Raw genomic sequence first — 45536 nt, forward strand, 5'->3', positions numbered from 1 at the left:
GCCGCGCCGCGAATTGCGCAACGAGGAAGTGCTCGGCGTGGCTTCGCTGCTGCAGACCGAGTCGCCGGACGTCTTCGTGCGCGCGCTCAACGGCCAGGCGGGCCAGCTGGCCCATGCGATCCGCGAGCACCTGGTCGACGGTGCGCGTCGCCTCGGCCACAACCCCGACTACACCCGCATGAGTGCCGACCAGGACGACGCCATCGACCTGGTCGGGATGCTGTTCGAGTCGCTGTTCCAGAGCTACGCGCTGCTGGACCACGCGCGCCGCCTCTACGGCCGGCTGGTGATGCCGTACGTCAAGGTCGCGATGAGCGACGGCGGCGTGTTCGTGCAGCGCGAGCACCCCGCGCGCAGGTTGCTGGATGCGATCACCGAAGCCTGCGAAGGCAATTCGGCGGCGACACCGCAGGACCGCGAACTGATCGAGCGCTGCGCCGCGATCTCCCAGCGCATCGTCGCCGATTACAACGAAGACCTGGCGGTGTTCGAACTCGCGCATTCCGAACTGGAAGGGCTGCTCGAGCAGCACCGCCGCCGCGTCGAATTGCAGGAGGCGCGCGCGGCCAAGGCCACCTTCGGCCGCGAGCGCCTCAACGAGGCGCGCACCCAAGCGGACCAGGTGCTGCACTACCTCTTCAACGAGCCGATGGCGGGTCCGGTGGGCGAATTCCTCGCCGAGCCGTGGCGCCACCACCTGGTGCAGACGCTGCTACGGGATGGCGCGGGTTCGCCCCGGCACGCGGAAACGCTGGCACTCGGCGACGCATTGCTGGATACCGACCGCATGGCGCGTACCGGTACCGACGGCGGCAAGCTGGCCGATCGCCTGCTGTCGCTGCAGGAAGCCATCACCCAGTGCCTGGCCAGTTCGGGGCTGGACGAGGACGCCGCCGTGCAGCGCCTCGCCGATCTCATTCGCGCTTTCGCGCTGCCGGACGTGCCGCGGAGCGTGCCGGCGATGCCGGCTCCGGCGATGGACGAGGAAGCCGCCACCGAGGACGCGTCGTTGTGGCTGGCCGGCGGTACCGACACGGTCCAGCACGATCCCGAAATCGCCGCGCGCATGCGCCGCCTGTTGCCGGGCGAATGGCTGCGCTTGCTCGATCCGGCAGGGCAGGCGGTTGCGGTCAAGGTCGCCTGGATCAGCCCGATGAGCGGCCGCTTCCTGCTGGTGAATCGCCGCGGCCTGCGCGTGCTGGTTGCGTCGGCGGCGGAACTCGCGTCGATGGCGCAGGCCGGGCGCCTCCAGGTAGGCGCGGAGCGCGCACCGACGGATGAAGCCATGCGGCACCTGCGCGATCGCCTCGTGCGCGCCGCCTGACGACCTCCCACATCGCGGCAACACGGAATGGAGCGGCCTGGCCGCTCCATTCTTTTTGGTCGGCTCATGCCGTGGCGGCAGCAGGTGGTGCCCTCGCAGCGCCAGCGGTTAGGATGCCGCTGACTTTCCGGTGCGGAGCGCGGCATGACGGCAGGAGCGGGGCAGGGCATTACCGTCGCGGTGGCGCGCGAGGTTGCGGCGGGCGAACGCCGGGTCGCGGCGACGCCGGAAACGTGCAAGAAACTCGCCGCGCTCGGCGCCACGGTGCGCGTGCAACGCGGCGCCGGCCTGTCCGCCGGCTTCACCGATGACGCGTATGCCGGTGCCGGTGCGCAACTTGCCGATGACGCCGCCGCCACGCTCGCCGACGCGGATCTCGTGCTGTGCGTGCAACCACCGCCGCCGGCCACGCTTTCGCAGCTGAAGCCGGGCTCCGCCCTGGTCGGCATGCTCGCGCCCCAGGCGGATGCGGCACGCGCACAGGCGATCGAAGCGCGCGGCCTGGTGACCTTTCCGCTCGAGCGCCTGCCGCGCACCACGCGCGCGCAGGCGATGGACATCCTGAGTTCGCAGGCGGGCATGGCGGGCTACAAGGCGACGCTGATCGCCGCGCAGCTCGCGCCGCGCTTCTTCCCGATGCTGACCACCGCCGCCGGCACGATCCGGCCATCGAAGGTGCTGATCGTCGGCGCCGGCGTCGCCGGCCTGCAGGCGATCGCGACGGCCAAGCGCCTGGGCGCGCAGGTCGAAGGTTTCGACGTGCGTCCGGAGACGCGCGAGCAGATCGAGTCGCTGGGCGGAAAGTTCCTCGACCTCGGCGTCAGCGCCGCCGGTGAGGGCGGCTACGCGCGCCAGCTCACCGACGAGGAGCGTGCGTTGCAGCAGCAGCGCCTGGCCGAGCACCTCAAGACGGTCGACGTGATCGTGTGCACCGCCGCCGTGCCGGGCCGGCCCGCGCCGAAGATCGTCACCGCGGCCATGGTCGCGGGCATGAAGCCGGGCAGCGTGATCGTGGACCTGGCCGCGGAAACCGGCGGCAACTGCGAGCTCACCCGCCCCGGCGAAACCATCGCCAGCGCCAACGGCGTCACCATCGCCGGCCCACTCGACCTGGCCAGCATGGGCGCCGTGCACGCGAGCGAGATGTACGCGCGCAACCTGCTGAACTTCGTCAGCCTGTTCGTGAAGGACGGCGCGATCGCGTTCGACTGGAACGACGAGCTGCTGGCGAAGACGGTGTGGCCGCGCCGCGAGGAAGCGTCCGCCGCTTAGGCATCGAGCGCGTCGCAACGCGCGACGCCATCGAATCGCTGCCTCGGGGACCCGTGCAGAGCAGGAGGCCAGCAGGACCCCTGCTTACCTAACGCAGCCTTGCTCAGCGCGGCTTCGCCGGATGCGCCTTGAGCCAGGCTTCCCGTTCGGCCGGACTCATCGTCTTCCATTCCGCGCGCAGCTTCTGCCGGTCCTCCGGCGACAGGTTGCGCATCTCGCCGAACAGGGCGCGCGCCTGCGCGCGCTGTTCGGGCGACATGTGGCCCCAGCGCTTCACGCCCCGGTGCATGCGCTGGCGCTGCTCAGGCGTCATGGTCTGCCAGCGCTGCGCGTGTTCCATCATGCGGGCGCGGCCTTCCGGGCTGTCGTTCCAGCGTTCGCGCACGGGCGCGACCAGCATCTCGCGCTCGGCGGCGCTGAGCTGTTCCCACGCCGGATACGCGCGGGCCGGCGTGGCCGCGGCCTTGCCGGCTGGAGCGGTCTGAGCGAAGGCGGGCGCGCCGCAGAGCAGCGCGAGGACAAGGGTGTGGCGAAGCAGTTTCATGGGTTACTCCGTAACGAGATTTTCGGTGTCGTTCGAGGCGAGCCAGAGGTAGAGCTCGGGCGACTCGTCGAGCGTGGCGTAGACGTCGCCGGGCTCGACGTCGCTGTTGCTGGTGAGGGCGGTGGTGGCCGTGGGTGCCGATCCATCCGGCGCGGTGGTTGCGGGATGACGCAGGAACAGGCCGCCGGCGACCAGGGCGATCGCGCAGGTCGCCGCGAGCGGCCACGCATGCACGCGGGATCGCACTGCTGCCGCAGGCGCGGGCCGCTGCGGCCGCAACCGCAGCCGCGTGCGCGGCGAAACGCTAGCGACGGCCTGCGCATGCACATGGCGCAGGCGCTCGTCGAAGCCGTGCGCGCCCGTTTCCCGCGGTGCGTCGTTGTCGTGTCCGCTGTTCATCGGAAGTCCTCCAGGTAGTGCTGCAATGCTTCGCGCGCCCGTGACAGGTGCGTCTTCACCGCGCCCTCGCTGCAACCCATGACGCGCGCGGTGGTGGCGACATCGAGCTCTTCGAAAATGCGCAGGCTGAAGGCCTCGCGCTGGCGCCGGGGCAGGCGGCGCAGGCCGTCGACGATGCGGCCCCAGGCCTGCTGGTCTTCCTGGTGGCGCGACGGATCGCCGCCGGGATCGGCCCAGTCGACGGATTCGTCCGCGTCGGGTTGCGGCGAAAGCCAGCGCAGCCGCAGCAGGCCACGGCGCTGGGTGTCGACGATGCGGCTGCGCAGGATGCTCCAGAACAACGGCGTCCACTCGCTGGCCGGGCGCTCGCGATAGGCGAGCATCCGGGTCATCGCGTCCTGCACGGCGTCGCGCGCATCCTCCCGATGGCGCAAACCGGCCTCGGCGAAGCGGAAGGCGCGCGTGGCGATCCCGGCGAGGAACTCATCCAGGGTCGTCGCCCCGGCCGCGAACACGGCGGGGGCGGCGACGGGCATGTCCACGGCGGAGGTCATGCGTTCCAGCATGCACCGGCCTCAGTGTCTGCGGTCCGAATGTCGATCCCAGCGGCGGTCGAAGCGGTCGCCCCGGCGGTCCCAGCGCGCCTCGGCCAGTTCGCCGCGGCGGTCCAGGCGGGCGTTGATGCGATCGCCCTTGCGCTCGAGCCGATGGGCCTTGTGCTCATGGCCGTTGGCGGCGGCATGTTCGGCGCGGCGATCGAAGCGGTGCTCGATGCGGTCGCCCTTGCGGTCCAGGCGCTGTTCGATGCGTTCGCCCTTGCGGTCCAGGCGCTGGTCGACGCGATCGCCGAAGTCGCCGGCGCTGGCGGCGGCGCTCGCGGCCAGCAGGACCAGACCCAGTGTCATTCCCAGCGGTGCCTTCATGTGCATCTCCTCCGGCAGGCGGGGCGCGGGATGCGCCGGTGGATGTCGGCCTGCATGGGGGAAACGCGTGACCCGGTCGGCGGTTGACACGGCAGCCGTTGCATTCAGGGATCGTTATGATGGGGCGACGCGACCGTGGGGGCACACCGCATGACCGAAGGGCTGGTAGCGCTTTACATCTTCATGCTGGCGGCGATCGCCGGCCACGTGATCATCTCGCGGGTGCCGGTGATCCTGCACACGCCGCTGATGTCGGGGTCGAACTTCATCCACGGCATCGTCCTGATCGGTGCGATGGTGGTCCTCGGCCACGCCGACACCACACTGGAGAAGTCGATCGGCTTCCTCGCCGTGCTGCTGGGCGCCGGCAACGCCGCCGGCGGCTACGTGGTCACCGAGCGCATGCTGGAGATGTTCAAGCCGTCGCAGGCCAGGCGTGATAAGAGCCCGAGCGTCGACGGAGGCAAGGCATGAGCGGCTTCGCCAGCGCGGCGTCGTGGATCGCCGCGGCCAGCTACTTCGTCGCGGCGACGCTGTTCCTGCTTGGCCTGCAACGCATGGCGTCGCCGCTGACCGCGCGCAGCGGCATCCGCTGGGCGGGCATGGGCATGGTGATCGCGACCGTCGCGACCTTCCTGCTCCCCGACCTGCACAACCTCGCGCTGATCGTCACCGCGCTGGTCATCGGCACCGCGCTGGCCTGGGTATCGGGCAAGAAGGTCGCGATCACCGACATGCCGCAGATGGTCGCGCTCTACAACGGCATGGGCGGCGGCTCGGCGGCGGCGATCGGCGCGGTCGAACTGCTGCGCTTCTCGGCGCAGGGCCGTCCACCGTCGCTGGTGACGCTGGTGCTGGGCGTGGTCGGCGCCTTGATCGGCGCGGTGTCGCTGTCCGGTTCGATCATCGCCTGGGCCAAGCTCGACGGGCGCATGGACAAGCGCTACACCTTCCCGGGCCAGCAGCTGTTCAACGCGGCGGTCGCGGTTGCCGCCGTGGTGCTGGGCGGCATCGTGATCCATTCGCTGGGCGTGCCGGCGATCATCACGTTCTTCATCGCGGCGCTCGCGCTGGGCGTGCTGATGACGCTGCCGATCGGCGGCGCGGACATGCCCGTCGTCATTTCGCTCTACAACGCGCTGACCGGCCTGGCCGTGGCGTTCGAAGGCTACGTGCTCGACAACCAGGCGCTGATCATCGCCGGCACCATGGTGGGCGCCGCCGGTACGCTGCTCACCCAGTTGATGGCGAAGGCGATGAACCGGCCGATCCGCGGCGTGCTGTTCTCCAACTTCGGCGGCGGCGGGCAGATGCAGGAGATCGGCGGTTCGCAGAAGCCCATCGAGGCCGGCGACGTGGCCGCGATGATGGCCTTCGCCGAACGCGTGGTCATCGTGCCCGGCTACGGCCTCGCCGTCGCGCAGGCGCAGCACAAGGTGTGGGAGCTGGCGCAGAAGCTGATGGATCGCGGGGTCAAGGTGAAGTTCGCCATCCATCCCGTCGCCGGGCGCATGCCGGGGCACATGAACGTGCTGCTGGCCGAGGCCGGCGTGCCCTACGACCTGATCGCCGACATGGACGACATCAATCCCGAGTTCGCCAACACCGACGTGTCGCTGGTGATCGGCGCCAACGACGTGGTCAACCCGGTCGCGAAGACCGATCCGGCCTCGCCGATCTACGGCATGCCGATCCTCGACGTGGTGAACTCGAAGAACACCATCGTGATCAAGCGCGGCAAGGGCACGGGTTTCGCCGGCATCGAGAATGCGCTGTTCTACGCCGACAACACGCGCATGCTGTTCGGCGATGGCGCGAGCATGGTGGCGGCGCTGGTGAGCGAACTGAAGGCGCTGGAAGGCGGGCACTGACGCAACGGGACGAGGCTAGGCCATGAAAGCCGACGCGTTGCGCACCCTGAGGCTGGTGACGGCGACCACGCTGTTGTCCGTGTGGGGTTACTCGCACCTGGCACAGACACCCTGGCTTGGTGACACGGTCGGCCCGCTGGTCCTCGCGCTGGTGGTCGCGCCGGGCGTCAGCTGGCGCAGCGCGCGCACGGCGCGCTTCCTGCTTGTCGCGCTGGTGGCCTTCCTCGCGCTGACCGCCGTCCTGTACTGGCAGGGTTCGAGCGGAACCTTGCAGGCGTTCACCCACGATCCGTGGTTCGTCGTCCCGGTGTGGCTGCTGGCATTGTTCGGGCTGGTACGCAACGCGATCAGCGCCGAGCGGTCAGCGGCCTTGGCGCGGGCCGCATCCGCGGCCGCGCATGCGCCGGACGCGGGCTGACCGCGGATCCGCCTGCGGCCAGGTGCCGCGCCTGCGTGGTGGTCAGGCCATAAGCGCTCTTGAACGCGCGGCAGAACGCGCTCTGGCTTTCGAAGCCGAGCCGCAGGGTGATTTCGCAGACCGGCAGGGTGCTGTCGTGCACCAGCGACCACGCGCGTGCCAGGCGCACGCGCGCCACGTGCTCGCTGGGCGTTTCGCCAAACAGCTCGCGGTACAAGCGGATCAGGTGCCAGGGCGAGTAGTTCGCGCTGCCCGCCAGCCGGGCGAGGTCGAGGTGGCCGTCGCCGCGGCGCTCGATGAGTTGCCGCACGCGCAACAGCCGCTGCAGGGTCAGGAGGCGGCGATGCGGCGTGCGGCCGCTGCAGCGGTCGGCGAGTGCGCGCATGTCGTGCTGACCGTCCAGCAGGGAACGCAGCAACGGCGCGAAGGCGTCGCCGGCCCGGTCGCGTTTAGTGCGCGCCACCCGGGCGAGATGCACCATCTGCCGGCGCAGCAGGCGCGGACAAGGTCGCTGCTCGACCAGGAGCGCGCTGCAGGCGCGTTCGGGCACGCAGGTGGCCAGCGCATGGCGCCAGGCGATTGCGGAACCGGCCACGACCAGGACGGCCGACGTGCGTTCGATGCAAGCCTGGAGCGGACCTTCCTGCGCCACCAGCAAGTCCTGCCGCAACGGCCAGGCGCCGCACGGCGAATGCAGTTGGATGTTGCCGCGCAGGCCGATCCACACCGATTGCCAGGCCGGGGGCAGGTTCAACTGCGCACCACGGTGCGACACGACGGCCAGATGCAGGCGGTCACCGGGCCCGGCCGCGTCGACCCGCGCCAGGTCGAGGCGTTCGCCCATGCGCAAGCAATGGAATTCCAGCATCGATCCTGCTCCCGGATGCGCGCGATCGCGCTCGGAATCAGGCTAGGGCCGGGACGGCGTGCGGGGCAGCGCCAGTCGCGCGCGCTCCGATGGAGCCATTCCGGCGCCGGTTACCGGATCGCGTGCGCCTTGCGCGCGAACCAGACGCAGATCACGCCGAACAGCAGGTGCATCAGGAAATTGCACACCACGGCCAGCATGATCGGCTTGGACGAAGGTTCCGCGCGCGACAGCGGCACGACCACGTACGTCATCACCACCCACAGCACGAAACCGTAGGGGATCCCGTACAGCACCGGCCGCCGCAGGAGGAAGCGATAGCGGCCGCCCACCAGGTAGTACGTGAGCACCATCATGGTGGCGATGAAGTAGTGGAAGCCGGCGCCCACCAGGGCCGTGGCGACGCCGCCCTGGAACGACGCCTGGCCCAGTGCGCCCGAGGCGATGTACTGCAGCACCCGCATCGGGGGGACGTGGCGCAGCCATGCCCAGAACGAGCAGGCATAGATCAGGTCAAGGGTCGCGAGCGTGATCCCGCCGGCGATCACCATGCGGAGCGCAGGGCGGTGGGCGGGGCGCGCCGGCAGGGAGTCGATCGTGGACATCGCTGGCCTCACTTGAACGAAGGGATCCGCGCGCGCGGCGACCGGAGCGAGTCTGCCGCACGCGACGGGGATGATGATGCTGGCAGCGACGTCGGCCGGATAGATCATTGTTGGCCGCGGCGCTGCGATCCGGTGCAGGGAGGTCGTGGGCTCGCGGACGGTCTCCGCGGCGTTTCAGGGCAGGCAGAGTTCGCCGCTGAGCTGGGTCGTGACCACGCCGGCAACGCGACGCCCGCTGACGAAGAAATGTCCGGTCGCGCCTTCGAAGTCGCCGCTGCCGCCGACGACCTGCTGGTAGGCGGTCACCGCGCCGCTGCCCGGCTGTCCGCTCGTGCCATTGGAGACGCCGGTCTCGCGCATGGTCAGCGTGCCGGTGCCGGTGCGGTATTCGAACGGGCCGCTGTAGATGATGAAACCGGGCGACGTGGCCGGGCTGGTCGGCACGAAGCTGTCGGCGGCGAAATGGGTGGTGCCGCGCAGTCCATGGTCGCCATCCACGACGCCGAGGAAGCACGCGCCCAGGCCGGCATTGCAGCCGGTGGTCGAACGGACTTCCTCCAGGCCGGCATGGACGGCCTTGCATTCGGTGGCATGCAGCGGTGCGCTGGCGAGCAGCAGGCAGGACAGCAGCAGGGCGGTCTTCATCGCGTTCTCCTTGGAGGTGGGTCGCCGCGGGACGTGCCGGACCGGGCCATGCTGTTGCCGCGGCGCTGCGCGGGCGAGCGCCGCTTCCGCCGGAACGGATGGAGCCAATGGCCGCGTGCGATGCCTTCAATCCGCCTGCAGCGCGCGTCGCCCGAACAGCGCGGCAATGGTGCCGAACACCGCGAACATGGGTAGGTTGGCGAGCATCCAAGCCAGGTTGGTGTGTACCGGCGGCGGCGCCGCGGAGAGGGGCACCACCACGGTGTTCATCAGCACGTACAGCAGCATTCCGTAGGCGATGCCATAGCGGTGCGGATGCCTCCGCAGCAGCCGCAGGCGACGGGCCGCGAGCGCGTACGCCAGCACCTGGCAGCAACCGATGAACCACTGCAGGCCGGCGCCCAGCAGCGCGGTGGCGAGTCCGCCGTGGAAGCTGGCGCGGCCCAGCGCACCGGCGGCGATGCCCTGCAACAGGCGCGCCGGGCTCTCGCCCTGCGGCGACCAGAACAGCACGCAACAGACCAGATCGGTCGCGGCGATGGCGAGGCCGCCGGCGACGACGAGCCACCACGCCATCGGCTGCGCGTGCTTCAGGTCGTGCGCGGAAAGGCAGGACGCATTGGCATTCATTGGCTTCTCCTTGGCGGACCGCACGGCGGCCAGTTTCCAGCTTGACGGCTGCAATGCTGGGCCCGGACAGTGGCGCGGACGAGCGCCAATCCGGTCCACCCCGATGGAGCCAATTCCCGTGCGATGGTCCTGCCACGCGTCGACCGGCGGAGCCCGCCGTGTTCCTTGAACTCGACGGCCGCGGTTCGCGCCAGGCGCAACTGACCCGCGCGCTCAAGGAGGCGATCCTGGGCGGGCGCCTTCGCAGCGGCGACCGGCTGCCCGCCACGCGCGCGCTGGCATCCGACCTGGGGTTGTCGCGCAACACCGTGCTGGCCAGTTACGAGGAACTCGCCGCCGAAGGGTTTCTGCTCGGCAAGGTCGGGTCGGGCAGTTACGTCGCGCCGATCGACACGCACCCGCCGGCTAGGCCGGCGACGCCGGCCGTGGCGCGCCTGTCGGCCTACGCGCAACGCGCGCTCGGTACCGTGCAGCGCGCCAATCCGGGCGCCAACCACCAGGACCTGCCGTACAACCTGCAGTACGGCCAGCCGATGACCAATCCCGCGCTCACCACCGCATGGCGCCGCGAGCTGGCCAGAGCGGCGGCCTACACCCTGCCGAAGTACCCCGAATCGCAGGGGCGGCTGGACCTGCGCACCGCCGTGTGCGACTACCTGGCCCGCCGCCGCGGCGTGCAGGCCGATCCCGACGACGTGCTCATCGTTTCGGGCACGCAGGAAGCCGTCTCGCTGAGCGCGCAGGTGCTGCTGGATGCGGGCGACCGCGTGGTGCTCGAAGACCCGCACTACACCGCGCTGTGGCGGATCTTCACCGCCCACGGCGCGCACATCGACCGGGTGCCGGTCGATGACGATGGCATCGACTGCGACCAGTTGCCCGCGCAGCCGCCGCGCCTGGTGTGCGTGACCCCATCGCACCAGTTCCCGCTCGGCAGCGTGCTCTCGCTGCCGCGGCGGCTGGCGCTGCTGCGCTACGCGCAGGCCAACGACGCCTGGATCCTCGAAGACGACTACGACGGCGAATTCCGCTACGGCGGTGCGCCGCTGGCGGCGCTGCGCTCGCTCGATGCGCACGATCGCACGCTCTACATCGGCACGTTTTCCAAGACCTTGTTTCCGGCGTTGCGCATGGGCTACATGGTGTTGCCCAAGGCGCTGCGCGAACCGTTCCGCATCGCCAAGCAGATTGCGACGTTCGGTTGTCCCGCCATCGAGCAGCGCGCGCTCGCGCAGTTCATCGAGGGCCGCGGCTTCGACCGCCACCTGCGCCGCGCGGCGCAGACGCTGCGTGCGCGCCGTGCCGCGCTGATGCAGGGCCTGCGCCAACACGCCGGCGACGCCATCGAGGTCCGCGACTCGCAGGCCGGCATGCACCTGGTCGCATGGCTGCGCGACTTCGACGAGCCACGGCTGCAGCGGCTGATCGCCGCGGCGCGCTCGCGCGGCGTCGGGCTGCACACGATCAACCAGTGCTACCTGCACCCGCCGGCGCGGATGGGCCTGCTCATCGGCTATGCCGGACTGGCGCCCAAGGAAATCAGCGCGGCGATGGTCCGCTTCGGCGCGGCACTGCGCGAGGCCGGCCCGCGCTGAAGACGAAGCGGCTCTTGTGTTCATGCCGCGCCCACGGCCGTGGAGCCCAACGGCGGCGTTCGTCGGTCACCAGCGGCAGGTCTCCAGCCGCGCCGGAATAACGGGCCCTAGCGCGAAGCGAGCGCGGCCAGCAGCAGGGCCGCGCCGATCATCAAAAGGTCGAACGGCCCGTTGGCCAGCTTGGCCAGCAACCATGCGTGGTTGACGCCCAGCCGCAGCGCGGAGTCGAGCGGATCGAAGCCCATGACCTCGCCCATGTGCACCGCGATGATTCCCCAGTTGGCCAGGACCACGACAAGCACGGTGGCGCCGACGCCGACCAGCGCGCGCCGCAGACCGCCCGGCCATCCGGAGAGCCGCAGGATCCAGGCGACGTCGAGCGCACCAAGCAGCGCCATCCAGCCGCACTGCGTGCCGTTCGACCACGCCAGCACCACCCAGATCGCGGCAAAGCCCGCGCAGGCGCCGAGCAGCAGCAGCAGCCGATACGGCCACGTCAGCCAGCGGGCGGAAGCGGAAGGCGCGGGGGAGGGGGAGGCGGCAGGCATGAAGGGCGCAAGGATAGCCGCTGGCCGCGGCCGGTTGCGTAGGCCGATGGTTGACCGCCGCCGGCGGAACGAAGCATCGTGCCCCCGGTGCGCGGAATCGGGGCACGTCGGCGCCGCAACCCGTAGAATTCACTGTCTGATGCCGCCGCGGCGGCGCCCCGATCTTCCGGAAATGTATTCCCGCAGCAGCGAACCCGTGCGCTTCGAGCGCGATTGCGCCGCCGTCCTCGTTCCCCAGGGCGAAAAGGTCACGCTGCCCGCGGGCAGCGTGGGCTACATCACCCAGGCCCTGGGCGGCAGTTGGACCGTGTTCGTGGAGGGCAATCTGTTCCGCATCGCCGGCCCGGATGCCGACGCGATCGGCAAGGAACCGCCGGAGCCGCTGGAACTGCCGGCCGACGCCGACGACGACGCGGTCGAACAGCTGGTATGGCGCCAGCTGCGCACCTGCTTCGATCCGGAGATTCCGATCAACGTGGTCGATCTCGGCCTCGTGTACGAAGCCACGGTCAAGCCGCACCCCGACAAGCCCGGCCAGCGCATGGTGGAAATCCGCATGACGCTGACCGCGCCGGCCTGCGGCATGGGCGACATCCTGGTCGCCGACGTGCGCGACAAGCTCGAGATGATCCCGACCGTCGCCGAAGCGGACGTCGAGCTGGTGTTCGACCCGCCGTGGACCCGCAACATGATGTCGGAAGTGGCGCGGCTGGAAACCGGCATGCTGTAACGCGGGCGCGCCGCCCGCGGCGCGCCGCCCCTTTCGCCGCTAGCGGATGTCGCGCTGCGCCAGCACCCGCGTATCCACCTTCGCCGGCACCGTCAGCCAGTCCAGCGTCGCGCCGCGCAAGCCGGTGCGCGCGACCATGCTGGCGCGGCAGCGCTCGTTGCACTCGCCGATGCTCACGCCGGCGGGCAACAGGCTCTGCAGTTCCATCTGCGCGACCACGTCGCCATGGCGCTGTGCCTCCGCATGGGCTGCGGCAATGGTCGCGAGCGCCTGCTTGCCATCGCCGCGCTTCATCGCGGCGACCGCGCTGACCACGTCCAGGCGGTAACGCACGGTCCACAGGCGGGATCCGCGCAGCTGCCGCGCGATGCCCAGGTGCTGCTCCGCGGACTTCCAGTCGCCGCGCATCGCCGCGGTTTCGGCCAGGCCGGCTTCGGCCATCGCCCGGATCCACTCGTACCCGGTCCGCACCGCCATGGGCAGCACACGCTGGGTCATCTTTTCGGCGTTGACCGCATCGCCCGCGCGGATCAGCTGGGTCGCGATCCATAGCTCGTTGAGCCAGCGGTCGGGGCCGTCCTCCTGCGCCTCCACCTGCTTGCGCGCGTCGAGCAGGCTCTTGACGCCGCTGCTGCGATCGCCGGCAAGGATGTCCACGGCGGCATTGCCGATCAGCGCCTGAAGCCGCGTAGACGGCTGTTGCAGGGCATCGCATGCCTTCCACGCGGAACGCGCGCGGTTCATGTCGCCGCGCGCCAGGCTGAGGTCCGCACGCATGCAGGCAAGGCGCGACGAGGCGGTCGACTGCGCCTCGGCGGGATTGACCTTGCGATCGCGGGCTTCGGCGGCGGTGAGGATGCCTTCGGCGCCCGCGTAATCGCCCCGATTGGCGGTGAGGATCGCGTCGAACTGCGCCACCACGATGGCGCCGTCGCCCTGCAGTCCAGCCTTGCGCAGGCTGGCCAGGCGGCGCTCCGCGTCTTCGTAGCGGCCGCGCATGAAGTCTTCGTTGAGCAGGTACAGCTCGAGCACGTGCTGTTCGAACACGTCGCCCGCAGCGAGCGCGGTGGCGAGCGCCTGCTCCAGGCGCGCGCGGTATGTCGTCAGGTCGCCCTGGCTGTAATGGCGGAACGCGTCCAGGCGCAGCATGTCGACTTCGAGGCGGCGGTAGCCGCGCTCGCGCGCCTGCACCAGCAGCGCGTCAAGGTCGGCCTCGTTCTTGTGCTCGGGCTTGCTGCTCTCGGCGAGGAAGCGGGCATAGAGCGCGGCCATTTCGTCGCCGGCGATCGTGAACTGCCGCGCCGCTTCCTCGTAGCGGGCGACGTCGGCCTTTTCCTCGTACTGGTAGCTGTCGGCCTGTGCGATCAGCAGCAGCGCCTCGCCGCTTTCCTGCTCCCAGCCCTTGCCGGCCTCGCGCGCGATGTGCTCGGCGACCTGCGCCTGCTTGCGGGCCTGCACCGCGTCGCCCAGCGACAGGTACGCGGAGGACAGGTTCAGGCGCTGGCGCAACTGGGTGCCGACGGAGGTGCGGTTCCAGTGCGGCTGGTTGAGCAGCGGAATCGCTTCCTCCGGCCGCGCCGCGTTGACCAGCATGTTGGCCTGGTCGAGCGCATACACGCTCTTTTCCGGATGCTGCGCGGCAAGCTCGCCGTAGGCCTTGGCGGCTTCGGCGGCCTTCTGCGGATCGCGCGAGAGCAGCTCCGCGTGCAACACGTCGGCGACGTCGTCCGGCACCGGCTTGAGCAGGGCGATGGCCGCTTCGGTCTGTTCGATGGCCGGCACGGCGCGCGACAACCTCGTGAGCACGTAGCCGTACTGGAAGCGCGCCAGCCCGAACCGGGGGGCGCGCGTGGTCACGTCCTGCAGGATGCGCACGCTGTTGACCCAGTCGCGCCGTTCCAGCGCTTCGACACCCTGGGCATAGAGCCGCGCCGTCGGGGTATCCACGCTGAGGGCCGGCCAGCGTGCATCGGCGCGCGACGGAACCAGCCTCGCCAGCAGTTCCTTGGACAATTCGTCCGCCATGGCCGGCAGCCGCTCGCGCGGACCTTGCTTCTCGATGCGCTGCTCGCGGCCGGCGTCGTCGAAGCGGGCGCGCAGGAACACCTGGCCCGGGTTGGCGGAGTCGGTGCCGGAGCTGAGGAACACGATCCGCGGCGAGCGGCCCTCCGAATCCGCGGCGAGATGCGCCTCGGTCAGCAGGGTCACTTCCGGCAGGCTGTCGAGCTTCCAGCCTAGCCAGGCATGGAGCAGGGTGACCGGCCAGCGCGAATCTTCCGGCGCGGCCTTGTCCTCCACGTCGATCAGGGCGATGGCCAGGCCCTCGACGCGCGCGCTGTCGGCGCGGTTATCGCGGCCACGCAACCACCAGGTCGCGCTTCCCAGCACCAGCAGGACAAGCGCGGCCCCGATGGCCCAGCGCCACCAGCGGCCCGGTTGACGCACGGGCGCCGCTACGCCCGCCGAAGCCGATTCAGGCGCGGCCGGTTCGGGCCGGGACGACTCCTTATCTATTGCTTCGACCGCGAGGGCAGGTCCCACCGGTGTGGCACCGGTTGCCGGGAGGTCGGGTACCGGCTCGATCGGCCCCGGCGGTTCGAAGACATAGCCGCTCTTGGCGACGGTCCGGATCCAGTGCTTGCGCGATTCACCCAGCGCCTTGCGCAGCATCCAGACGCTCTGGGACAGGTTCGCGTCCTCGACGATGACGCCGGGCCACACCCGCGCGAACAGCTCGGCCCGGGTGTGCAGCACCTGCGGTTGGGCGAGGAACACCAGCAGCAGGTCGAACATGCGCTGCGGCAGTTCGGCTTCCTGATCGGGGCGGATCACCCGCCGGTAGCGCAGGTCGACCTGGACGTCATGCACCTGGAGGCGCCGCGTCCCGACGGGCCATGGGTGCTGCATGGGATCACTCAAGACGTCGATTCTCAACCCGCCGGAGGGCGAATCCTACCGTTGCACCGCGCGCACGCTTGTTGCGTCGCAGCACGATTCCCGCCAAACGCTGCAAATCCTGTGGACGCTTTGTGATGACCGCAAAGGCGATCAGGCCGCGTTTGAGCATCCTTTTGTTACAGAGTCGTTAAAGACGGGCTTCGGAAGCCTCGCACGGGTCGATTTGAGATTTTTTTGAGCCGAACTACAAGGCTTCAAAGCGCTGCCAGCCCCTCTTATCGGTCCGTGTCGAACGGAGGCCCACCGATCGGCAACCCCCGCCCCCGGACAGACCGTCCGGGGGCCGGGGGGTAGTCCCAGGCCGCCCGGTGCTTCGCGCACCCGCATCGACGGCAGCACCGGCGGACGGATCAGGGGCCCTCCGCGGCCCACTCCATCCATCAGAGGTAGCTCCAAGCGCACGCCAACCAGATTCGCCGATGGTCCTCCCAGCGCCCGCATGAGCCATGCCGGACCCGAGCGACCCAGGCAAGCAAATCGATTCAGGAATCCGCGAGGCGGATCGAGGACGGGATGTCCGGCAGGGAAGCGCGCCTCAGGACGAGGCAAAGCCCCGGCGCAAGCCGGGGTGTTTCTTGGGGGCGGATCGCTGCGCGCGCGCGGCGGCCGCGAGCTGAACCGTTGGGATGGATGCGGGCACGCGAGCGATGGGGATCGCGAACCGTGAGGATCGAAGCAGAAGTCGCGACGGACATTGCAGTGCAGTAGGGGTTGGTCCTCGCCATGGACGGCGGGGTGAGCTTCAGCAGCAATCGGCCGCGCAGGAGGCGAGGCCATGCCGTTCGAGCATCAACTGGTCCATCAGAGCCCGCGTGCGAACCCAACCGGGGTGGCATCGGGTATCCACACACAGAGAGGGAATTACCTGATGTCCGTATCCCACCGCCGCATGCGCCTGCATGCGCTGGCTGCCGCCACGGCAGTCGCCATTTCCACGCTGGCCGCTCCGGCCTTTGCCGCCGAACGCCTGAACCTGTCCGGCCTCGACGCCGGCGCCACGTACGACCGCTTCATCGTCAAGTACCGCGAAGGCACCGCTGAGCGCGCTGACACCGGCAAGGCCAAGGCTGCGCTCGTGCGCGCCACCAAGGCCGGCGTCGCCGGCAAGGCCGTCGCCCTGGGCCACCTGCGCCGCATGTCGCTGGGCGCGGACGTGGTCAAGTCCGACCGCAAGCTCGACCGCGCCGAGGCCGAAAGCCTGATGCGCGAGATCGCCGCCGATCCGAACGTCGAATACGTCGAGCTCGACAAGCTCAACAAGCCGTACCTGACCCCGAACGACACCAACTACAGCCAGCAGTGGGGCTACTCGGGCACCTACGGCATCAAGGCCAACCAGGCGTGGGACGTGACCAACGGCGCCGGCAGCGTCGTCGCCGTGCTCGACACCGGCATCACCAACCACAGCGACCTCAACGCCAACATCCTCCCGGGCTACGACTTCATCGTCGACACCACCGTGTCGAACGACGGCAACGGCCGCGACAGCGACCCCAGCGATCCGGGCGACTGGACCACGGCCGGCCAGTGCGGCACCGGTTCGCCGGCGTCCAACTCGAGCTGGCACGGCACCCACGTCGCCGGCACGATCGCGGCGGTCACCAACAACGCCAAGGGCGTCGCGGGCGTCGCCTACGGCGCCAAGATCGTCCCGGCGCGCGTGCTCGGCACCTGCGGCGGCTACGACTCCGACATCGCCGACGCGATGATCTGGGCTTCGGGCGGCACTGTCAGCGGCGTGCCCGCCAACGCCAACCCGGCCGAAGTGATCAACCTGAGCCTGGGCGGTTCCGGCGCGTGCAGCTCCACGACCCAGGCCGCGATCAACAGCGCGGTGTCGCGCGGCACCACCCTCGCCATCGCCGCCGGCAACGACAACACCAACGTGTCCAACGCCTCGCCGGCGAACTGCGCCAACGTCATCGCGGTGGGTTCGATCACCAGCACCGGCGCGCGTTCGAGCTTCTCCAACTACGGCGCCGGCGTGGACATCGCCGCACCTGGCTCGACCATCATGTCGACGATGAACGCCGGCACGACCACGCCGGGCGCGGAGACCTACGTCAACTACAGCGGCACCTCGATGGCGACCCCTCACGTCGCCGGCGTGATCGCCCTGATCCAGGCGGTCGCCACCACGCCGAAGACGCCGGCGGAAGTCGAAGCCCTGATCAAGGCCAACTACACCCCGTTCCCGTCGACCCCGTCGCAGCCGATCGGCCCGGGCATCCTCAATGCCAAGGCCGTCGTCGATGCCACCAACGGTGGCGGTGGCGGCGGTGGCGGCGCGGGCACGCTGACCAAGGGCGTGGCCGCGACCGGCCTGTCGGCCGCGACCGGCGGCTACGTGAAGTACACGATGGTGGTGCCGGCCGGCGCGACCAACCTGACCTTCACCACCTCGGGCGGCACCGGCGACGCCGACATGTACGTGAAGTTCGGCAGCGAACCGACCGACACGGTGTACGACTGCCGTCCGTACAAGTCGGGCAATGCGGAAAGTTGCACCTTCGCCGCACCGTCGGCCGGCACGTACTACATCAACCTGAAGGCGTACTCGGCGTTCTCGGGCGTGAGCCTGCTCGGCGACTACACCACCGGCGGCGGTGGCGGCACCCAGACCTACACCAACACGAGCGACTACACGATCAGCGACAACGCGACCGTGGACAGCCCGATCACGGTGTCGGGCCGTACCGGCTCGGGCCTGGCCAGCACGCAGGTGGCGGTGAACATCGTCCACACCTACATCGGCGACCTGAAGGTCGACCTGGTGGCGCCGGACGGTTCGATCTACACCCTGCACAACCGCGCCGGCGGCAGCGCCGACAACATCGTCCAGACCTACACGGTCAACCTGTCGAGCGAAGCGCTGAACGGCACGTGGAAGCTGCGCGTGAACGACAACGCGGCCGGCGACACCGGTTACATCAACAGCTGGAGCGTCACGTTCTAAGCAACATGTTCCAAGGAAACGCCCCCGGTTCGCCGGGGGCGTTTTTGTTTTGAGCAGTGCACGGACCACCGCGGTCGCTTTGCCATCCGCGCTGGACTTTCCAACAGGCACAGGGAGTTTCACGCAATGACTCGCAAGCAATCCTTCGCAACACGTCTTCTCATCGCAACCGGCGCGCTCGCCATCAGCGCAGCCGCCTTCGCCGGCCAGCCGCTGTTCCTGGGCGAAGCCCGGCCCGGCGCCGCCGCCCAAGCCACCACCAGCCGGCTCGCCGCCATGCGCGACAGCGCCAGCGTGCGCGTGGTACGCGCCAATTCGGCGGTCGTTGCCGCCACCACCGGCGAAATCGAACTCGACCTCGGTGGCCGCCGCATCAATCTCGCCCGCGAAGACGCGCGCCCGCTGCAGAGCGGCGACCTCGTCTGGACCGGCCGCGTACGCGAGACCGCTCCCGCGCGGGTGATGACTGCGCGCGAAGTGCGCAACGACGCCAACAACTCGGCGATCCTGGTGCGCAGCGCCAGCGGCGTCACCGGCAGCGTCCGCATGCAGGGCCGGCTGTTCCGCATCCGCCCGCTGCCTGATGGCAACCACGCGGTGATCGAGGTCGACGAAGCACGCATGCCGCCGGATCACCCGGCCGCGTTCGCCGACCTGCCCAACATCCGCATGGCGGCGGACGAAGCCCGCCGGACCACGACCAGCCTGGTCGGCCCGGCCGCGATCGATCCGGGCGCGACCCAGACGATCCGCGTGATGGTGGTCGCCACCAACGATGCGATCACCGCCTACGGCGGCGACATGCGCGCGCTGGTGGAACTGGCCGTCGCCGAGTCCAACCAGGGCTACGTCAACTCCAACGTCGGCATCAACATGGAACTGGCGAGCTACAGCACCACCAGCTACGCCACCGCCGGCATGAGCACCGACCTGTCGCGTTTCCGCGGCACCAGCGATGGCTACATGGACACCATCCATGCCACGCGTGACGCCACGGCGGCGGACGTGGCCATGCTGGTGGCGAACGATTCCTCGTCCTGCGGCCTCGCATCCGGCATCGGCTCCACCGCGGCCACCGCCTTCGCCACCGCGTACTGGGACTGCATTGCCGGCTACTACAGCTTCGCGCACGAGATCGGCCACCTGCAGTCGGCCCGCCATGATCCCGCGACCGACGGCAGCACCACGCCGTATGCGTATGGCCACGGCTATCGCGCGCCCAACAACGCATGGCGCACGGTCATGGCCTACAACTGCAGCCCGAGCTGCCCGCGCATCAACTACTGGTCGAACCCGGACGTGACCTACCAGGGCCAGGCCATGGGCACGGCCAGCACCAGCCACAACCAGCGCGTGCTGGTGAACACCAAGGCGACGGTGGCTGCGTTCCGCGGCGCCCCGCCGGCCAATGTCGCGCCGACGGCGAACTTCAGCTTCAGCACCAGCGGCCTGACCGCGAACTTCACCGACAGCTCCACCGACAGCGATGGCACCATCGTCGCGCGCAGCTGGAACTTCGGCGACGGCACCACCTCCACCGCGACCAATCCGAGCAGGACCTACGCGGCGGCCGGCACCTACACCGTCACCCTCACGGTGACGGACGACGACGGCGCCACCAACACCAGGACCTCCTCGGTGACGGTGTCCACCAGCAGCGTGCAGACCTACACCAACACCAGCGACTACACGATCAACGACAACGCCACGGTCGACAGCCCGATCACGGTGTCGGGCCGCACCGGCAACGCGCCGGGCAATGCCTCGGTGACGGTGGCGATCGTGCACACCTACATCGGCGACCTGAAGGTCGACCTGGTCGCGCCGGACGGCTCGCTCTACAACATCCACAACCGCACCGGCACCAGCACCGACAACATCAACAAGACGGTGACGCTGAACCTCTCGACCGAAGCGCTGAACGGCACGTGGAAGCTGCGCGTGAACGACAACGCCAGCGCCGACACCGGCTACATCGACAGCTGGAGCATCACCTTCTGATCCATCCGGGCGAGGCAATGCCGCCCCTGAGACCCCGGCTTCGGCCGGGGTTTCTTTTTTGCCCGCCGCGCCCGATCTGTTGCGCCGCAACAGCCTTGACATGCCTGACCCTGCGAATTTCGAGCCCCCGAGCGCATTGCACCCTGTTCACGCAGAGCGAAGGTTTGCGCTCCTAGCTTCGCGCGATCGCGATACCTCGGTCGCGATCTGTGTCCCCGCACTACGCCCGGTTGCGAATCGGATGCGCGTGCGCCGGCCACGCAGGCAATGGAAATGCGCGGCCGCGCCAGCGGCCATCACCTCACTGCTCGGGGGTACATCGTGAACAAGCACTCAGTACGCATGCATGCGCTTGCTGTCGCCAGCCTGTTGGCGCTCGGCATGGGGCCTGCCATGGCGGCCGGTCGCGTGGAAACCAGTGGCTTGCAGTCCGCCGATCGATTCGACCAGTTCATCGTGAAGTACCGCGATGGCAGCGCGCCGCGCGCCAGCGCCGCGGCGTTGCAGCGTTCGCTCGATGCCGCCGCGCACGGCATGCGCGGCAACGCGCCCGGCCTGGTCCACGTCCGCCGGCTGGGCGTGGGCGCGGACGTGGTCCGCGTGGCCGACAAGCTCGATCGGGTGGAAGCGGAAGGCCTGATGCGGCAGCTGGCCTCCGATCCGGATGTCGAATACGTCGAGGTCGACCGCCTGCTGCAGGCGGTGCTGACCCCGAACGACCCGCAGTACCCGCAGCAATGGGGCTGCCAGGATGCCGATGCGGGCATCCGCGCGAACGAAGCCTGGGACAGCGCCACCGGCACCGGCGTGGTGGTCGCGGTGCTCGACACCGGCATCACCAGCCACAGCGAACTCAATGCCAACGTGATCGCGGGCTACGACTTCGTCAGCGACGCGACCGCCGCGCGCGACGGCAATGGCCGCGATTCCAACCCGGCCGACCAGGGCGACTGGTACAGCGCCGGCGAGTGCGGGCAGCTGAGCGGCGCCAACTCGAGCTGGCACGGCACGCACGTGGCTGGGACGGTAGCGGCGCTGACCAACAATGGCGTCGGCGTCGCCGGTGTCGCCTTCAACGCCAGGGTCCAGCCGGTGCGCGTGCTGGCCAAATGTGGCGGCACCATCTCCGACATCGCCGACGCCATCACCTGGGCCTCTGGCGGCACGATCAGCGGCATCCCCAACAACGCAACCCCGGCGGAGGTGATCAACCTCAGCCTGGGCGGCGGTGGTTCGTGCAGTTCGACCATGCAGACCGCGATCAATGGCGCGGTCGGTCGCGGTACGACCCTGGCGATTGCCGCGGGCAACAGCAATGCCGACACCTCGGGCTTCACCCCGGCCAACTGCAACAACGTTATCGCGGTGGGGTCCATCACCAGCACCGGGCAGCGCTCGAGCTTCTCCAACTACGGCCCGCTGGTCGACATCGCCGCGCCGGGCTCCTCGATCGTTTCCACCTTGAATGCCGGCGCCACCACGCCGGGCGCGGAGAGCTACGCCACCTACAGCGGCACCTCGATGGCGACACCGCACGTCGCCGGGGTGATCGCGCTGCTGCAGTCGGTCGCGCCCACGCCCAAGACGCCGGCGCAGGTGGAGACGCTCATCAAGGCCAACTTCCGGCCGTTCCCGGTGACGCCGACGCAGACGATCGGTCCCGGCATCCTGGATGCGAAGAAGGTCGTCGACGCGGCCGGCGGTGGCGGAAGCAACGTGCCGCCCACGGCGAACTTCACCTTCACCACCAGCGGCCTGACGGCGAACTTCACCGATGCGTCCAGCGACAGCGACGGCAGCATCGCCTCGCGCAGCTGGAACTTCGGCGACGACACGGGATCCACCGCCACCAGTCCCAGCCACGTCTATGCGGCGGCCGGCACTTACAACGTCGCCCTCACCGTCACCGACAACGGTGGCGCCACCAACACGCGCACGCAGTCGGTCACGGTCAGTTCGGGCAGCGGCGTGCTGCAGAACGGCGTCCCGGTCTCCGGCATCAGCGGGGCGTCCGGAAGCCTGCAGTACTGGACGATGAGCGTGCCCGCGGGCGCCAGCGGGCTGAAGTTCACCATCGCCGGTGGCACCGGCGACGCCGACCTGTACGTGCGCTTCGGCAGCGCGCCCACCACGGCCACCTACGACTGCCGGCCGTACCTCAGCGGCAACAACGAGACCTGCAACATCGCCACCGCGCAGGCGGGCACCTATCACGTGATGCTGCGCGGCTACAGCGCGTACTCCGGCGTGACCCTGACCGGCAGCTACGGCGCGGGTGGGGGGCAGACCTACAGCAACACCAACGACTACGCGATCAACGACAACGCCACGGTCGAGAGCCCGATCGCTGTATCCGGACGCGGCGGCAACGGTCCGGGAAGCGCGCCGGTGGCGGTCAACATCGTCCACACGTATATCGGCGACCTCAAGGTCGACCTGGTCGCCCCCGATGGATCGGTGTACACGCTGCACAACCGCTCCGGCGGCAGTGCCGACAACATCAGCCAGACCTACACCGTGAACCTGTCGAGCGAAGCGCTGAACGGGACCTGGAAACTGCGCGTCAACGACAACGCCAGCGCCGACACCGGCTACATCAACAGCTGGAGCATCACGTTCTGATGGATCGCAAAAGCAGAACCCCGGCTTCGGCCGGGGTTCGTTGCTGCAGCATCGCGCAGGCGTCGCGGGCTACTGGGGGTCGATCGCCTCGAAGCGGTTGGCGGACACGTTCTTGCGTACCTTCTGCGGATCCCACACGCGGCCGTTCATGGCGATGTAGACGCCGGGCGGCAGCGACTGCACCGCGCCGACCGCGCAACCGACATTGAACTCGGCATCCGAACCGCGGAAGCGCGCCGGACTCAACGCGCCGGTCAGCACGATGGTCTTGTCGTGCAGCGTGGCCAGCACCTTCGCGGTTTCCACCATCGTGTCGGTGCCATGGGTGACCAGCACGTGCCTGGCCGGCTGCGCCGCGATCGCGGCGCGGATCAGCTCGCGGTCCTCGCCGGTGATGTGCAGCGAGTCTTTGCGGATGATCGGGATCACGCTGAACTGGAAGGCCACGCCCAGCTCGCGCAGGATGCTGCCGATCTGCGGCTCGCCGATCTGGTAATCGGACTTGTCGTCGAAGTAGATCTTGTCGATCGTGCCGCCGGTGGTGACGACGCAGAGCTGGTCCATGGGTCTTCGCGATGCGGTGGGGATGGCGAATTGTAGGGCGGGCCTCGGCCCGCCGTTGCGATGCTGCACGGCTGGCGGGTCCGGGCCCGCCCAAGGTCCTATTTCTTCCGCGAGAACCGCGCCCGGATCCCGGGAATGCTGGCGGCGAACACCACCACCAGCGCCAGCACGATCTCCGCGACGGCGAACAGGCGCTCCGGCGCGCGCGTCCACGCCACCATGATGCCGTGGCTGAACCAGCCCAGCGCCAGCACCGCCGACCAGAAGCCGGCCTGGCGCCAGCCGCGCAGCGTCGCCATCGCGAGCGCCGCCGGCGGCAGGGCGAACACCAGCAATACCGCCCACGGCGAGGGCAGGGTGCCGAACCACAGCAGGTAGACCCCGCACAGGACGATCAGCGCGCTGATCAGCACGCGCCGCGCCAGGCTGCCGCTGAAGACGCTCATGCGAGCTTCCCTGCGATGGTGGCCAGGCGGCGGCCGAGGGCGCGCGCCAATGCGGCTTCCTCGTCGCTGGGCTGCGGATCGTCCTGCAGGCCGGCGACATGGCTGGCGCCGTACGGCGTGCCGCCGCCGCGCGTCGTGTTGAGCGCCGGCTCGGTGTAGGGGATGCCGACCAGCACGCAGCCGTGGTGCAGCAGCGGCAACTGCATGGACAGCAACGTGGCCTCGTTGCCGCCGTGCATGGTCGAGGTCGACGTGAACACCGCCGCCGGTTTGCCGACCAATGTGCCGCTGGCCCATTCGCTGCCCAGGCCATCGATGAAATGCTTCAGCGGCGCGGCCATGTTGCCGAATCGGGTCGGACTGCCCAGGGCCAGGCCGGCGCATTCCGCCAGGTCCTGCTTCTCGACGTAGGGCGCGCCTTCTTCCGGCACCGGCGGAGCCGCCTGCTGCGTCACCGCCGCCACCGGCGGGACCGAACGCAGGCGCGCCCGCATTCCGTCGACTTCCTCGACGCCACGGGCGACCAGGCGCGCCAGCCGGGCGACCGAGCCACCGCGGCTGTAGTAGAGGACAAGGATCTCGGGCATCGCGGCGTCCGCATTGAAACTGCGCAGAAGGGTACGCGTTCGCGGCATGCTTGGGCTATCCGCCGATGCGGGACTCATGCGGCTTCTCCATCGCATCGGTTACCCTGCCGCCGATGGAGCCCCTGGATTCCCTCAATCGCTGGATGGACCGCATGCGCGACCGCGCGCGGGCCAAGACGTTCTTCCGTTTCCTGTCGATGCGCTTCCTCGACGACCGCCTGTTCCAGGCCGCGGGCGCGCTGTCGTACACCACCGTGTTCGCGCTGGTGCCGCTGTCGATGGTGGTGTTCGGAGTGCTGTCGGCATTTCCGGTCTTCAGCGTGTGGAGCGACCAGCTCAGCGACTACGTCTTCGCCAACTTCGTGCCGTCCGCGGCGCGCTCGGTCGAGACCTACCTCAAGCAGTTCCGCCTCAATGCCGGCCAGCTCACCGCGGCCGGCGTGATCGCGCTGGTGGTGTCGCTGCTGATCACGCTCAACGGCATCGAGACCGCGTTCAACCGCATCTGGCGGGTGAAGGCGCCGCGGCCGAAGGTCGGGCGCTTCCTGGTGTACTGGACCGTGTTCACCCTGGGCGCGCTGATGGCGGCGGGCAGCCTGGCGATCTCGGCCAAGTTCTTCGCGATGTCGGTGTTCCAGACCCAGGCCGGCAGCGCGCTGCAGTCGCTGCTGCTGCGGCTGGCGCCGATGACGATCGAGTTCGTGGCCATCGCCGCGATCTACAAGGTGGTGCCGCACCGCACGATCCAGTGGCGCCACGCCATCGCCGGCGCGTTGCTGGCGACGGCGACGTTCGAAGTGGTGAAGTGGGGGCTGGGGTTGTACCTGGCCAGCTTCGGCTCGTACTCGAAGATCTACGGCACCCTCGCCGCGGTGCCGATCTTCCTGTTGTGGATCTACCTGAGCTGGGTGTCGGTGCTGCTGGGCGCCTCGCTCGCCTCGTCGATCTCCGCGTTCCGCTACCAGCCGGCGGCGATGCGCCTGCCGGTGGGTTACGAGATGTACGCGCTGATCCGCCTGCTCGCGCGCTTCAACGAGGCGCGCAAGCAGGGGCGCGGCCTGCACAGCGACCAGATCCAGCGCATCGAGCCGATGCTCACCGACGCCCTGGTGCAGCACATGCTGGCGCAGCTGTGCGAGATCAACGTGGTGCGCCGCGCCGAGGACGGCGAGTGGCTGCTGTCGCGCGACCTCGACGAACTGACCATGGCCGAGCTGTACGAGGCCTGCCAGCTGCGCATCCCGATCGCCGAGGCGCACCTGCCGTGCCGCGAGGATTCGCTCGGCCACGCCGCCGTCGCCGCGATCGACGAACTGCGCCTGCCGCTGCGCGACCTGCTCAAGCGCCGCGTGTCCACCATCCATGCCGACCACCAGGATTGATCCCATGCGCCTTCGCCCGACCATTCTGCTGACGGCCGCGCTGCTGCTGGCCGCATGCAAGCCCGGCAATGAGGCGCCGCCGCCGCGCGCGGCCGCGGAACCGCCAGCGCCGCCGGCGGCCGAAGCCCCGCAGGCGCCCGCGTCCGCCGCGGCGGCTGTCGATGCCGAATACCCGAGCCTGCAGCTGCCCACCATCGATGGCGCGCCCTACGACCTCGCCGCGCATCGCGGCAAGTGGGTGGTGGTCAACTTCTGGGCGACCTGGTGCAAGCCCTGCGTCAAGGAAATGCCCGACCTGTCCGCGCTCGATGCCATGCGCGAGCACATCGAGGTGATCGGCCTGGCATACGACGATTCCGATCCGAAGGACATCCAGGCGTTCCTCAAGACCCATCCGGTCGTCTACCCGATCGCGATCGTGGACACCTTCGATCCGCCCAAGGCCTTCGCCACGCCGCGCGGGCTGCCGACGACCTACCTGATCGCGCCGGACGGACGGATCGCCAAGAAGTTCATGGGCCCGATCACGGCGGCAGAGATCGAAGGCGCGATCGCGGCCGCGGGCGGGCCCAAGCCCCACGCCGGATAGTGACTCTCAACGTCAGGAGGCAGCCATGAAAGCGGTGCGGTTCCTGGTGGGTGGCAAGGTGCAGGGCGTGTTTTTCCGCGCCAGCGTGCGCGACCGCGCCGTGGCGCTGCAGTTGCGCGGCTTTGCCCGCAACCTCGCGGATGGCCGCGTCGAGGTGCTGGCGATCGGCGAGGACGATGCGGTCGAGGAAATGGCGCAGTGGCTGCACTACGGCCCGCCGCAGGCGCGGGTCGAGGAACTCGAGCGCATCGACGGCGCGGACGAGCCGGACGTGGACGGCTTCGACATCCGCTGAAGGAGCTACGGCATGGCCATCCGCATCGTCCGCCTCCGCACGCCGCGCGCGAAGGGCGAGGGCCTGCGCATCGGCACCGTGCGGCGCCCGCCGCGCGGCGTGCCAAAGGCGAAGTTCGCGTCGGAGGACTGGTACGACGTCTGGTTTCCCAACCTCGCCCCGAGCGTGGAAGCGATGAAGCAGGCGCAGGCGGCGCAGACACCGGCGCAGTGGAACGCGTTCGTGCGCAAGTACCGCGCGGAGATGGCGGCGCCGGGGAACGCGCACACGATCGCGCTACTCGCGGCGCTGTCGCGGGGCACCCACTTCTCGGTCGGGTGCTATTGCGAGGACGAATCGCACTGCCACCGCGCGATCCTGCGCGAGCTCCTGGCGGCCCAGGACGCGAAGTTCGCCTAGCCCGGCGCCACCGCTTCCGGCCTGCCGCGTGTTTCCAGCAGCACGAACGCGATTGCCGCCAGTCCCAGCGGCGCCAGGTAGTAGATCGCGCGGTACACCAGCAGGGCGGCGAGGATGGAGACCGCCGGCATGCGGTGCGCGAACGCGGCGACGAACACGGCTTCGAGTACGCCGACGCCGGCCGGTACATGCACCAGCGCGGTTGCCACGGCCGCGAACAGCAGCGCGCCCAGCACAGTCGGATAGTCCACCGCCGGCGGCAGCAGCACGAACAGGATCGCGGCCATCAGCGCCCAGTTCAGCGCCCCCAGCGCGAACTGGACCAGCGCCAGCGGCACCGGCGGCAGGCGGAAGTGGTGCCCGCGGAGGTGGAACATGCGGCCGTGCAGGCGCTGGCAGGCCAGCAGGTACGCGGCGGACGCAAGGACCATCAGTGCGCCGAGCCACGGCAGCGCTGCCGCGGCCGCGACGAAGCGCGGCGGCGGGACCACGCGGCCGGTGGCGAACAGCGCGCCCGCCAGCAGCAGGTAGCCCAGCCAATTGGTCGCCGCGCTGAAGGCGACGATGCGGGTGATGGCGGGCACGTGCAGACCGGCGTGCGCATACAGGCGGAAGCGCGAGCCAGTCCCGCCGATCAGCGCGCCGATGTTGAGGCCGAGGGCGTAGGCGATGCCCGCGATCGCCATCACCCGGCGCGTGGACAGCGCGTGGTGCGCGTAGCGGCGGGCGGCCAGGTCGTAGCAGCAATAAACCGCATAGCTGGCCGCGGTGAGCACCGCGGCGAGCACCAGGGTCGTGGCGTCGTAACCGGCGATCGCACCCAGCACGTGCTTCCAGTCGATCGCACGCGCCGCGCGTGCGAGCAACACCAGGATCGCGACCGGAAACACCCACCACGCGATACGCCAGAGCCGGTGCAGCCAGGGATGGCGCGGCTTCATCGGGCGTCTTCCGGCGCGGTGGCGTCCGCCGGCGGCTTCGCCAGCGCGATCTTGGGCGCGTGCGCCGGCAGCCAGCCGGCCCAGCGGGGAAAGCGGCGCACGCAATGGAACACCAGTGGCTGCGTCAGTGCATCCCAGAAGCGGCCGCGGGGAACCTGCGCCGGATCCACGCTCTGGCAGTGGTGTTGCAGCAGGTCCTCCAGGCGCGCGCGAAGGTCGGCGACGAACGCGGGATCGCGGATGAAGACGTTGGCCTCCAGGTTCAACGACAGGCTGAGCGGATCGAGGTTGCTCGACCCCACCGTCGCCCAGCCGTCGTCCACGAAGCCGACCTTGCCGTGGAAGGGACGTTCGCAGTACTCGTGGATGTGCACGCCCGCATCGACCAGGTGGCGGTACAGCGTCCGCGCGGCCGTCAGCACCACCGGCATGTCCGGCTGGCCCTGGAACAGCAGCGACACCTTCACGCCGCGCCGCGAGGCATCGCGCAGGTCGCGCAGGAAGCCGTAACCGGGGAAGAAATAGGCATTGGCGAGCACGATCTCGCGCCGCGCGGCGCGGAACGCGCGACGGTATTCGTGTTCGATGGTGGTGCGGCGGCGATGGTTGTCGCGCGGCACGAACATGATCGCGGCGTTGCCCGCGCTCGCGGTCGCGGCCGGATTGCGCGCGGGCCGCCACGATTCGCCCGTGCCGGGCGAGGTCAGCGCCTCCCGTAGGAAGGCGTGGATGTCGGCGACGACCGGACCCTCGAGTTCGACCGCGTAGTCCTGCTTGGCTTCGGGCCCGAAATCGAGCACATGGTCGGCCGAGAAATTGATTCCGCCCACCATCGCCACGCGCGCATCGGCGACCAGCAGCTTGCGGTGCATGCGCCGGAACACGTGCAGGCGCATGCCGAACCAGGTCGGATGCGGATCGAACACGCGCAGGCGCACGCCCGCGTCGTCGAGGGCGGCCAGGAACTCCGGCGAGAAATGCGGCGAACCGAAGCCGTCGACGGTCACTTCTACGCGCACGCCGCGGCGCGCGGCGGCGATCAGCCGGCGCTGCAGCTCCATCCCGATCTTGTCCTCGAACAGGATGAAGGTCTCGAGCAGGATCTCGCTCTGCGCCGCGTCGATCGCCGCGAACGCGCGCGCGAAGAATTCCTCGCCGTTCTCCAGCAGGCGCACGCGGTTGCCGCTACGCCAGGGAAACTCGCCGGTGCCCAGGCCCCTCATGGCGCCGGCCTCACCACTCGATCCTCGCCAGCAGCGGCGCATGGTCGGACAGGTGCGACCACGGCCGCGCGGCGAGCACGCGCGGCTCGCTCCCGCGCACGCCGCGCACGTAGATCCGGTCCACCGGCAGCACCGGCCAGCGCGCGGGGAAGGTCCGCGCCAGCGCCCCGCGATGCTGCAGGAAGACTTCCTGCAGGCCGCAGCGCGCGAGCACGCCGTGGCCCTTGCGGCGCCAGTCGTTGAAGTCGCCCGCGACGATCAGCGGGGCATCGCGCGGGACCTCGGCGGCGATGATCTCGCACAGCAGGGCCAGTTGCTGCTGGCGGTGCGACTCGAGCAGGCCGAGGTGCACGCAGATGGTGTGCACTTCGGCATCGGCCGACGGCACCTCCAGCACGCAATGCAGCAGGCCGCGTTCCTCGCTGCCGTGGATCGAGATGTCGCGGTTGTCGTGGCGGATGATCGGGAACTTGGAGAGCACCGCGTTGCCGTGGTGGCCATGCGGGTACACCGCGTTCTGGCCGTAGGCGAACTGCGGCCACAGGGTGTCGGCGAGGAATTCGTACTGCGGCCCTTCCGGCCAGTTGAGGTGCTTGCGCGCGTAGTGCGCGTGCTCGCCGAGCACTTCCTGCAGGAAGACCACGTCGGCCGAGACCGAATGGATCGCCTCGCGCAGTTCCGGCAACACGAAGCGCCGGTTGAGCAAGTTGAAACCCATGTGGGCGTTCAGGGTCAGGACGTTGAACGCGGGCATGCGGCGATTGTGCGCAGGTGGGGGGAGAGCCGGGTGAACGGCGCGAGGAAGAACGCCTTGCCGAGCGGGTTCCCTCGGCCGCGCGCGCGGCGCGGACAAGGCAGCGATGGGACGCTAGCCGCGGGCGGGCTTGACCACGCCGAAACGCTCCTTCTTCGGCTTGCCGGGCAGCGGTTCGAACGCGATCTTCGACGGCGGCACGTTGGTGTCGGGCAGGCGCTTGAGCATGTCGCGGATCAGGGCCAGGCGGCCCCGCTTCTGGTCGTTGAAGTCCACCAGCGTCCACGGCGCGTGCGCGGTGTGGGTCGCCTTGAGCATGGCTTCGCGGGCACGGGTGTAGTCCTCGTAGTGCTTGCGCGCCTCGACGTCGATCGGCGACAGCTTCCAGCGCTTGAGCGGATCCTTGAGGCGCTCGGCGAAGCGCTCTTCCTGCTTGTCCTGGTCGCAGCAGAGCCAGTACTTGAACAGCAGGACGCCGTCGTCGGCGAGCAGCTTCTCGAACGCGGGCGCCTGGCGCAGGAACGCCTTGACCTGCGCCTCGCTGGCGAAACCCATGACCTTCTCGACGCCGGCGCGGTTGTACCAGCTGCGGTCGAACAGCACGATCTCGCCGGCGGCCGGCAGGTGCGCGACATAGCGCTGGAAGTACCACTGGGTGGCCTCGCGTTCGGTCGGCTTGGGCAAGGCGATCACCCGGCACTGGCGCGGGTTCATGTGGTCGGCGATCGCGGTGATCACGCCGCCCTTGCCGGCGGTGTCGCGGCCCTCGACCAGCACCACGACGCGCTTGCCCGAGGCCTGCAGCCAGCGCGCCATGGCGACCAGTTCGTGCTGCAGCGGTTCCAGCTGCTTCTCGTATTCCTTGCGCTTGAGCTTGGCCATCAGCGGCTCCGCCGCCGCGCGGGCCTGGCCGTCGCCGGTTGCATGCTGCGCGCCACTTCCAGCAGGGCGCCCTGCTGCTTGCTGTTGAGTGCGCGATACGCGGCGAGCAGGTCGTGCTCGCCCCTGGTGCGCGCGGGATCGAGCTGGCTCGCCAGTTCCCCCAGCAGCGCGCCGGCCGGCACGCCGAAGGTACGGGCGAGCGCGTCCAGCTGTTCCTTGCCCGGCAGCTTCTCGCCCTTGAGCCAGGCGCTGACGGTGGCGGCGCCCGCGCGCGGAATCGCGGTGGCGATGTCGGCGGCGCTCAGGCCGCGGGCCTTGGCGAGCAGGCGCAGCGTGGTGGCTAGGGGCATGTCGAGCACTCCTTACTCCTTCAGGCGTGGGCGCAGCGTGGCGAGGTTGCACGGTCGCGTACGCGCATCGAGCTGGGCACGGATGATCCTTTCCCAGGCCGTGCGGCAGGCGGAGGTCGAACCCGGCAGCGCAAACAGGAAGGTGCCATTCGCCAGCCCGGCGAAGGCGCGCGACTGCAGCGTGCTGGTGCCGATCTCCTCGAAGCTCAGCGCGCGGAACAGTTCGCCGAAGCCCGGCATCTCCTTGTCCAGCAGCGGCAGCAGCGCTTCGGGCGTGGAATCGCGGCCGGTGAAGCCGGTGCCGCCGGTAACGAGGACCCCGTCGACGCCGTCGTCGGCGATCCACTGCGACACCCTGGCGCGCAGCTGGTAGCGGTCGTCGCGCAGCAGCGCGCGGTCGGCCAGCTGGTGTCCGGCCTCGGTCAGGGCGGCGACGAGGTAATCGCCGGAGGTGTCGTCGGCGAGCGCGCGCGTGTCCGACACGGTGAGCACGCACAGGCGGAGCGGAAGGAAGTCGCGTTCGGCGGTCATGCGGCGGAGTGTAGGGCGGGCTCAAGCCCGCGGCGAGGGTCGCGTCGCGGGCCGGGGACCGTCGCGAAACTCGAGTCGGCGGGCTTGAGCGCGCCCTATGCCAGCATGATCCGGACGGCCTCGACGAAGTCGCGCGCGAAACCGCCCATGTCGAACAGGCCGCTGTCGCCGCGGCGCCGCGCGAGCTCGCCGCGCACCGCAGCGAGTGCGGGCCGGTCGCATCCCAGCGCCACCGCGCGGGCGATGAAGGCGGCATCGCTGTCGACGTTCATCGCCGGCATGCCCAGGTGGTGGTTGAGGCTGCCCGCCACGCGTGCGGCGAAGGTCTCGCCGGGTCGGGTGAGCACTGGACAGCCTGCCCACAAGGCATCGGACGCGGTGGTGTGCGCGTTGTACGGCTCGGTGTCGAGGAACACGTCCGCGTGCTGCAGGCGGGCGAGGTAATCCGCATGCGGCTGCTTGGGCATGAACACCAGTCGCCGCGGATCCACGCCCTGGGCATCGGCGAAGCCGCGCAGCCGGTCGTCGGCGCGGCCCGGCCCCGACAGCAGCCACAGCACGCTGCCGGGCACTTCGCGCAGCACCGCCAGGGCGCGCGCCATGCTGCGCGGGTTGAGCTTGTAACTGTTGTTGAAGCAGCAGAACACGACAGCGTCGTCGGGCAGGTCGCACTCGGCGCGCGGCGGCGCGGGCGGGATGGCGCGCGCGCAGTCGCTGGGCTGGAAGCACCGCGGCAGGCGCACGACCCGCTCGCTGAAATGTGCCTCCAGCGCCGCCGGCAACACGAAGCCATCGGCGAGCACGTAGTCGATCCAGGGCGCGCCGGACGTGCCCGGATACGCGAGCCAGTTCACCTGCACCGGGGCCGGCCGCATCGCCAGCACCTCGGGCACGCCGCCGCCGCCCCAGCCGCGCAGGTCGAACAGGATGTCGATGCCGGCCGTGCGGATGCGTTGCGCCACGTCGGCATGCGCGAGCCCGGCGACGTCGTGCAGTGTCGTGGCCGCCTGCAGGCGCCGGCGGACCAGGCCGCCGTCGTCGCGGTTGAGGGCGAACAGGTGCGGGTCGATCGCGCCGTTCGCCTGCAGCGCCTCGAACAGCGCCACCGTCAGCAGGCCGGTCGGATGCGCGCCAAAGCCATTGGACAGGAATCCCACGCGCACGCGGTCGACGCCGGCGCGCGGCGTCGCGGCCGGCAACGGCCGCACCGATCGCGCAATCGGCGCTGCCCGCAGGCGCGCGCACTGCAGTTGTTCGGGGGCTGTCGCATCCTCGCTGAGGAAGGCGAAGGGCTCGACCATGGCGCGGCCCTGCGCGACCGCGCCGCGCACCTGGCGTGCGAGCGCATCGAGATCGCGCCAATCGCACAGCCTGCGGCGCCAGGCGAGCAGGTAGGCGGCGATCTGCGTTTCGTCCGGCGCGAGCGCATGCGCGCGCGCATAGGCCTCCGCAGCGGCCTCGGCTTCGCCGATGTCCTCGAGCACATGCCCCAGCCAGACCGCGATGCCGGGATGCCCCGGCGCGTTTGCGGCGGCGGCGCGCAGGCTATCCGCGGCTTCGCGGCGCTGGTGCTGCATCCACTGCGCCCGGCCCAGCCGCGCCAGCGCTTCGGGATGGCCGGGTTGCAGCGCCAGTGCACGCCGTGCCGCGGCCTCGCCCGTGCGCGCATCGCCGCCGTCCAGCTCGGCTTCGCTCAGGGCAATCCACGCCATCGCATTGTGCGGTTCGCGCTGCACCAGCGCGCGCGCAAGCTCGCGTTCGTTCACGGCGTCGCGTTGCCGACGGAGAGGCTGTACCACTGCGATCCGTCCTCGCTCCAGCCGGCCGCGCGGTACAGCGCGCGCGCCGGGGCGTTGTCGCGCGAGGTCTCGAGCATGAGTCCGGCCGCGCCCTGGTCGCGCGCGAACCGCGCGGCGCCGTCGAGCAATGCCTGGGCGACGCCGCGCCGCCGCGCGCTTTCGGCAACGAACAGGTCGTTGAGGATCCAGATCCGCGCCATGCGTACCGAGGAAAACATCGGATAGAGCTGGGTGAAGCCGGCGACGGCGCCATCGAGCTCGGCGACCAGCACGGCGGATTCGCCGCGCCCGATGCGCTCGCGCAGGAAGTCGCGCGCACGCGGCAGGTCGCCCGGCTGGGCGTAGAAGCGCCGATAGGCGTCGAACAGCGGGGCGACCGCGTCGACGTCGTCCAGGGTGGCGCGGCGAAGCGTTATGGCCATGGTTCCTTGCGCTGCGACGGGGAGACGGGTGCATCGTAACGGGCAGGCGGCATGCGCCGCATGGCCGGTCGCCCGCTCACGCGCCCTGCGTCAGCCGCGCCAGTTCGTCGGCCTGGTTCTCGTGCTGCAAGCGGTCGACCAGCGCCTCGAGATGGCCCTCGATCACGTTGGGCAGGTCGTACAGGGTGAGTCCTTCCACGCGGTGGTCGGTGATCCGGCCCTGCGGGAAGTTGTACGTGCGGATGCGCTGGCTGCGATCGCCGCTGCCGACCTGCAGCTTGCGCGTCTCCGCCTGCGCGGCCGCCGCCTTGGCCGCCTGCGCTTCGGCGATGATCGCGGACAGGCGCTTCATCGCCTTGTCGCGGTTGGCGTGCTGGCTGCGCTCGGTCTGGCTCTCGACCACTATCCCGGTCGGGACGTGGGTGATGCGGATCGCCGATTCGGTCTTGTTGACGTGCTGGCCGCCGGCGCCGCTGGAGCGGAAGGTATCGACCTTGAGGTCGGCGGGATTGATCTCGATGGGCTCGCCCTCGCTCTCCACCGGGATGATCGCCACGGTCGCCGCGGAGGTGTGGATGCGGCCCTGCGATTCGGTGGCCGGCACGCGCTGCACGCGATGGGTGCCGGATTCGAACTTCAGCTTCGAGTACGCGCCGCGGCCTTCCACGCGGGCGATGACTTCCTTGAAGCCCCCGTGCTCGCCGGGACTGGCGGATTCGACTTCCACCTTCCAGCCCTGGCGCTCGGCGAAGCGCGCGTACATCCGGAACAGGTCGCCGGCGAAGATCGCCGCCTCGTCGCCGCCGGTGCCTGCGCGCACTTCCAGGTAAATGTCGCCGTCGTCGCGCGCGTCCTTCGGGATCAGGTGCGCGAGCAGTTCGGCATCGAGCGCCTGTAGGCGATGGGTGGCGCTGTCGATTTCCTCGTCGGCGAGTTCGCGCAATTCCGGATCGTTGCGCATCGCCTCGGCGGCGGCGAGGTCGCGCCTGGCCTGCGCCTCGGCATCCAGCGCGTTGGCCACCGGTTCGAGCTGGGCGAACTCGCGCGACAGGCGGCGGAACTGGTTGGCGTCGCCGATCACGGCCGGATCGGCGAGGAGGCGTTCGAGTTCCTCGCGGCGTTCGGCCAGGGCTTCGAGTTTGCGGCGCAGGCTAGGGGTCATGGGCAGGTTGGTGAGGTCAGCGGGACACGGCATCCGATCGAACGCGGAAGCCCATGGGCAGGGCTGCCGCTACGTCCTGGTGACGGTCGCTAACGCTCGTCGGTGCCGGTCCCGCCCGGCGGCGGCAGCGCGGGGAACAGCTTGTCCGCCGCCCGCGCGAGGTCGGTGTTGCCGGCGAGGGCGGCGTCGCGCAGCGCGACGGTGGGCGCGTGCAGGAGCTTGTTGGTCAGCGTGTGCGCGAGGAAGTCGAGCACGGCGTCCGGGTCGCCGCCCGCGGCGAGCTGCTGCTTCGCCTTCGCCAGGGCATCGGCCTTCGCGGCTTCGCCGTGCGCGCGCAGGCGCTTGAGCGGTTCGGTCCGCGTGCTGGCGCCGAGGGTTTCGATGAAGCGGGCGACCTGCAGTTCGACGATGGCTTCGGCTTCCTCGGCGGCCTCGCGGCGGCTGCGGCGGTTGTCCTCGATCGCGCGTTCGAGGTCGTCGACCGTGTACAGGAAGATGTCCTTCAGCTCGGCCACGTCGCTGGCGATGTCGCGTGGCACGGCCAGGTCGAGCAGCAGCATCGGGCGATGGCGGCGCGACCCGAGCGCGGCGGCCACCTGCGCCTTGTGCAGGATCGGATCGCGCGCGGCGGTCGCGGAAATCACCACGTCGGCTTCGGAAAGATGACGGTCGAGTTCGGACAAGGCCAGCGCGTAGCCGCCGTGGCGGGTGGCGAGGTCCTGCGCGTGGGCCAGGGTGCGGTTGGCGATCAGCAGGCGCTTGGTCTTCGCCTGCACCAGGTGGCGCGCGGCGAGCTCGATGGTTTCGCCGGCGCCGATCAGCAGCACCGTGGAGTCCTCCAGGCGCGCGAAGGATTCCTGCGCCAGGCGCACGGCAGTGGAGGCGACCGAGACCGGATTGGCGCCGATGCGGGTATCGGTGCGGGCGCGCTTGGCGGTGGCGAAGGCGTGCTGGAACAGGCGGTCGAGCTGGCTGCCGAGGCTGCCCGATGCGCGCGCGGTGGCCCAGGCGTCCTTCACCTGGCCGAGGATCTGCGGCTCGCCGAGCACCAGCGAGTCCAGCCCGGTCGCGACGCGGAACAGGTGGCGCACGGCATCGGCATCCGCATGCCGGTAGAGATAGGCGTGCAGGTCGCCGAAGTCGTCCGGATGCGTGGCCAGCCAGTCGGCGAGGGCATCGCCGCGATCTTCGGCGACCGCGTACAACTCGGTGCGGTTGCAGGTCGACAGCAGGGCCACTTCGCTCACGGTCGGAAGGCCGCGCAAGGCCGACAGGGCCGCGGGGATGGCGGCGCCGGAAAAGGCCACGCGCTCGCGCAGGCTGACGGGCGCGGTCTGGTGGTTGATGCCGAGTACGAGAAGGCTCATCTGAGCGGAGGCGGCACGTGGCCGTTCAGGGGCTTGCGCTAAGCTGGCTCGAGAAGGCCGCCATTCTACCGGCCGCAGCTTCCGCGGGTTTCCCCTTGGCGTATCCAACGCGTTCCGTTCATGTGCTGATCCGCGCCCTGCTGGTGGCTGGGCTCGTCGTTTCGCCGGCCTGGGCGGCCAAATCCGGCAGGACCACCGATGACGCCATGCGTGCGCTGGAGCCCACCCTTGCCGGGGAATTCGCCCTGCAGGCCGGCAAGCTGGATGACGCGGCCAAGGCCTATCTCGACGCCGCGCGCGCCGGCAACGACGCCACGCTCGCCGAGCGCGCCACCCGGATCGCACTCCTGGCCAAGGACAACCGGCGCGCGACCGAAGCGCTCGCGCTGTGGCGCAAGCTGGGCGGCAGCGCCCAGGCCCAGGCGGCCGCCGATGCCACCCTCGCCTTGCGCCGCGGCGACGAGCGTGCCGCGCGCCGCCAGCTCAATGCGCTGCTGACCTCGCAGGAGCAGGGCGGGTGGCAGCAGGTGGTGGGCGTGCTCAGCGTCGGCGCCCGCGATCCGCAGCAGTCGGCGCGGCTGCTGGCGCAACTGCTGGACGACGGCAAGTTGCCGGCGGAGCTGCAGGCCTGGCTGGCCTTCGGCGGGTTGGCGCAGAAGCTCGACCAGCCAGCGTTGGCCGAGCGCATCGTCAACGAGGTGGTGCAGCGCTTCCCGGGCGAACCGCGCGTCGCGCTGCTGCGCGCCAGCCAACTGCGCCAGGCCGGCAAGCCCGACGACGCGCGCAAGGTCCTGGCCGCGCTGGATCCTTCCCTGCTGCTGGTGCCGGAACTGCGCATGGCCGTGGCCGCCGAATACGACGAGCTGCACGACTACCAGGCCGCGTCCGCGACGCTCGCCCACGGTCCGCAGGACGACCAGACTTATGCGCTGCGCGCCGCGCTCCTCGCGCGCGCCGAAGACAAGACGGCATTGGCGGCCCTTTACGAAGAGTTGCGCCACGACGCCGGCAAACCCGATCCGGAGCGCCGGCTGCTGCTGGGCCGGATCGCGGAATTCCTCGAGCGCCATCAGGAAGCTCTCGACTGGTACCGCGGCGTGCCCGGGGGCGAGCAGCGCTGGGCGGCGAAGCTGCGCGCGGCGAACGTGCTGCACGAGCTCAGGCGCGGCCCGGAGGCCTACCAGGCGCTGCATGACCTGCAAGCGGACGCGGCGGCACCCGAGGAGGCGCGCCGCGATGCGTACATCCTCGAAGCCGACCTGCGCAGCAAGGACAAGAACAGCACCGGCGAGCTGGACGCGTTCGCGCGTGGGTTGGCGGCGTTTCCCGACGATCCGGACATCCTGTATGCGCGGGCGTTGGGCTGGGAGCGTCGCGACAATATTCCCCGCGCGGAGGCCGACTTCCGCAAGATCCTGGTGACGGATCCGGACAGCACGGCGGCCTTGAATGCCTTGGGCTACACCCTCGCCGATCGCACCACCCGCTACCAGGAAGCGTTGGAACTGATCGACCGCGCGCGGACCGCGGAACCGGGCAACGCCGCGATCATCGACAGCTACGGTTGGGTGCTCTATCGCCTCGGTCGCCGCGACGAGGCGCTCACCGAACTGCGCCGGGCCTTCTCCCTGCAGAAGGACCCGGAAATTGCTTCGCACCTGGGTGAAGTGTTGTGGGTGCTCGGCAAGAAGGAGGAGGCGCGCAAGTATTTCGACGAAGCGCGCAAGCTCGACCCCGACAGTCGCGCCCTGCGCCGGGCGCTGGAGAACATCGGCGAATGAGTTCGCATCGCTTGCGCGCATTTCTCGTTGCAACCGCGCTCCTGGTCCTGTCGGCGTGCGCGACGCGGCCCCCAGCGCGCGAAACCGCGCCGCTCGACATGGCGGCGGCACGCGCGGATGAGCTTCGCCGCAACGCGTTGCACGACTGGGACCTGTCCGGGCGCATCGCCGTTTCCAACGGCAGTCGCGGCGGCAGCGGCCGCATCGACTGGCGGCAGCGCGCCGAGGCCTACACGATTTCGCTGAGCGCACCGGTCACCCGCCAGAGCTGGCAACTGGTCGGCGACCCGTCCGGCGCACGCCTGAAAGGCATCGCGGGCGGCCCGCGCGAAAGCGGCGATGCCGAGGGGCTGCTGCGGTCGGCCACGGGGTGGAGCATCCCGGTGCGGGCGCTGCAGAGCTGGGTGCGCGGCATCGGCGCACCGGATCCCGAATATGGCGCGGCAAGGCTCGTTTACGACGATGGCGGCCTGCCTTCGAAGCTGGAACAGGCCGGCTGGGCGATCGAATACCAGGCGTGGTACCCGTCCGGGGTCGATGTCCCGTCGCTGCCGAAGCGGATCGTGGCGCGCAGGGGCGAGGCGAGCGTCAAGCTGGTCGTCGACGGCTGGGACCTCACGGCGCGCTAAGCGCGGCAACTACCGGTACCCTTTGCGCCCTTCGTTCAGGGCATTCCAGGATGGCTCCCATTGCGCCCAGCGGCTGGTCAGCCTGGCCCGCCCCGGCCAAGCTCAACTTGTTCCTGCGCATCACCGGGCGCCGCGCGGACGGCTACCACGAGCTGCAGACCGTCTTCCGTCTCCTGGACTGGGGCGATTCGATCCGCTTGCGGGTTCGCGACGATGGCCGGGTGATCCGCCACGGCCAGTCCGTGGCGGGCGTCGCGGAGGCCGACGACCTCACCGTGCGTGCAGCCAAGTTGCTTCAATTGGCGACGAACTGCGGCAAAGGAGCGGATATCGTCATCGAAAAGCGCATTCCGGCCGGTGGCGGCTTCGGCGGCGGCTCGTCCGACGCCGCGACGGTGCTGGTGGCCCTGGATGCCCTGTGGGGGCAGCAACTGGGGATGGATCGCCTGGCCGAACTGGGCTTGACGCTGGGGGCCGACGTTCCTGTCTTCGTTCGCGGCCAGAATGCTTGGGCCGAGGGGGTGGGCGAGCGGCTGGATCCGCTGGAACTGCCCCCGGCCTGGTACCTGCTGGCCGACCCTGGCGTCCATGCGCCGACCGCGGCGCTTTTCCAAGCCCCTGATTTGACGCGGAATGCACCGCCCGCGAGAATATCGGACTTCGTTTCGGGAACTTGGCTCGGGAACGCTTTCGAGCCGGTCCTGCGCGCGCGCGAACCGGCCGTCGAGGCGGTGTTCGCAGCGCTGGCGCAGGTCGGCACGCCGCGATTGACCGGGTCGGGCAGTGGTTGCTTCGTCGAATTCGCCACGCGCGAGTCGGCGGAAACCGCGCTGGCAGCGCTGCCGCCGGGCCTCAGGGCCTGGGTGGCGGCGGGAGCGGCAAGGTCGCCGCTGCTGGATGCGCTCGATGCGATGGCTGCCGGTTCACGGGAACCGTAGCCGAAGGTTTCAGCGCAGGGGCGTCGCCAAGTGGTTAAGGCACCGGGTTTTGATCCCGGCATTCGTAGGTTCGAATCCTTCCGCCCCTGCCATTTCCTGCAGTTGCAGCCGTTTTAGTCGCTGTTCCCCACCCACCGCCACGGTCAGAGCGAAGCGGAGAGATCACACGTGCAGAACGATCGCAACCTGCTGGTATTCAGCGGCAATGCCAACCGCCCGCTCGCCGAGGCGGTGTGCAAGGAGCTGGGCATCCGCATGGGCAAGGCCCTGGTGAGCCGTTTTTCCGACGGCGAAGTCCAGGTCGAGATCGAGGAGAACGTGCGCCGGCAGGAAGTGTTCGTCATCCAGCCGACGAATGCGCCCAGCGCCGAGAACCTGGTGGAGCTGCTGGTCCTGATCGATGCGCTCAAGCGCGCATCGGTGTCCAGCATCACCGCGGTGGTGCCGTACTTCGGTTATGCGCGCCAGGACCGGCGTCCGCGCTCGGCACGCGTGCCGATCACGGCGAAGGTGGTGGCGAAGATGTTCTCGTCGGTCGGCGCCGACCGCGTGCTGACGGTCGACCTGCACGCCGACCAGATCCAGGGCTTCTTCGACATCCCGGTCGACAACGTGTACGCCTCGCCACTGCTGCTCGCCGACATCTGGCGCGCGCACGGCACGGACAACCTGATCGTGGTTTCGCCGGACGTCGGCGGCGTGGTGCGCGCCCGCGCGATCGCCAAGCGCCTGGACGACGCGGACCTCGCGATCATCGACAAGCGCCGCCCGCGCGCCAACGTCGCCACGGTGATGAACATCATCGGCGACGTGGAAGGGAAGATCTGCGTGCTGGTCGATGACATCGTCGACACCGCCGGCACCCTGTGCGCCGCCGCGGGCGCGCTGAAGGCGCGCGGTGCGCAGAAGGTCGTCGCCTACTGCACCCACCCGGTGCTGTCGGGCGCGGCGATCGACAACATCACGAAGTCGCAGCTGGACGAGCTGGTGGTGACCGACACCATCCCGCTTACGGCCGCGGCCAAGGCCTGTGGCCGGATCCGCCAGCTCAGCGTCGCCGAGCTGCTGGCGGAAACGATCCGCCGCATCGCCTTCGGTGAATCCGTCAGTTCGCTCTACGTGGACTGACCCGGGCCCCGGCCCAAACCGCTCACCTGGTCGCGGGTGAGTGGCATCGCCGCCGCGAGGCGGTTTCATTGCAAGCAAAGTGAGTAACGAAAATGTCTGAACACAAGATCTCGGCCACTGGCCGCGAAGCCGCAGGGAAGGGTGCGAGCCGCCGCCTGCGTCGCGCCGCCAGCATCCCGGCCGTCCTGTACGGCGGCAATGCCGCCCCGCAGAGCATCCAGCTCGAGCACGAAAAGACCTGGCTCGCCAGCCAGAACGAGTGGTTCTACTCGTCGATCCTGAGCCTCGACCTGGACGGCAAGGTGCAGAAGGTCCTGCTGCGCGATATCCAGCGCCATCCGTACAAGCAGATCATCATGCACCTGGACTTCCAGCGCGTTGACGAGAACCAGGCGCTGCGCGCCAAGGTGCCGCTGCACTTCCTGAACCAGGAAAAGTCGCCGGCCGGCAAGACCGCGGGCGTCGTGATCACCCACGAGCTCAACGAAGTCGAAGTCAGCTGCCTGCCGAAGGACCTGCCGGAGTTCATCGAAATCGACCTGGCTGGCCTGGCCGTCGGCGGCATCGTCCACCTCTCGGAGCTGAAGCTGCCCAAGGGCGTGGAATTGCCGGAACTCAAGCTGGGCAAGGAACACGACGTCGCCGTCGTGATCGCCAAGCACGGCAAGGAAGAAGCGGTCGAAGCCGCTGCTCCGGAAGCGGCCGAAGTGCCGGCCGCCAAGGTCGCCAAGAAGGAAGAGAAGTAATCGTCCTCGCCCGGCGCGCCCTCCGGCGCGCCGGTGCGCTGCGAATTACTCGCTCCATCGATGGCAGGCTTGCGCCTCATCGTCGGGCTGGGCAATCCCGGACCCGAGCATTCCAGGACCCGGCACAACGCCGGGTTCTGGTTTGTTGACGCCCTCGCAGACAAGTTCGGCGGGCGTTTCGGCCTGGAATCCAAGCTGTTCGGCGAGACCGCCAAGGTCGAGATCGCCGGCCAGAACGTATGGCTGCTCAAGCCAGCCACCTACATGAACCTCTCCGGCAAGTCGGTCACCGCGGCCCTGCGCTACTGGAAGATCGAACCGGAAGAGGCGCTGGTCGCGCACGACGAACTCGATCTTGCTGCAGGCACCCCGCGACTCAAGTTCGACGGTGGCGCCGGCGGTCAGAACGGCATCCGCGACATCATGCGTCTGCTCGGCCATGGCAAGTTCGCGCGGCTGCGCATCGGCATCGGGCATCCGGGGCACAAGGACCGCGTGACCCCGTGGGTGCTCGGCAAGCCGGGCCGCGACGACGAGGCCGCGATCCTGCGCGCCATCGACGATGCCATGGATGTCCTGCCGCTCGCGGTGGCGGGTGATTTCAACGAAGCGATGAAGCGGCTCAACACCGCCAAGACGTGATTCGGGACTGCGGATTCGCGCGCGAGTCCGCAGTCCCGAATCTCGAAATCCAAACAGCGAAAGGCTGTAACCCGGAGTTATTCATGGGCATCAAATGCGGCATCGTCGGCCTGCCCAACGTCGGCAAGTCGACCCTGTTCAACGCTCTCACCAAGGCGGGAATCGCCGCGGCCAATTTTCCGTTCTGCACGATCGAGCCTAATGTCGGCGTCGTGCCGGTGCCCGACCTGCGCCTCAATGCGCTCAGCGACATCGTCAAGCCGCAGAAGGTGATCCCGACCGCGGTGGAATTCGTGGACATCGCCGGCCTCGTCGCGGGCGCGGCGAGCGGTGAAGGCCTGGGCAACAAGTTCCTCGCGCACATCCGCGAAGTCGATGCGATCACGCATGTGGTGCGCTGCTTCGAGCATTCCGACGTCATCCACGTCAACAACAAGGTCGATCCGATCGCCGACATCGAGACCATCGACACCGAACTGGCGCTTGCCGACCTCGAGTCGGTGGAGAAGGCGCTGCAACGCGCCGAGCGCTCGGCGAAGACCGGCGACAAGGAGGCGAAGGCGCGCGTGGAAGTGCTCGGCCGCATCCGCACGGCTCTGGATGCCGGCAAGCCGGCGCGCGCGCTGAGCCTGTCCGATGACGACAAGGCGATGGTGCGCGACCTGTTCCTGCTGACGCTCAAGCCGGTGATGTACGTCGCGAACGTGCTCGAGGATGGCTTCCAGGGCAATCCGCACCTGGACGCGGTGCGCGCGCGTGCCGCGGGCGAGGGCGCCGAAGTGGTGCCGGTGTCGGCGGCGATCGAGGAAGAGCTGAGCCAGCTCGATGATGCGGATCGGGACGCCTTCCTCAAGGATCTGGGCCTGGACGAGCCCGGCCTCAACCGGGTGATCCGCGCGGCCTACAAGCTGCTGGGGTTGCAGACCTATTTCACCGCTGGCGTGAAGGAAGTGCGCGCCTGGACGGTGAAGTCCGGTTCGACGGCGCCGCAGGCGGCAGCGGTGATCCATACCGACTTCGAGAAGGGCTTCATCCGCGCCGAGACCATCGCGTACGACGACTTCATCAAGTACAGGGGCGAGTCCGGTGCGCGTGACGCAGGCCGCCTGCGCCTGGAAGGGAAGGAGTACCGCGTCCAGGAAGGCGACGTGCTGCACTTCCGCTTCAACGTCTGATCGCGCCGCGGTCGAAGGGCTGAGGCGCGCCGCCGAACTCGGCACTCCTCAAGCTCGCGGAGCCTCTGCCATCCCGCTGGCTTGGCGCCCGAGGTGAAGCAAGAACCGCAGATCGACCAAAATTAGTTGCATGAATGCGTTGACTTCCTCCGGGCGCCTCACCAAAATAGCGGGCTCTTTGGAGGGATACCCAAGCGGCCAACGGGGGCAGACTGTAAATCTGCTGGCTTACGCCTTCGGTGGTTCGAATCCACCTCCCTCCACCACTTTCCAGTCCATCGGAACGCGGTCGAAGTAGAATGCACCACCCGGCTGCCTTACCAGCTGCCGGCGCTTCAAAGGCGGTACGTTCCAACCCGGGTTCGATCCGGCGCGGGAGTAGTTCAATGGTAGAACTGTAGCCTTCCAAGCTACTAGCGCGGGTTCGATTCCCGTCTCCCGCTCCATTGAAATAGCCCGGGACGTACCGCCCGCAAAATCTGCTCACGTAGCTCAGTCGGTAGAGCACCTCCTTGGTAAGGAGGAGGTCGATGGTTCGATTCCATTCGTGAGCACCATCTTTCGGTTCCAGCCCAAGCTGGATCCAGGTCCGAACCCCGCCCTGCGGGGTTTTGTCACGTCCCCATTCAGCAGCACAACGAGAAGCGACAGCCATGGCAAAGGGTAAGTTCGAGCGCACCAAGCCCCACGTAAACGTCGGCACGATCGGCCACGTGGACCACGGCAAGACCACGCTGACGGCAGCGCTGACCAAGGTGGGCGCGGAGCGTTTCGGCGGCGAATTCAAGGCTTATGACGCGATCGACGCGGCGCCGGAAGAGAAGGCGCGCGGCATCACGATCTCGACGGCGCACGTCGAGTACGAAAGCCCGAACCGCCACTACGCGCACGTGGACTGCCCGGGCCACGCCGACTACGTGAAGAACATGATCACCGGTGCCGCCCAGATGGACGGCGCGATCCTGGTTTGCTCGGCCGCTGACGGCCCGATGCCGCAGACGCGCGAACACATCCTGCTGTCGCGCCAGGTCGGCGTGCCGTACATCGTCGTGTACCTGAACAAGGCCGACATGGTGGACGACGCCGAGCTGCTGGAGCTGGTGGAGATGGAAGTGCGCGAGCTTCTGTCGAAGTACGAGTTCCCGGGCGACGACACCCCGATCATCAAGGGTTCGGCGCGCCTGGCGCTGGAAGGCGACCAGTCGGAAATCGGCGTGCCGTCGATCATCAAGCTGGTGGAAGCCCTCGACACGTTCATTCCGGAGCCGGAGCGCGCGATCGACAAGCCGTTCCTGATGCCGGTGGAAGACGTGTTCTCGATCTCGGGCCGCGGCACCGTGGTGACCGGTCGTATCGAGCGCGGCATCATCAAGGTGGGCGACGAAATCGAAATCGTCGGTATCCGTCCGACCCAGAAGACCACGGTCACGGGCGTGGAAATGTTCCGCAAGCTGCTGGACCAGGGCCAGGCGGGCGACAACGCCGGCCTGCTGCTGCGCGGCACCAAGCGTGACGACGTCGAGCGCGGCCAGGTGCTGGCCAAGCCGGGTTCGATCACCCCGCACACCGAGTTCGAGGGCGAGGTGTACGTGCTGTCGAAGGACGAGGGCGGCCGCCACACCCCGTTCTTCAAGGGCTACCGTCCGCAGTTCTACTTCCGCACCACCGACATCACCGGTGCGGTGGAACTGCCGGAAGGCGTCGAGATGGTGATGCCGGGCGACAACATCAAGATGAAGGTCACCCTGATCAACCCGGTGGCGATGGACGAAGGCCTGCGCTTCGCGATCCGCGAAGGCGGCCGTACGGTCGGCGCCGGCGTGGTGTCGAAGATCCTGAAGTAAGCAGTTGTTCCGGTCTGAACCGGCCGGAATGACTCCCGTCGTGACCGGCCT

The 45536-nt window shown here is 69.3% G+C and carries 45 protein-coding genes, 4 tRNA genes and 3 pseudogenes (1 of these 52 cut by a window edge); 29 read left to right on the plus strand and 23 right to left on the minus strand.

Annotated elements, in window-relative coordinates; translation table 11 throughout:
• Positions 1-1324 carry the 3' portion of a DUF1631 family protein gene (locus BP05_RS05850; protein WP_496361415.1) on the plus strand. 827 nt of this gene lie to the left of the window's left edge, so only the last 1324 of its 2151 coding nucleotides appear in the window; its start codon lies off the left edge, out of view; it ends in the stop codon at positions 1322-1324.
• Between the two features lie 144 nt (positions 1325-1468).
• A complete protein-coding gene (locus BP05_RS05855) occupies positions 1469-2596 on the plus strand; it encodes an NAD(P) transhydrogenase subunit alpha (protein WP_496361417.1) in 1128 nt (375 codons plus the stop codon).
• Between the two features lie 103 nt (positions 2597-2699).
• Here the strand turns inward: BP05_RS05855 and BP05_RS05860 are convergent, their stop codons facing one another.
• From BP05_RS05860 to BP05_RS05875, 4 genes are read right to left on the minus strand one after another with little or no spacing between them, the layout of a single operon-like run.
• Positions 2700-3140 carry a DUF3106 domain-containing protein gene (locus tag BP05_RS05860; RefSeq protein ID WP_496361419.1) on the minus strand — a complete coding sequence of 147 codons (441 nt, stop codon included), beginning with the start codon at positions 3138-3140 and terminating at the stop codon, positions 2700-2702.
• Positions 3141-3143: 3 nt separating this feature from the next.
• Positions 3144-3539, minus strand: coding sequence for a hypothetical protein (locus BP05_RS05865; protein ID WP_496361421.1), 396 nt, complete (start codon positions 3537-3539; stop codon positions 3144-3146).
• Complete coding sequence (locus BP05_RS05870) at positions 3536-4105, minus strand: RNA polymerase sigma factor (protein ID WP_496361423.1); 570 nt, start codon at positions 4103-4105, stop codon at positions 3536-3538. Before BP05_RS05870 ends, BP05_RS05865 begins: the two co-directional genes overlap by 4 nt.
• A 9-nt stretch (positions 4106-4114) precedes the next feature.
• On the minus strand, positions 4115-4462 hold the full coding sequence (locus tag BP05_RS05875) for a hypothetical protein (RefSeq protein WP_496361425.1): 348 nt from the start codon (positions 4460-4462) through the stop codon (positions 4115-4117).
• A gap of 150 nt (positions 4463-4612) precedes the next feature.
• Here BP05_RS05875 and BP05_RS05880 point away from each other — a divergent pair, with 150 nt between their 5' ends.
• Genes BP05_RS05880 through BP05_RS05890 form a run of 3 tightly spaced genes read left to right on the plus strand, consistent with a single transcriptional unit; the run spans position 4613 to position 6751 of the window.
• Positions 4613-4936, plus strand: coding sequence for an NAD(P) transhydrogenase subunit alpha part 2 (locus BP05_RS05880; RefSeq protein WP_496361427.1), 324 nt, complete (start codon positions 4613-4615; stop codon positions 4934-4936).
• A complete protein-coding gene (locus BP05_RS05885; protein WP_496361429.1) occupies positions 4933-6333 on the plus strand; it encodes an NAD(P)(+) transhydrogenase (Re/Si-specific) subunit beta in 1401 nt (466 codons plus the stop codon). The genes BP05_RS05880 and BP05_RS05885 overlap by 4 nt, the downstream gene beginning before the upstream one ends.
• A 22-nt stretch (positions 6334-6355) precedes the next feature.
• Positions 6356-6751, plus strand: a complete 396-nt coding sequence (locus BP05_RS05890; RefSeq protein ID WP_496361431.1) for a hypothetical protein — start codon at positions 6356-6358, stop codon at positions 6749-6751.
• Here the strand turns inward: BP05_RS05890 and BP05_RS05895 are convergent.
• From BP05_RS05895 to BP05_RS05910, 4 genes are all read right to left on the minus strand, one after another.
• Complete coding sequence (locus BP05_RS05895) at positions 6681-7619, minus strand: helix-turn-helix transcriptional regulator (RefSeq protein ID WP_496361433.1); 939 nt, start codon at positions 7617-7619, stop codon at positions 6681-6683. The two genes, BP05_RS05890 and BP05_RS05895, sit on opposite strands and share 71 nt — an antisense overlap.
• A 110-nt stretch (positions 7620-7729) precedes the next feature.
• Entirely contained in the window at positions 7730-8224 is a 495-nt protein-coding gene (locus tag BP05_RS05900; protein WP_496361435.1) for a hypothetical protein, read from the minus strand.
• A gap of 174 nt (positions 8225-8398) precedes the next feature.
• Positions 8399-8869: a hypothetical protein gene (locus BP05_RS05905; protein WP_496361437.1), complete on the minus strand. Its 471-nt coding sequence runs from the start codon at positions 8867-8869 to the stop codon at positions 8399-8401.
• 126 nt (positions 8870-8995) lie between these two features.
• Positions 8996-9499, minus strand: a complete 504-nt coding sequence (locus tag BP05_RS05910; protein ID WP_496361438.1) for a hypothetical protein — start codon at positions 9497-9499, stop codon at positions 8996-8998.
• A gap of 158 nt (positions 9500-9657) precedes the next feature.
• Between BP05_RS05910 and pdxR the strand changes: the two genes are divergently transcribed.
• Entirely contained in the window at positions 9658-11094 is a 1437-nt protein-coding gene (pdxR, locus tag BP05_RS05915; protein WP_496361440.1) for a MocR-like pyridoxine biosynthesis transcription factor PdxR, read from the plus strand.
• A 107-nt stretch (positions 11095-11201) separates the two neighbouring features.
• Here pdxR and BP05_RS05920 read toward each other — a convergent pair whose 3' ends face one another.
• Positions 11202-11642 carry a hypothetical protein gene (locus BP05_RS05920; RefSeq protein ID WP_496361442.1) on the minus strand — a complete coding sequence of 147 codons (441 nt, stop codon included), beginning with the start codon at positions 11640-11642 and terminating at the stop codon, positions 11202-11204.
• A gap of 172 nt (positions 11643-11814) precedes the next feature.
• Between BP05_RS05920 and sufT the strand changes: the two genes are divergently transcribed.
• The gene (gene sufT, locus BP05_RS05925) at positions 11815-12372 is read left to right on the plus strand and encodes a putative Fe-S cluster assembly protein SufT (RefSeq protein WP_496361444.1); all 558 of its coding nucleotides are present in this window, start codon (positions 11815-11817) and stop codon (positions 12370-12372) included.
• Positions 12373-12411: 39 nt separating this feature from the next.
• Here the strand turns inward: sufT and BP05_RS05930 are convergent, their stop codons facing one another.
• Complete coding sequence (locus BP05_RS05930) at positions 12412-15279, minus strand: winged helix-turn-helix domain-containing protein (protein WP_496361446.1); 2868 nt, start codon at positions 15277-15279, stop codon at positions 12412-12414.
• Here BP05_RS05930 and BP05_RS05935 point away from each other — a divergent pair.
• From BP05_RS05935 to BP05_RS05960, 6 genes and pseudogenes are all read left to right on the plus strand, one after another.
• Positions 15278-15508: a hypothetical protein gene (locus tag BP05_RS05935; protein ID WP_496361448.1), complete on the plus strand. Its 231-nt coding sequence runs from the start codon at positions 15278-15280 to the stop codon at positions 15506-15508. The genes BP05_RS05930 and BP05_RS05935 overlap by 2 nt on opposite strands.
• A 690-nt stretch (positions 15509-16198) precedes the next feature.
• Positions 16199-17923: pseudogene (locus BP05_RS05940) on the plus strand (S8 family peptidase); the annotation flags it as partial.
• 132 nt (positions 17924-18055) lie between these two features.
• Positions 18056-18286, plus strand: a pseudogene (locus tag BP05_RS05945) (proprotein convertase P-domain-containing protein); the annotation flags it as partial.
• Between the two features lie 126 nt (positions 18287-18412).
• The gene (locus tag BP05_RS05950; RefSeq protein WP_496361450.1) at positions 18413-20287 is read left to right on the plus strand and encodes a M12 family metallo-peptidase; all 1875 of its coding nucleotides are present in this window, start codon (positions 18413-18415) and stop codon (positions 20285-20287) included.
• A gap of 342 nt (positions 20288-20629) precedes the next feature.
• Positions 20630-22231 (plus strand): annotated as a pseudogene (locus BP05_RS05955) (S8 family serine peptidase); the annotation flags it as partial.
• Positions 22232-22321: 90 nt separating this feature from the next.
• Positions 22322-22909 carry a proprotein convertase P-domain-containing protein gene (locus BP05_RS05960; RefSeq protein WP_496361527.1) on the plus strand — a complete coding sequence of 196 codons (588 nt, stop codon included), beginning with the start codon at positions 22322-22324 and terminating at the stop codon, positions 22907-22909.
• A gap of 69 nt (positions 22910-22978) precedes the next feature.
• Here the strand turns inward: BP05_RS05960 and BP05_RS05965 are convergent, their stop codons facing one another.
• From BP05_RS05965 to wrbA, 3 genes are all read right to left on the minus strand, one after another.
• Complete coding sequence (locus BP05_RS05965) at positions 22979-23473, minus strand: asparaginase domain-containing protein (protein ID WP_496361452.1); 495 nt, start codon at positions 23471-23473, stop codon at positions 22979-22981.
• Between the two features lie 98 nt (positions 23474-23571).
• The gene (locus BP05_RS05970) at positions 23572-23919 is read right to left on the minus strand and encodes a DUF2069 domain-containing protein (protein ID WP_496361454.1); all 348 of its coding nucleotides are present in this window, start codon (positions 23917-23919) and stop codon (positions 23572-23574) included.
• Complete coding sequence (gene wrbA, locus BP05_RS05975; RefSeq protein ID WP_496361456.1) at positions 23916-24506, minus strand: NAD(P)H:quinone oxidoreductase; 591 nt, start codon at positions 24504-24506, stop codon at positions 23916-23918. The genes BP05_RS05970 and wrbA overlap by 4 nt, the downstream gene beginning before the upstream one ends.
• 113 nt (positions 24507-24619) lie before the next feature.
• Here wrbA and BP05_RS05980 point away from each other — a divergent pair, with 113 nt between their 5' ends.
• Genes BP05_RS05980 through BP05_RS05995 form a run of 4 tightly spaced genes read left to right on the plus strand, consistent with a single transcriptional unit; the run spans position 24620 to position 27171 of the window.
• Positions 24620-25888: a YihY family inner membrane protein gene (locus BP05_RS05980; protein ID WP_496361458.1), complete on the plus strand. Its 1269-nt coding sequence runs from the start codon at positions 24620-24622 to the stop codon at positions 25886-25888.
• 4 nt (positions 25889-25892) lie between these two features.
• Positions 25893-26477, plus strand: a complete 585-nt coding sequence (locus BP05_RS05985) for a TlpA family protein disulfide reductase (RefSeq protein WP_496361460.1) — start codon at positions 25893-25895, stop codon at positions 26475-26477.
• Positions 26478-26502: 25 nt separating this feature from the next.
• Positions 26503-26772: an acylphosphatase gene (locus BP05_RS05990; protein ID WP_496361462.1), complete on the plus strand. Its 270-nt coding sequence runs from the start codon at positions 26503-26505 to the stop codon at positions 26770-26772.
• Positions 26773-26784: 12 nt separating this feature from the next.
• Complete coding sequence (locus BP05_RS05995) at positions 26785-27171, plus strand: DUF488 domain-containing protein (protein WP_496361464.1); 387 nt, start codon at positions 26785-26787, stop codon at positions 27169-27171.
• On the opposite strand, the gene BP05_RS06000 is transcribed toward BP05_RS05995, so the two are convergent.
• The 10 genes from BP05_RS06000 to hemA all read right to left on the minus strand — a co-directional run bounded on the left by BP05_RS06000 (position 27168) and on the right by hemA (position 36602).
• On the minus strand, positions 27168-28112 hold the full coding sequence (locus BP05_RS06000; protein WP_496361466.1) for a lysylphosphatidylglycerol synthase transmembrane domain-containing protein: 945 nt from the start codon (positions 28110-28112) through the stop codon (positions 27168-27170). The genes BP05_RS05995 and BP05_RS06000 overlap by 4 nt on opposite strands.
• Positions 28109-29335, minus strand: coding sequence for a cardiolipin synthase ClsB (gene clsB, locus BP05_RS06005; protein WP_496361468.1), 1227 nt, complete (start codon positions 29333-29335; stop codon positions 28109-28111). The genes BP05_RS06000 and clsB overlap by 4 nt, the downstream gene beginning before the upstream one ends.
• Positions 29336-29345: 10 nt before the next feature.
• Complete coding sequence (locus BP05_RS06010; RefSeq protein WP_496361470.1) at positions 29346-30089, minus strand: endonuclease/exonuclease/phosphatase family protein; 744 nt, start codon at positions 30087-30089, stop codon at positions 29346-29348.
• 114 nt (positions 30090-30203) lie between these two features.
• Positions 30204-30971: a polyphosphate kinase 2 gene (ppk2, locus tag BP05_RS06015; RefSeq protein WP_496361472.1), complete on the minus strand. Its 768-nt coding sequence runs from the start codon at positions 30969-30971 to the stop codon at positions 30204-30206.
• Positions 30971-31321: a helix-turn-helix domain-containing protein gene (locus tag BP05_RS06020; protein WP_496361474.1), complete on the minus strand. Its 351-nt coding sequence runs from the start codon at positions 31319-31321 to the stop codon at positions 30971-30973. Before BP05_RS06020 ends, ppk2 begins: the two co-directional genes overlap by 1 nt.
• A 12-nt stretch (positions 31322-31333) precedes the next feature.
• A complete protein-coding gene (gene moaB, locus BP05_RS06025; protein WP_496361476.1) occupies positions 31334-31852 on the minus strand; it encodes a molybdenum cofactor biosynthesis protein B in 519 nt (172 codons plus the stop codon).
• Positions 31853-31947: 95 nt separating this feature from the next.
• Positions 31948-33564, minus strand: a complete 1617-nt coding sequence (locus BP05_RS06030) for an O-linked N-acetylglucosamine transferase, SPINDLY family protein (protein WP_496361529.1) — start codon at positions 33562-33564, stop codon at positions 31948-31950.
• 50 nt (positions 33565-33614) lie between these two features.
• On the minus strand, positions 33615-34073 hold the full coding sequence (locus BP05_RS06035; protein ID WP_496361478.1) for a GNAT family N-acetyltransferase: 459 nt from the start codon (positions 34071-34073) through the stop codon (positions 33615-33617).
• A 76-nt stretch (positions 34074-34149) separates the two neighbouring features.
• Positions 34150-35235 carry a peptide chain release factor 1 gene (prfA, locus tag BP05_RS06040; RefSeq protein ID WP_496361480.1) on the minus strand — a complete coding sequence of 362 codons (1086 nt, stop codon included), beginning with the start codon at positions 35233-35235 and terminating at the stop codon, positions 34150-34152.
• An 89-nt stretch (positions 35236-35324) separates the two neighbouring features.
• Positions 35325-36602 carry a glutamyl-tRNA reductase gene (gene hemA / locus BP05_RS06045; protein ID WP_496361482.1) on the minus strand — a complete coding sequence of 426 codons (1278 nt, stop codon included), beginning with the start codon at positions 36600-36602 and terminating at the stop codon, positions 35325-35327.
• 122 nt (positions 36603-36724) lie between these two features.
• On the opposite strand from hemA, the gene BP05_RS06050 reads away from it, so the two are divergent.
• From BP05_RS06050 to tuf, 12 genes are all read left to right on the plus strand, one after another.
• A complete protein-coding gene (locus BP05_RS06050) occupies positions 36725-38383 on the plus strand; it encodes a tetratricopeptide repeat protein (protein ID WP_496361484.1) in 1659 nt (552 codons plus the stop codon).
• Positions 38380-39012 (plus strand): lipoprotein insertase outer membrane protein LolB, encoded by a 633-nt coding sequence (gene lolB / locus BP05_RS06055; RefSeq protein WP_496361486.1) that lies wholly within the window; start codon positions 38380-38382, stop codon positions 39010-39012. Before BP05_RS06050 ends, lolB begins: the two co-directional genes overlap by 4 nt.
• A 50-nt stretch (positions 39013-39062) precedes the next feature.
• The gene (ispE, locus tag BP05_RS06060; RefSeq protein ID WP_496361488.1) at positions 39063-39950 is read left to right on the plus strand and encodes a 4-(cytidine 5'-diphospho)-2-C-methyl-D-erythritol kinase; all 888 of its coding nucleotides are present in this window, start codon (positions 39063-39065) and stop codon (positions 39948-39950) included.
• Positions 39951-39966: 16 nt separating this feature from the next.
• A tRNA-Gln gene (locus BP05_RS06065) sits at positions 39967-40042 on the plus strand.
• Between the two features lie 76 nt (positions 40043-40118).
• Positions 40119-41078, plus strand: coding sequence for a ribose-phosphate diphosphokinase (locus BP05_RS06070; protein ID WP_496361490.1), 960 nt, complete (start codon positions 40119-40121; stop codon positions 41076-41078).
• 92 nt (positions 41079-41170) lie between these two features.
• A complete protein-coding gene (locus tag BP05_RS06075) occupies positions 41171-41824 on the plus strand; it encodes a 50S ribosomal protein L25/general stress protein Ctc (protein WP_496361492.1) in 654 nt (217 codons plus the stop codon).
• Between the two features lie 60 nt (positions 41825-41884).
• Complete coding sequence (gene pth, locus BP05_RS06080) at positions 41885-42466, plus strand: aminoacyl-tRNA hydrolase (RefSeq protein ID WP_496361494.1); 582 nt, start codon at positions 41885-41887, stop codon at positions 42464-42466.
• Between the two features lie 83 nt (positions 42467-42549).
• The gene (gene ychF / locus BP05_RS06085; protein ID WP_496361496.1) at positions 42550-43641 is read left to right on the plus strand and encodes a redox-regulated ATPase YchF; all 1092 of its coding nucleotides are present in this window, start codon (positions 42550-42552) and stop codon (positions 43639-43641) included.
• Between the two features lie 180 nt (positions 43642-43821).
• Positions 43822-43907, plus strand: a tRNA-Tyr gene (locus tag BP05_RS06090).
• Between the two features lie 106 nt (positions 43908-44013).
• Positions 44014-44087, plus strand: a tRNA-Gly gene (locus BP05_RS06095).
• Between the two features lie 35 nt (positions 44088-44122).
• Positions 44123-44198, plus strand: a tRNA-Thr gene (locus BP05_RS06100).
• Positions 44199-44294: 96 nt separating this feature from the next.
• A complete protein-coding gene (gene tuf / locus BP05_RS06105; protein ID WP_496361498.1) occupies positions 44295-45485 on the plus strand; it encodes an elongation factor Tu in 1191 nt (396 codons plus the stop codon).
• Positions 45486-45536 lie beyond the last annotated feature (51 nt).

The organism is Lysobacter oryzae DSM 21044 (assembly GCF_059568595.1).

Bases quoted from the DNA above. Each gene is read 5' to 3' on its own strand.
- BP05_RS05855 (WP_496361417.1), top strand. From the start codon at position 1,469: ATGACGGCAGGAGCGGGGCAGGGCATTACCGTCGCGGTGGCGCGCGAG.
- BP05_RS05860 (WP_496361419.1), bottom strand. From the start codon at position 3,140: ATGAAACTGCTTCGCCACACCCTTGTCCTCGCGCTGCTCTGCGGCGCG.
- BP05_RS05865 (WP_496361421.1), bottom strand. From the start codon at position 3,539: ATGAACAGCGGACACGACAACGACGCACCGCGGGAAACGGGCGCGCAC.
- BP05_RS05870 (WP_496361423.1), bottom strand. From the start codon at position 4,105: ATGCTGGAACGCATGACCTCCGCCGTGGACATGCCCGTCGCCGCCCCC.
- BP05_RS05875 (WP_496361425.1), bottom strand. From the start codon at position 4,462: ATGAAGGCACCGCTGGGAATGACACTGGGTCTGGTCCTGCTGGCCGCG.
- BP05_RS05880 (WP_496361427.1), top strand. From the start codon at position 4,613: ATGACCGAAGGGCTGGTAGCGCTTTACATCTTCATGCTGGCGGCGATC.
- BP05_RS05885 (WP_496361429.1), top strand. From the start codon at position 4,933: ATGAGCGGCTTCGCCAGCGCGGCGTCGTGGATCGCCGCGGCCAGCTAC.
- BP05_RS05890 (WP_496361431.1), top strand. From the start codon at position 6,356: ATGAAAGCCGACGCGTTGCGCACCCTGAGGCTGGTGACGGCGACCACG.
- BP05_RS05895 (WP_496361433.1), bottom strand. From the start codon at position 7,619: ATGCTGGAATTCCATTGCTTGCGCATGGGCGAACGCCTCGACCTGGCG.
- BP05_RS05900 (WP_496361435.1), bottom strand. From the start codon at position 8,224: ATGTCCACGATCGACTCCCTGCCGGCGCGCCCCGCCCACCGCCCTGCG.
- BP05_RS05905 (WP_496361437.1), bottom strand. From the start codon at position 8,869: ATGAAGACCGCCCTGCTGCTGTCCTGCCTGCTGCTCGCCAGCGCACCG.
- BP05_RS05910 (WP_496361438.1), bottom strand. From the start codon at position 9,499: ATGAATGCCAATGCGTCCTGCCTTTCCGCGCACGACCTGAAGCACGCG.
- BP05_RS05920 (WP_496361442.1), bottom strand. From the start codon at position 11,642: ATGCCTGCCGCCTCCCCCTCCCCCGCGCCTTCCGCTTCCGCCCGCTGG.
- sufT (WP_496361444.1), top strand. From the start codon at position 11,815: ATGTATTCCCGCAGCAGCGAACCCGTGCGCTTCGAGCGCGATTGCGCC.
- BP05_RS05935 (WP_496361448.1), top strand. From the start codon at position 15,278: ATGGGATCACTCAAGACGTCGATTCTCAACCCGCCGGAGGGCGAATCC.
- BP05_RS05930 (WP_496361446.1), bottom strand. From the start codon at position 15,279: ATGCAGCACCCATGGCCCGTCGGGACGCGGCGCCTCCAGGTGCATGAC.
- BP05_RS05950 (WP_496361450.1), top strand. From the start codon at position 18,413: ATGACTCGCAAGCAATCCTTCGCAACACGTCTTCTCATCGCAACCGGC.
- BP05_RS05960 (WP_496361527.1), top strand. From the start codon at position 22,322: ATGAGCGTGCCCGCGGGCGCCAGCGGGCTGAAGTTCACCATCGCCGGT.
- BP05_RS05965 (WP_496361452.1), bottom strand. From the start codon at position 23,473: ATGGACCAGCTCTGCGTCGTCACCACCGGCGGCACGATCGACAAGATC.
- BP05_RS05970 (WP_496361454.1), bottom strand. From the start codon at position 23,919: ATGAGCGTCTTCAGCGGCAGCCTGGCGCGGCGCGTGCTGATCAGCGCG.
- wrbA (WP_496361456.1), bottom strand. From the start codon at position 24,506: ATGCCCGAGATCCTTGTCCTCTACTACAGCCGCGGTGGCTCGGTCGCC.
- BP05_RS05980 (WP_496361458.1), top strand. From the start codon at position 24,620: ATGGAGCCCCTGGATTCCCTCAATCGCTGGATGGACCGCATGCGCGAC.
- BP05_RS05985 (WP_496361460.1), top strand. From the start codon at position 25,893: ATGCGCCTTCGCCCGACCATTCTGCTGACGGCCGCGCTGCTGCTGGCC.
- BP05_RS05990 (WP_496361462.1), top strand. From the start codon at position 26,503: ATGAAAGCGGTGCGGTTCCTGGTGGGTGGCAAGGTGCAGGGCGTGTTT.
- BP05_RS05995 (WP_496361464.1), top strand. From the start codon at position 26,785: ATGGCCATCCGCATCGTCCGCCTCCGCACGCCGCGCGCGAAGGGCGAG.
- BP05_RS06000 (WP_496361466.1), bottom strand. From the start codon at position 28,112: ATGAAGCCGCGCCATCCCTGGCTGCACCGGCTCTGGCGTATCGCGTGG.
- clsB (WP_496361468.1), bottom strand. From the start codon at position 29,335: ATGAGGGGCCTGGGCACCGGCGAGTTTCCCTGGCGTAGCGGCAACCGC.
- BP05_RS06010 (WP_496361470.1), bottom strand. From the start codon at position 30,089: ATGCCCGCGTTCAACGTCCTGACCCTGAACGCCCACATGGGTTTCAAC.
- ppk2 (WP_496361472.1), bottom strand. From the start codon at position 30,971: ATGGCCAAGCTCAAGCGCAAGGAATACGAGAAGCAGCTGGAACCGCTG.
- BP05_RS06020 (WP_496361474.1), bottom strand. From the start codon at position 31,321: ATGCCCCTAGCCACCACGCTGCGCCTGCTCGCCAAGGCCCGCGGCCTG.
- moaB (WP_496361476.1), bottom strand. From the start codon at position 31,852: ATGACCGCCGAACGCGACTTCCTTCCGCTCCGCCTGTGCGTGCTCACC.
- BP05_RS06030 (WP_496361529.1), bottom strand. From the start codon at position 33,564: ATGGCGTGGATTGCCCTGAGCGAAGCCGAGCTGGACGGCGGCGATGCG.
- BP05_RS06035 (WP_496361478.1), bottom strand. From the start codon at position 34,073: ATGGCCATAACGCTTCGCCGCGCCACCCTGGACGACGTCGACGCGGTC.
- prfA (WP_496361480.1), bottom strand. From the start codon at position 35,235: ATGACCCCTAGCCTGCGCCGCAAACTCGAAGCCCTGGCCGAACGCCGC.
- hemA (WP_496361482.1), bottom strand. From the start codon at position 36,602: ATGAGCCTTCTCGTACTCGGCATCAACCACCAGACCGCGCCCGTCAGC.
- lolB (WP_496361486.1), top strand. From the start codon at position 38,380: ATGAGTTCGCATCGCTTGCGCGCATTTCTCGTTGCAACCGCGCTCCTG.
- ispE (WP_496361488.1), top strand. From the start codon at position 39,063: ATGGCTCCCATTGCGCCCAGCGGCTGGTCAGCCTGGCCCGCCCCGGCC.
- BP05_RS06075 (WP_496361492.1), top strand. From the start codon at position 41,171: ATGTCTGAACACAAGATCTCGGCCACTGGCCGCGAAGCCGCAGGGAAG.
- pth (WP_496361494.1), top strand. From the start codon at position 41,885: ATGGCAGGCTTGCGCCTCATCGTCGGGCTGGGCAATCCCGGACCCGAG.
- ychF (WP_496361496.1), top strand. From the start codon at position 42,550: ATGGGCATCAAATGCGGCATCGTCGGCCTGCCCAACGTCGGCAAGTCG.
- tuf (WP_496361498.1), top strand. From the start codon at position 44,295: ATGGCAAAGGGTAAGTTCGAGCGCACCAAGCCCCACGTAAACGTCGGC.